48 protein-coding genes, 1 tRNA gene and 1 pseudogene (1 of these 50 cut by a window edge) are annotated in these 56,907 nt (G+C 73.9%); 25 read left to right on the forward strand and 25 right to left on the reverse strand.

The genetic code is table 11. The annotated features are described in order from the left end of the window. On the forward strand, nt 1-24 hold the final stretch of the coding sequence (locus FHS22_RS12110) for a metallophosphoesterase family protein (RefSeq protein WP_184941114.1). 705 nt of this gene lie to the left of the window's left edge; only the last 24 of its 729 coding nucleotides appear in the window; the start codon falls outside the window, past its left edge; it ends in the stop codon at nt 22-24. A 125-nt stretch (nt 25-149) separates the two neighbouring features. Here the strand turns inward: FHS22_RS12110 and FHS22_RS12115 are convergent, their stop codons facing one another. Then, nucleotides 150-299: a GPGG-motif small membrane protein gene (locus FHS22_RS12115; protein WP_184941115.1), complete on the reverse strand. Its 150-nt coding sequence runs from the start codon at nt 297-299 to the stop codon at nt 150-152. 25 nt (nt 300-324) lie between these two features. After that, nucleotides 325-801 carry a DUF6328 family protein gene (locus FHS22_RS12120; RefSeq protein WP_184941117.1) on the reverse strand — a complete coding sequence of 159 codons (477 nt, stop codon included), beginning with the start codon at nt 799-801 and terminating at the stop codon, nt 325-327. Nucleotides 802-898: 97 nt separating this feature from the next. On the opposite strand from FHS22_RS12120, the gene FHS22_RS12125 reads away from it, so the two are divergent. Then, complete coding sequence (locus tag FHS22_RS12125) at nt 899-1,495, forward strand: nucleotidyltransferase family protein (protein ID WP_184941118.1); 597 nt, start codon at nt 899-901, stop codon at nt 1,493-1,495. Nucleotides 1,496-1,682: 187 nt separating this feature from the next. Here FHS22_RS12125 and FHS22_RS12130 read toward each other — a convergent pair whose 3' ends face one another. Continuing rightward, nucleotides 1,683-2,054, reverse strand: a complete 372-nt coding sequence (locus tag FHS22_RS12130; RefSeq protein WP_184941120.1) for a PRC-barrel domain-containing protein — start codon at nt 2,052-2,054, stop codon at nt 1,683-1,685. A gap of 200 nt (nt 2,055-2,254) precedes the next feature. Here FHS22_RS12130 and FHS22_RS12135 point away from each other — a divergent pair. Next, nucleotides 2,255-2,331, forward strand: a tRNA-Lys gene (locus tag FHS22_RS12135). Between the two features lie 92 nt (nt 2,332-2,423). Here the strand turns inward: FHS22_RS12135 and recD2 are convergent. Next, a complete protein-coding gene (recD2, locus tag FHS22_RS12140; RefSeq protein WP_338047719.1) occupies nt 2,424-4,583 on the reverse strand; it encodes an SF1B family DNA helicase RecD2 in 2,160 nt (719 codons plus the stop codon). 106 nt (nt 4,584-4,689) lie between these two features. Here recD2 and FHS22_RS12145 point away from each other — a divergent pair, with 106 nt between their 5' ends. The 7 genes from FHS22_RS12145 (at nt 4,690) to FHS22_RS12175 (ending at nt 11,715) form a co-directional block, all read left to right on the forward strand. After that, nucleotides 4,690-5,538 (forward strand): aldo/keto reductase, encoded by an 849-nt coding sequence (locus FHS22_RS12145; protein WP_184941124.1) that lies wholly within the window; start codon nt 4,690-4,692, stop codon nt 5,536-5,538. Nucleotides 5,539-5,664: 126 nt separating this feature from the next. Continuing rightward, entirely contained in the window at nt 5,665-6,027 is a 363-nt protein-coding gene (locus tag FHS22_RS12150) for a GntR family transcriptional regulator (protein ID WP_184941126.1), read from the forward strand. Further along, nucleotides 6,024-6,971 (forward strand): ATP-binding cassette domain-containing protein, encoded by a 948-nt coding sequence (locus FHS22_RS12155; RefSeq protein WP_184941128.1) that lies wholly within the window; start codon nt 6,024-6,026, stop codon nt 6,969-6,971. Before FHS22_RS12150 ends, FHS22_RS12155 begins: the two co-directional genes overlap by 4 nt. Then, nucleotides 6,968-7,672 (forward strand): hypothetical protein, encoded by a 705-nt coding sequence (locus FHS22_RS12160; RefSeq protein ID WP_184941130.1) that lies wholly within the window; start codon nt 6,968-6,970, stop codon nt 7,670-7,672. The genes FHS22_RS12155 and FHS22_RS12160 overlap by 4 nt, the downstream gene beginning before the upstream one ends. Nucleotides 7,673-7,855: 183 nt before the next feature. Then, nucleotides 7,856-8,320: a hypothetical protein gene (locus tag FHS22_RS37285; protein WP_221473534.1), complete on the forward strand. Its 465-nt coding sequence runs from the start codon at nt 7,856-7,858 to the stop codon at nt 8,318-8,320. Nucleotides 8,321-8,726: 406 nt separating this feature from the next. After that, complete coding sequence (locus FHS22_RS12170; protein ID WP_184941131.1) at nt 8,727-10,484, forward strand: DUF262 domain-containing protein; 1,758 nt, start codon at nt 8,727-8,729, stop codon at nt 10,482-10,484. After that, a complete protein-coding gene (locus tag FHS22_RS12175) occupies nt 10,471-11,715 on the forward strand; it encodes a type II toxin-antitoxin system HipA family toxin (RefSeq protein ID WP_184941133.1) in 1,245 nt (414 codons plus the stop codon). Before FHS22_RS12170 ends, FHS22_RS12175 begins: the two co-directional genes overlap by 14 nt. Nucleotides 11,716-11,821: 106 nt before the next feature. Here the strand turns inward: FHS22_RS12175 and FHS22_RS12180 are convergent, their stop codons facing one another. Continuing rightward, the gene (locus FHS22_RS12180; protein WP_184941135.1) at nt 11,822-12,244 is read right to left on the reverse strand and encodes a sensor histidine kinase; all 423 of its coding nucleotides are present in this window, start codon (nt 12,242-12,244) and stop codon (nt 11,822-11,824) included. A gap of 207 nt (nt 12,245-12,451) precedes the next feature. On the opposite strand from FHS22_RS12180, the gene FHS22_RS12185 reads away from it, so the two are divergent. Beyond that, on the forward strand, nt 12,452-15,511 hold the full coding sequence (locus FHS22_RS12185; RefSeq protein ID WP_184941137.1) for an AfsR/SARP family transcriptional regulator: 3,060 nt from the start codon (nt 12,452-12,454) through the stop codon (nt 15,509-15,511). 55 nt (nt 15,512-15,566) lie between these two features. Here FHS22_RS12185 and FHS22_RS12190 read toward each other — a convergent pair whose 3' ends face one another. Next, nucleotides 15,567-19,169 carry an ATP-binding protein gene (locus tag FHS22_RS12190; protein ID WP_184941139.1) on the reverse strand — a complete coding sequence of 1,201 codons (3,603 nt, stop codon included), beginning with the start codon at nt 19,167-19,169 and terminating at the stop codon, nt 15,567-15,569. A gap of 306 nt (nt 19,170-19,475) precedes the next feature. On the opposite strand from FHS22_RS12190, the gene FHS22_RS12195 reads away from it, so the two are divergent. Together FHS22_RS12195 and FHS22_RS12200 are read left to right on the forward strand one after the other, a co-directional pair. Continuing rightward, nucleotides 19,476-20,069: a hypothetical protein gene (locus FHS22_RS12195; RefSeq protein WP_184941141.1), complete on the forward strand. Its 594-nt coding sequence runs from the start codon at nt 19,476-19,478 to the stop codon at nt 20,067-20,069. A 201-nt stretch (nt 20,070-20,270) separates the two neighbouring features. Next, nucleotides 20,271-20,522, forward strand: coding sequence for a hypothetical protein (locus FHS22_RS12200; protein ID WP_338047720.1), 252 nt, complete (start codon nt 20,271-20,273; stop codon nt 20,520-20,522). A 67-nt stretch (nt 20,523-20,589) separates the two neighbouring features. Here the strand turns inward: FHS22_RS12200 and FHS22_RS12205 are convergent, their stop codons facing one another. After that, nucleotides 20,590-21,564 (reverse strand): ABC transporter substrate-binding protein, encoded by a 975-nt coding sequence (locus FHS22_RS12205; protein ID WP_184941143.1) that lies wholly within the window; start codon nt 21,562-21,564, stop codon nt 20,590-20,592. 55 nt (nt 21,565-21,619) lie between these two features. Here FHS22_RS12205 and FHS22_RS12210 point away from each other — a divergent pair, with 55 nt between their 5' ends. The 4 genes from FHS22_RS12210 (at nt 21,620) to FHS22_RS12225 (ending at nt 27,205) form a co-directional block, all read left to right on the forward strand. Further along, nucleotides 21,620-23,806: an iron chelate uptake ABC transporter family permease subunit gene (locus FHS22_RS12210; RefSeq protein ID WP_184941145.1), complete on the forward strand. Its 2,187-nt coding sequence runs from the start codon at nt 21,620-21,622 to the stop codon at nt 23,804-23,806. Between the two features lies 1 nt (nt 23,807). After that, nucleotides 23,808-24,986, forward strand: a complete 1,179-nt coding sequence (gene fes, locus FHS22_RS12215) for an enterochelin esterase (RefSeq protein WP_184941147.1) — start codon at nt 23,808-23,810, stop codon at nt 24,984-24,986. Between the two features lie 11 nt (nt 24,987-24,997). Beyond that, a complete protein-coding gene (locus tag FHS22_RS12220; RefSeq protein ID WP_184941149.1) occupies nt 24,998-26,200 on the forward strand; it encodes an amidohydrolase in 1,203 nt (400 codons plus the stop codon). Nucleotides 26,201-26,314: 114 nt separating this feature from the next. Then, a complete protein-coding gene (locus tag FHS22_RS12225; protein WP_338047721.1) occupies nt 26,315-27,205 on the forward strand; it encodes an RpnC/YadD family protein in 891 nt (296 codons plus the stop codon). Between the two features lie 70 nt (nt 27,206-27,275). On the opposite strand, the gene FHS22_RS12230 is transcribed toward FHS22_RS12225, so the two are convergent. From FHS22_RS12230 to FHS22_RS12270, 10 genes are all read right to left on the reverse strand, one after another. Continuing rightward, on the reverse strand, nt 27,276-28,544 hold the full coding sequence (locus FHS22_RS12230; RefSeq protein WP_184941151.1) for an MFS transporter: 1,269 nt from the start codon (nt 28,542-28,544) through the stop codon (nt 27,276-27,278). Continuing rightward, on the reverse strand, nt 28,541-28,735 hold the full coding sequence (locus FHS22_RS12235; protein WP_184941153.1) for an MbtH family protein: 195 nt from the start codon (nt 28,733-28,735) through the stop codon (nt 28,541-28,543). Before FHS22_RS12235 ends, FHS22_RS12230 begins: the two co-directional genes overlap by 4 nt. Before the next feature lie 82 nt (nt 28,736-28,817). Then, nucleotides 28,818-35,798, reverse strand: a complete 6,981-nt coding sequence (locus FHS22_RS12240; protein ID WP_184941155.1) for an amino acid adenylation domain-containing protein — start codon at nt 35,796-35,798, stop codon at nt 28,818-28,820. Continuing rightward, a complete protein-coding gene (locus FHS22_RS37290) occupies nt 35,795-36,013 on the reverse strand; it encodes a phosphopantetheine-binding protein (protein WP_338047722.1) in 219 nt (72 codons plus the stop codon). The genes FHS22_RS12240 and FHS22_RS37290 overlap by 4 nt, the downstream gene beginning before the upstream one ends. After that, the gene (locus tag FHS22_RS12245; protein WP_221473535.1) at nt 36,006-36,665 is read right to left on the reverse strand and encodes an isochorismatase family protein; all 660 of its coding nucleotides are present in this window, start codon (nt 36,663-36,665) and stop codon (nt 36,006-36,008) included. The genes FHS22_RS37290 and FHS22_RS12245 overlap by 8 nt, the downstream gene beginning before the upstream one ends. Before the next feature lie 5 nt (nt 36,666-36,670). Beyond that, complete coding sequence (locus FHS22_RS12250; protein ID WP_184941157.1) at nt 36,671-38,212, reverse strand: (2,3-dihydroxybenzoyl)adenylate synthase; 1,542 nt, start codon at nt 38,210-38,212, stop codon at nt 36,671-36,673. Continuing rightward, nucleotides 38,199-39,347 (reverse strand): isochorismate synthase, encoded by a 1,149-nt coding sequence (locus FHS22_RS12255; RefSeq protein WP_184941159.1) that lies wholly within the window; start codon nt 39,345-39,347, stop codon nt 38,199-38,201. The genes FHS22_RS12250 and FHS22_RS12255 overlap by 14 nt, the downstream gene beginning before the upstream one ends. A gap of 15 nt (nt 39,348-39,362) precedes the next feature. Beyond that, nucleotides 39,363-40,133 (reverse strand): 2,3-dihydro-2,3-dihydroxybenzoate dehydrogenase, encoded by a 771-nt coding sequence (locus FHS22_RS12260; RefSeq protein WP_221473571.1) that lies wholly within the window; start codon nt 40,131-40,133, stop codon nt 39,363-39,365. Nucleotides 40,134-40,666: 533 nt separating this feature from the next. Next, a complete protein-coding gene (locus FHS22_RS12265) occupies nt 40,667-41,476 on the reverse strand; it encodes a class I SAM-dependent methyltransferase (protein WP_184941162.1) in 810 nt (269 codons plus the stop codon). 22 nt (nt 41,477-41,498) lie between these two features. After that, nucleotides 41,499-42,077 carry a sugar O-acetyltransferase gene (locus tag FHS22_RS12270; protein ID WP_184941164.1) on the reverse strand — a complete coding sequence of 193 codons (579 nt, stop codon included), beginning with the start codon at nt 42,075-42,077 and terminating at the stop codon, nt 41,499-41,501. Between the two features lie 297 nt (nt 42,078-42,374). On the opposite strand from FHS22_RS12270, the gene FHS22_RS12275 reads away from it, so the two are divergent. Next, nucleotides 42,375-42,947 (forward strand): hypothetical protein, encoded by a 573-nt coding sequence (locus FHS22_RS12275; RefSeq protein ID WP_184941165.1) that lies wholly within the window; start codon nt 42,375-42,377, stop codon nt 42,945-42,947. 353 nt (nt 42,948-43,300) lie between these two features. Beyond that, complete coding sequence (locus FHS22_RS12280; RefSeq protein ID WP_184941167.1) at nt 43,301-44,128, forward strand: helix-turn-helix domain-containing protein; 828 nt, start codon at nt 43,301-43,303, stop codon at nt 44,126-44,128. A 52-nt stretch (nt 44,129-44,180) separates the two neighbouring features. Here FHS22_RS12280 and FHS22_RS12285 read toward each other — a convergent pair whose 3' ends face one another. Beyond that, nucleotides 44,181-44,990: an SAM-dependent methyltransferase gene (locus FHS22_RS12285; RefSeq protein ID WP_184941168.1), complete on the reverse strand. Its 810-nt coding sequence runs from the start codon at nt 44,988-44,990 to the stop codon at nt 44,181-44,183. A gap of 124 nt (nt 44,991-45,114) precedes the next feature. Here FHS22_RS12285 and FHS22_RS12290 point away from each other — a divergent pair, with 124 nt between their 5' ends. Further along, nucleotides 45,115-45,663, forward strand: coding sequence for a MarR family winged helix-turn-helix transcriptional regulator (locus FHS22_RS12290; protein ID WP_184941170.1), 549 nt, complete (start codon nt 45,115-45,117; stop codon nt 45,661-45,663). Nucleotides 45,664-45,694: 31 nt separating this feature from the next. Beyond that, nucleotides 45,695-46,396: a VOC family protein gene (locus FHS22_RS12295; protein WP_338047723.1), complete on the forward strand. Its 702-nt coding sequence runs from the start codon at nt 45,695-45,697 to the stop codon at nt 46,394-46,396. A gap of 10 nt (nt 46,397-46,406) precedes the next feature. Here the strand turns inward: FHS22_RS12295 and FHS22_RS12300 are convergent, their stop codons facing one another. The 3 genes from FHS22_RS12300 to FHS22_RS12310 all read right to left on the reverse strand — a co-directional run bounded on the left by FHS22_RS12300 (nt 46,407) and on the right by FHS22_RS12310 (nt 50,045). Next, the gene (locus FHS22_RS12300; protein ID WP_260407873.1) at nt 46,407-48,098 is read right to left on the reverse strand and encodes a heparinase II/III-family protein; all 1,692 of its coding nucleotides are present in this window, start codon (nt 48,096-48,098) and stop codon (nt 46,407-46,409) included. A gap of 143 nt (nt 48,099-48,241) precedes the next feature. Continuing rightward, on the reverse strand, nt 48,242-49,387 hold the full coding sequence (locus FHS22_RS12305; protein WP_184941172.1) for a CU044_5270 family protein: 1,146 nt from the start codon (nt 49,385-49,387) through the stop codon (nt 48,242-48,244). Next, a complete protein-coding gene (locus tag FHS22_RS12310) occupies nt 49,380-50,045 on the reverse strand; it encodes an RNA polymerase sigma factor (protein ID WP_338047724.1) in 666 nt (221 codons plus the stop codon). The genes FHS22_RS12305 and FHS22_RS12310 overlap by 8 nt, the downstream gene beginning before the upstream one ends. 235 nt (nt 50,046-50,280) lie before the next feature. Here FHS22_RS12310 and FHS22_RS39770 point away from each other — a divergent pair. Then, nucleotides 50,281-51,253 (forward strand): annotated as a pseudogene (locus FHS22_RS39770) (DUF2804 domain-containing protein). A gap of 67 nt (nt 51,254-51,320) precedes the next feature. On the opposite strand, the gene FHS22_RS12320 reads toward FHS22_RS39770, so the two are convergent. After that, the gene (locus tag FHS22_RS12320) at nt 51,321-52,058 is read right to left on the reverse strand and encodes an SDR family NAD(P)-dependent oxidoreductase (protein WP_184941174.1); all 738 of its coding nucleotides are present in this window, start codon (nt 52,056-52,058) and stop codon (nt 51,321-51,323) included. A 90-nt stretch (nt 52,059-52,148) separates the two neighbouring features. Here FHS22_RS12320 and FHS22_RS12325 point away from each other — a divergent pair, with 90 nt between their 5' ends. Further along, nucleotides 52,149-52,775: a TetR/AcrR family transcriptional regulator gene (locus FHS22_RS12325; protein ID WP_184941176.1), complete on the forward strand. Its 627-nt coding sequence runs from the start codon at nt 52,149-52,151 to the stop codon at nt 52,773-52,775. Nucleotides 52,776-52,850: 75 nt separating this feature from the next. Here FHS22_RS12325 and FHS22_RS12330 read toward each other — a convergent pair whose 3' ends face one another. Continuing rightward, a complete protein-coding gene (locus FHS22_RS12330) occupies nt 52,851-54,116 on the reverse strand; it encodes a GAF domain-containing sensor histidine kinase (RefSeq protein ID WP_184941178.1) in 1,266 nt (421 codons plus the stop codon). Nucleotides 54,117-54,171: 55 nt separating this feature from the next. Beyond that, entirely contained in the window at nt 54,172-54,831 is a 660-nt protein-coding gene (locus FHS22_RS12335) for a response regulator (protein ID WP_184941180.1), read from the reverse strand. 138 nt (nt 54,832-54,969) lie between these two features. On the opposite strand from FHS22_RS12335, the gene FHS22_RS12340 reads away from it, so the two are divergent. Both FHS22_RS12340 and FHS22_RS12345 read left to right on the forward strand, forming a co-directional pair. After that, the gene (locus FHS22_RS12340) at nt 54,970-55,911 is read left to right on the forward strand and encodes a phosphoribulokinase (protein WP_338047725.1); all 942 of its coding nucleotides are present in this window, start codon (nt 54,970-54,972) and stop codon (nt 55,909-55,911) included. Nucleotides 55,912-55,976: 65 nt separating this feature from the next. Further along, the gene (locus tag FHS22_RS12345) at nt 55,977-56,159 is read left to right on the forward strand and encodes a hypothetical protein (protein ID WP_184941182.1); all 183 of its coding nucleotides are present in this window, start codon (nt 55,977-55,979) and stop codon (nt 56,157-56,159) included. 19 nt (nt 56,160-56,178) lie between these two features. Here the strand turns inward: FHS22_RS12345 and FHS22_RS12350 are convergent, their stop codons facing one another. Then, nucleotides 56,179-56,760 carry a hypothetical protein gene (locus FHS22_RS12350; RefSeq protein WP_184941184.1) on the reverse strand — a complete coding sequence of 194 codons (582 nt, stop codon included), beginning with the start codon at nt 56,758-56,760 and terminating at the stop codon, nt 56,179-56,181. Nucleotides 56,761-56,907: the final 147 nt, after the last annotated feature.

The following is a 56,907-nucleotide window of genomic DNA, read 5'->3' on the forward strand; positions in this document are numbered from 1 at the left end:
CTCAACGGAGAGGGCGGCTGCTGAGGCACGGAACGCAAGGCCGCCGCCGCAGGCGGCGCACACGGAGGCGGGCCGGGTGGTGACCCGGCCCGCTAAGTTCTGTGTTCGGATTATGGGGCGACTTGGTGTCGGGCGAGCCACGGCTCGCCTCAGACGTTGAAGATGCTCACACCTCCGGGACCGACGAGGAAACCGAGGACGATGAGGACGATCCCCCAGAGGAGGTCGCGGCGGGCCAGGATCACGTAGATCCCGGCGATGACGAGAGCGACTGCGATGATCCAGAGCAAAGTAACCATAAGCTGCGACTGCCCTCACGATCGGTTAATTAACGTCTTTGGTGCGGTAAAGGTCGATGAGCGGCTGGGCGAACCAGAACCAGGCGCTGGACAGCCCGACGGCCCCGCCGAACAGCGCGGCCGGCCAGTCGCCGATCACCGTCTCCGTGACGAGCGCCACCGAGCTGGTGATCGAGACCGCCAGCCCGATGGCGCCGGCGATGCCGAGTTCGTTGGCGCGGTGCAGCATCCGCTCCTTCAGCCCCGTCCGGAACAGCAGCCGGTGCTGCGCCGCCGGCGTGATGAAGCAGACGGAGGCCAGGGCGGCGCTCAGCAGCGCGATGAAGAACAACCACCGGCCGAGGGTGTCGACCTTGTGGAATCCCGCCGAGAACGGCAGCGTCAGCAGGAAGGCGAAGAGGACCTGCACGCCTGTCACCGCGACCCGCAGCCCCTGGAGCAGCTCGGTCAGTTCGCGGTCCACGCGTTCCTTCGGGCTCTCGCCCGGCTGGGGTCCTTCCATCTGAGGATTCGGAGGGTGGCTCATCTCCGGCGATTACCCCACCTTTAAGGTGTTATGCCTGGTGACTAGGGGGCGATCCTGAGGGTAATCCACCGCTATGGGAAGCCACAGCCACGAGGTCACCGACGCGATCCTGGAGACGCTGAAGCGGGCGAGCACCGGGCTCAAAGACGCCGACATCAGGTTCGCCCTGGCCGGGGGGTGCGCCGCGTACGCGCGCGGGGCCGCGCCGTCCCTGCACGATGTGGACTTCGTCCTTCCCCAGGAGGACGTCCCCGCCGCGCTGGAAGCCCTGCGCGACCTGGGCTTCGAGACCGCGAAACCGCCGGAGGACTGGCTGGTCAAGGCCTACGACGAGGGCAGGCTGGTGGACCTGATCTTCCGGATCGCGAACAACCCGGTCACCTCCGGGCTGCTGGACCGGGCCGAGCCGCTGAAGGCGTCCGCGGTGATCGTTCCGGTCCTGGAGGCGACGGACCTGGTCATCTCGTGGCTGCTGCCGCTGTCCGAGCACGCCTGCGACTACGGCTCCCTGCTCCCCCAGGTGCGGGCGTTGCGCGAGCAGGTCGACTGGGACCGGGTCGCGGCGGTGAGCCAGTCCTCGCCGTACGCGTTCACCTTCCTGACCCTTCTGGAGCGGCTGGGCGTGGTGACCGGCCCGCTCGATCCGTCGGGCGACCCGACCTGGCCCTGACGTCCGTACGGCGGGTTCCGTACGGACGTCCTCGTCTGCGGTGATCTCGTGTACGGCCGGTGCGCAGGGAGGCCGGTGCGCAGGGAGGAACGGGCCCGGTCGCCCCGTCCGGAAGGGCGGGGCGACCGGGCCGGGAACGCGGAAGGGCCCCGCCGTGAGGCGGGGCCCTTCCTGTGTGCCCACCGGATCAGTAGGTGGCCGGGCCGCCCCCGTAGGGGAAGCGGCCGTAGTACTCGCCGACCCGGTCGCGGTAGGAGGTCTCCTTGAAGGAGGACTCGTCGAACTCCGGCGCGTCCTTGATCTCCTGCTTGGTGCGCGCGACATAGATCTTGCGCTCCTGCGGGTCGATCTGCGTCACCGTGCTGGCCGGGAGCAGGACCTTCTTGCCGAAGATCCACGGACCGGTGTCGACGACGATGTAGCTCTCGCCGACCTCGTAGGTCGCCTCGTCGACGGAACCGATCTTGCCGTCCGTGGCCTCCACGTCGTATCCGGCGACGTCGAGGCTCTTGTTGACGTCGTAGACGTCGGTTCGGTAAGTCCACAGCTCAGGCTGCATGGTGTTCTCCCTTCGCTTGATTCTCCGGGCCTAACCCCAGTACCCGAGCAAAAGGGGGTAAACGGAATTTTGCCGAGCCGGACGGCCTCAGGGCGGCCCGGCGGAGGGCCTCCCCAGGTGGAAGGCGGGATTCCGCAATCGGCATATGTCGAAAGATGTACCGACCACCTTCCGGGGTCCGGTAGTCTTTCCGAGGTCGGGCGCCGCTAGCTCAGTTGGTTAGAGCAGCTGACTCTTAATCAGCGGGTCCGGGGTTCGAGTCCCTGGCGGCGCACCACGGCGAAGGCCCGGACCGGGTTTCCCGGTCCGGGCCTTCGTGTTTCCCGGCCTCCGCTCCCACGGCCCGTCCCCGGCCCGTCGCCCGGCCCGTCACCGCGGGCCTTCCGCAGGGGCGTCCCACCCCTGCAGGCTCAGGGTGAGGCGGTGGGCGAGGGCGGTGCGGCGGCGGCGGCCGAGCCGGTGGACCGCCAGTTCCAGCGCCTCCCGCCGGCCGACGAGGACCACCCACGACCGGGCCCGGGTGACCAGGGTGTACAGCAGCCTGCGGCGCAGCATGACGCCCCCGGCCTCGGCGACGATCGGCGCGACCACGAAGGGGTACTCGCTGCCCTGGGAGCGGTGCACGCTGATGGCGTAGGCGTGGGTCAGCTCGTCGAGCTCGTCGAAGCCGTAGGTCACCGTCTCCCCGTCGTCGATGAGGACCTCCAGACGCCGCTCCTCCGGGACGACCGCGGTGATCCTGCCGGTCTCCCCGTTGAAGACGCCCTTGTCGTAGTTGTTGCGGATCGGCATGACGCGGTCGCCGACGCGGAAGGCGGAGGCGCCCGACCAGTGCTCGGCCCTGCCCTCGGCGGCCGGGTTGAGCCGCTCCTGGAGCATCCGGCCGAGCTCGGCGGTCCCCGTCGCGCCCTTGCGCATCGGGCACAGGACCTGGACCTGCTCCGGGCCGACCCCCTGCTTGCGCGGGATCGCCACCGTCGCCAGGTGCACCACCCGCTCGGCGACCTGCTCGGGATCGTCGATCTCCTCGAACCAGAAACCGCCCCCGCCGCGGGGTTCGGGCACCTCTCCGGCCCGGATCAGGTGGGCGGCCCGGATGATCCCGCTGCCCTCCGACTGGCGGAAGACGTGGGTCAGCCGGACCCGCGCGATCTCCTCCACCCTCAGCAGGTCGGCCAGGACGCTGCCGGGGCCGATGCTCGGCAGCTGGTCGTCGTCGCCGACCAGCAGCAGGTGGCTGCCGGACGGGACGGCCGCGGTGAGCCGGGTGGCCAGGTGCAGGTCCAGCATGGACGCCTCGTCGACCACGATCAGATCGGCCTGCGCGGGCGTCTGCTCGAACAGGGCGCCGGAGTCGGGGTCCGGCTCGTGGGCCAGCATCCGGTGCACGGTCATCGCGGGCATGCCGGTGAGCTCAGACAGGCGCTTGGCCGCCTTGCCGGTCGGCGCGGTGAGGGTCACCGTGCCGCCCGCCGCCCGGACGGTCGCCGCGATGGCCCTGACGGTGTGGCTCTTGCCGCAGCCGGGGCCGCCGGTGAGGACCGACACGGTGTTGGCCAGGACCGTGGTCACCGCGGCCCGCTGGTCGTCGTGGAGGCCGGGGTCCTCCTGGAAGGCGCGCACGGGCAGCGTCGAGCGGGCCTTCCAGAGCCGGGTCAGGTGGGCGGTGAGGGCGAGCTCGCGGCTGTGGATCTCCTTGCCGAAGACGACGGTCCGCCCGGCGTCGTCCGGGGACGCCTCGACGACCACCCGCCGCTCGGCCGCCAGGGCGTCGACCGCCCGGCGGACCAGGTCCTCGTCCTGACCGGTGAGCTCGACGGTCTGCGTGAGCACGGCGAGCAGCGGCAGGTAGCAGTGCCCGCCGCCCGCCGCCGCGGCCTCCAGCCGGTCCAGGACCGCGGCCTCGATCCGCTGGGGGCTGCTCTCCGGCACTCCGGACCGCAGCGCGATCCGGTCGGCGGTGGGGAAGGCGATCCCCCGGACCCGGCCGATGAGCCGGTAGGGATCGGAGGCGAGGACCTCACCCGAGTCCGTGCCGAAGACCTGGTAGATCTTGGACGCGAGCAGCGGGCTGATCCCGAACCCCTGCAGGACCACCATCAGCTCGGCGATGGCCTTCTGGTCCCTCCATGCCTCGGTGATCTGGCTCTGCCGGGCGGGGCCGATGTTGACGACCTCCCTGAGCCGCTCGGGCTCGGTGTCGATGACCGTCAGCGTCGCCTCGCCGAAATGGTCGACGATGGCGTGGGCGAGCCGCGGCCCGATGCCGCGGACCAGCCCGGAGCCCAGGTAGATCCGGATGGCCCGGACCGTGGCCGGGACCACCCGCTCGCACCCGGTGACCGCGAAGTGCCTGCCGTGGCGCGGGTGCTCGCCCCAGCCGCCGGCGAGCCGGACCGTCTCCCCCGGCTGGACCCCGGCCAGGGCCCGGCCCGAGGCGACGAAGGCGGGCACGTCCTCGGCGCTCATCCGGGCGACCGTGTACTCGTCCTCGCGGACGTACACCAGCTGCTCGACGGAGGCCTCCACGGCACCGATCCAACCACCTCCGCGCGCGCCGCACGCACGGCGGGCGGCGCGCGGGCGGGAGGCGGTCCTTGACCTGGAGCGAACTCCAGCCCGGAGGATGGACGGCATGGAGAAACGCGTTATCGGAAACCTCCGCGTCAGCGCGATCGGACTCGGTGCCATGCCGATGTCGGTGGCCGGGCACATGCCCGACGAGGCCCAGTCGATCAGGACGGTCCACGCCGCGCTCGACGCCGGGATCACCCTCATCGACACCGCCGACGCGTACACCCCGTCCTCCGGCGAGGTCGGGCACAACGAGCGGCTGGTGGCCAAGGCGCTCGCCCTGTGGTCCGGCGACCGCGACGCGGTCCTGGTCGCCACCAAGGGCGGGCACACCCGCACCCCCGGCGACGGCTGGGGCGTGGACGGGCGGCCCGCCTACATCCGCCGGGCGTGCGAGGACTCCCTGAAGGCGCTCGGCGTCGAGGCGATCGGGCTCTACCAGCACCACCGGCCCGACCCCGCGGTGCCGTACGAGGAGAGCATCGGCGCGCTGCGCGACCTGCTCGACGAGGGGAAGATCCTGCTGGCCGGGATCTCCAACGCGAACCCGGAGCAGATCAGGACGGCGCAGGAGATCCTCGGCGGGCGGCTGGCGAGCGTGCAGAACGAGTACTCGCCGCGGTTCAGGAGCAGCGAGCCGGAGATCGACGTGTGCGCCGGGCTCGGGGTGGCGTTCCTGCCCTGGTCGCCGCTGGGCGGCATGTCGGCGGCGGGCGGGCTCGCCGGTCCCTTCGCGCAGGTGGCGGCCGCGCGGGGCGTCTCGCCGCAGCGGGTCTGCCTGGCCTGGGAGCTCGCCAGGAGCCCCGTCGTGATCCCGATCCCCGGCGCCAGCCGGCCGGAGACCATCCTCGACTCGGCGGCCGCCGCCGAACTCGTGCTGACCGACGAGGAGCTGTCCGTCCTGGGGTGAGGCGCCCGCCTCCCTCGCCGCACCGCACGACGCCCGCCGCCGGGAAACCGGCGGCGGGCGTTGACGTATGGCCTCATTATTCCTATGGTTCATCACAGAAGTAATGAACCAGCGAAGCAGGTGCCCATGTTCGACGACCGGAGCCCGATCTACCGGCAGATCGCCGATCGCATCAAGGCCGACGTGCTGAGCGGGGCGCTCAAGGGCGACGAGCAGGTCATGTCGACCAACCAGTACGCCGCGTTCTACCGGATCAACCCGGCCACGGCGGCCAAGGCGTTCCAGCAGCTGGTCGACGAAGGGGTCCTCTACAAGAAGCGAGGTATCGGCATGTTCGTCAGTCCGGCCGCCCCCGACGCGCTCAGGGCCCAACGCCGGGAGAGCTTCTTCGCCGACGTGGTGGACCCGATGGTCGCCGAGGCCAGGGCGATCGGCGTCCCGCTCGGCGACATCGTCAGGCGGATCACCGAGACCGAGGAGCGCGGATGAAGATCGATGTCAACGACCTGCGGGTGGACTACGGCGACGTCCGGGCCATCGACGGCATGACGTTCTCACTCGACGCGGGCAAGATCTACGGGCTCCTGGGGCGGAACGGGTCGGGCAAGACCACCCTGCTCTCGGTGCTGGCGGGCTTCCGCAGGGAGTCGGGCGGCACGGTGCGGGTGGACGGGCGGCCCGTCTTCGAGAACGGCGCGGTCACCGGGGACGTCTGCCTGGTCAGGGACGCGGGTGAGACCATCGGCATCGGCACGGTCGAGGACGCCCTCTACTTCGCCGAGTGGCTCCGCCCGCACTGGGACGCCGCCTACGCGGACGCGCTGCTGGACCGGTTCGGGCTGCGGCGGAAGGCGAACGTCAAGACCATGTCCAAGGGCCAGCGCTCGGCACTGGGCGTGGTGGTGGGCCTGGCCGGCCGGTCCCCGCTGACCATGTTCGACGAGTCCTACCTGGGGATGGACGCGCCCTCCCGGTACTCCTTCTACGACGCGCTGCTCGCCGACTTCATGGAGCACCCGCGCACGGTCATCCTCTCCACGCACCTGATCGAGGAGTACAGCTCGCTCTTCGAAGAGGTCCTGATCATCGACCGGGGGCGGCTGGTGCTGCACGAGGAGAGCCAGACCGTGCTGGCGCGCGGCACCTCCGTCACCGGCCCCGCCGAGCGGGTCGAGGCGTTCACCGGCGGGCTCACCGTGCTGGACACCAGGCGGCTGGGCCCGACCGCCTCGGCGATGGTCTACGGCGACCTCGACGACGCCCGGCGCGGTCAGGCCCGCGAGGCCGGGCTCGAACTCGGCCCGATCGCCATGCAGGACCTGTTCGTCCACCTCACCGAACCGGCCGGGGACGCCGCGCCCGCCGTACCGGGACGGGGCGCCCGTCCCGGGGAGCCCGCGGCGCCCGCCGAACCCTCCGGAGACGCCCGATGAGATTCCCCTCCCGCCTCCTCGCCGCCAACCTGGTCTTCGCCGCGATGGTGTGGGCGGCCTTCTACGCGGTGGTCACGCTGGTCACGGTCGGCATCGCGGTCTTCGGGACGCTCGACAAGAGCGCGTGGGAGGCCGCGACGCAGCTTCCCCGCTGGTTCGCGCTGTTCGTCGGCGTCGCCCTCATCAGGGAGTTCTTCCCGCTCTACATCGCGCACGGGCAGACCCGCAGGCAGTTCGGCGCGCAGGCGGCGGTGACCGTCGCCCTGTACGCGCCCTTCCTGTCCGCCCTGCTCGTCGCCGGCTACCTGCTGGAGAGGCTCCTGTACGGCCTGGCCGGCTGGCCGCAGGCGCTGGGCCGGCCCCACCTGTTCACCTCCCCGGCGCAGGTGCCGCTCGTCTTCACCGAGTACCTCATCGAGTTCCTCGCCTGGATCGTCGCCGGGGCGTTCATGGCGGCGGCGTTCTACCGCTGGGAGGGCGGCGGCCTCCTGTCGGTCCCGCTCGGCATCGGGCTGATCCTGCTGGGCGAGGCGGCCGTCGGCGCGGAGCTCCGGCTGCCCTTCGTCCACCTGGAGCTGGGCATCGTCTCCGTGCCGGGCGTGGCGACGGCCCTGGCCGCCGGTCTCGGCTGCTTCCTGCTCGGCCTGGCGATGACCTGGTCGATCATCCGGGACGTCCCGCTCCGCAACAGACTCCCGTGAAGGCCCGTCACCCGCCCCGCGGAGGGAGGCCGCCGCGCCGTCCCCGGAGGCCGGAGGAGTGACCGCCTCGGAGTCCGGTGGCCGCGCCGCGCGTCCGCGGCGCGGCCACCGGACTACTCAAGCGATACGCGGTGTTTCCCCAGATAAGACCGGCTTCAGGCTACGGTGAGGCGGGGGGCGGATATGAGGATGTTCATCTGCGCGGCGGCACTGGCCACGGCATCGGTCCTGGTCTCCGGGTGCGGTTCCACGGTCGGCGGTACGGCGGCGCAGGTGCCCGCCGCCGGGCCGGGCGGGGGCGCGGCCCCGGCGGACCCGGCGCAGCGGGGAACGGCCCGGGCGAGCCGGGCCGAGGCGAACCCGAGGGGGGCGGGCCCGGCCGAGGTGAGTGCGGCCCAGTACCGCGTCCTGACCGGCCAGTGCCGGTACGCCGACACGGAGCGGCTGCGCGAGGAGTGCCGGTCCGCGGTCGAGCGCGACTACCGGGTCGGAAAGGCGAACCCCTCCCTCGACTGCCGGGCGTACTCCGGGATCAGTCTCTGCGGCGCCCTCCCGCTCAGCGAGCGGGAGCGCCGGTGCGCCGATGACGCCGCGGCGGCCGGGCTGGACCCGCGCCGGGCCGAGGCCGAGTGCTACGTCTCGCCCTGACCGCCGTCCCGTACGGCGCCCGTGCCACGATGATCGCCTGGCGCTCCGCCGTACCGTGAGTGAGACTCTCCGGTGCGTGTCGACCGGCTCGACCGGCTGGTGCTCACCGCCGCCGCCATCGAGGCGGCGATCGGCTTCTCCGGCCGCGTCCTCGGAATGGAACCGATCACCTTCGGGCGGAGCCGCCGGGCGCCGGCCTTCGGCGACTCGAAGATCGATCTGCACGAGGCAGGCCGGGAGTTCGAAATCGAGAGCGGTGTCTCCCGGAGACACCGCGCCCTGACGGCGGCACGGTGGCGATGTCGTGCCGACAGGCCGATACGGACAGCGAGGCCCGGGTAACGCGTGTGACAAGCCCGAGGGTGCTTGGGATGATGGGGCGATCCTGCGAACTGGAGAAAAGCCGATGAGCACCGGTCTGGGCACCCGTCCAAGCGCGACCACCTACGATGTGGAGAAGCTGGTGGGCATGGCCTGGCAGGGTCAGATCCGGGTGCCGCACTTCCAGCGCGGGCTGCGCTGGGGGCGCGAGGACGTCATCCGGCTGTTCGACAGCATCATCAAGGGTTATCCGATCGGCAGCCTCCTGCTCTGGGTGCGGCCCGCCGCAGCACAGCGCATTACTTTCGGGGCTCTCCGCATCAACGCCCCGAGACTGGACCACTCCCTCTGGGTGGTGGACGGCCAGCAGCGTGTGACGAGCCTTGCCAATGCCCTCCACGAGGACGCCGCCAGGGATCCCCGGTTCGCGCTCGCCTACGACCTGCGGGAGGAGAAGCTCGCCCCGCTCCCGGCGATCGCGACACCTCATGTGATCCCGCTGCCGACGCTGTTCGACCTACGGCGCGTGCTCACCTGGTTCGCGCAGAACCCCGAGGTCGCCGACCTGCAGGACCGCGCTTTCCACCTGACCGCGATCATCCGGCAGTATCCGGTCCCCGCCTACCATGTCGAGCAGGAGGACGCCGAGGTCCTGCAGGACATCTTCGACCGGATGAACAACTACGGGAAACGGCTGAGCCGTGCGGAGATCTTCTCAGCGCTCAACGCCGGACCGGAGGGCACCACGCCCCTGACGCTGGGGGAGATCGCCGAGCATATCGACGAGGATCTGTCCTTCGGGCGGATCGACAACGATACGGTCTTGTACGCCATCCTCGCCCGCCGCGGTCACGACGTGCAGCGAGAGATCCGCCTGGAGTTCGATGACGAGAACCGGCGAGGGGTGAGCGACTTTCCCGGCGAGGACCGTGACGCGGCTTTCCGCGCAGGTGAAGAGGCGCTGCGCGAGGCCGTCACCTTCCTGCGGCAGGACGCGGGGGTACCGCACGTCACTCTGCTGCCCTTCCGTTATCTCCTGGTCGTCCTGGCTCGGCTCTTCGGGCACTTCCCTGACCCCGATCCGGCCAACCGCCGCCTGCTGCGCCGCTGGTTCTGGCGGGCCGCCCTGGTCGGCCCGGAGATCTTTCGGGGGAGCACCACAGGAGCGGTGCGGGCGCTCTGCGCGAAGATCCACCCGGGTGACCTCACAGGATCGGTCCAGAACCTGCTGGAGGCGGTGGACCGTCCGGCGCCGCCCCTTCCCGAACTGCGCAGGTTCAAGACCAACGAGGCGGCCGCGAAGATCACGCTCTGCTCCTGGTGGGAGCTGGATGCCTGTGACCCGACCAGCGGAGACCCGGCGCATATCCGGGATCTCGCCGAATGCCTCATCGACCGGCCGACCCCCGCGGATGCCGTGCGGTACATCGTGCCCAGTCGCCAGGTGGCTGTGGAGCAGCGGCTGTGGGCGGCCAACCGGGTCCTGGTGCCGGTGGTGAGGTACGAGTCGGGCAAGGAGATCGGTCATCACCTGCTGCACTCCCCACTGGGCGAAGAGGACGTGTTCGCTCCTTTCGGTTCCCGGGGATACGCGAACGGATGGCGCACCATTCTCCGCTCTCACCTCGTCACACCGGAGATGGTGGAACTGCTGCGGCGCGGTGAGATCGAGGATTTCCTCAAGGCCCGGCAGGAGGCGATCCTCCGTCATCTCGACTCCTTCCTCCACCGGATGTGCGAGTGGGACTTCGAGGACACACCGCCCCTCGCCGAGCTGCTGATGGAGGATCTTCCCGGCGAGGAGCCCGCCCTCTCCGACGAGGACTCCTATGGCCCTGCCTGAGACCCGGTTCGCCGTTCTCCTCGGCTCCCGGCGTGTCGGGACGCTGCTGCAGCGAGGAGATCACACGCGTTTCGTCTTCTCCGAGGAGTATCTGGACGATCCTGGACGGGCCATTCTGGGGCTTGCCTTCGAGCAGGACCTGGCCGGGCGGCACGCGGCGGCGCTGCGGCTACCTCCGTGGTTCTCCAACCTCCTTCCCGAAGGCGTGCTGCGCGACTGGATCGCCACCGACCGCGGGGTGTCGGCCGAACGGGAGATGGAGCTCCTGGTACAGGTCGGTCACGATCTGCCGGGAGCGGTGCGAGTGGTCTCCTGTCCGGCCGGTGAGACCGCCGTGCCGTACGATTCCGACTGGCCCGAGCCTCCCGCCGACCGGGACGGTCATGACCGCGGCCATCGGGAGCTGCGTTTCTCCCTGGCCGGGGTGGCGCTGAAATTCTCCATGCTGGCCGCGGACGACCGGCTCACACTCCCGGCGTTCGGGCAGGGCGGTGACTGGATCGTGAAACTGCCCGATCGAACCTACCCGCATGTCCCGCTCAATGAGCACGCCATGATGCGTCTGGCCGGGCGGGTGGGGATCGAGGTGCCGGAGGTCCGGCTCTACCGGCGCGACGAGCTCGACACCCTGCCCCCTGGCGTATGGCCGGGGGAGGAGGAGTGGGCTTACGCCGTACGGAGGTTCGATCGCGACAACAGGCGTGGCGCGGTCCACATGGAGGATCTCGCGCAGGTGCGCGGGGTCTATCCGAACGAGAAGTATCTGGGTAACTACGAGACGGTGGCCGCGCTCGTATACCGGCGCCGTGACATGGCCGCGCTCCGGGAGTTCGCCAGGCGGCTCGCTTTCAACGTGCTGGTCTCCAACGGGGACGCGCATCTGAAGAACTGGTCGCTGATCTACCGCGACCCGCGGGCGCCCACCTTGTCGCCCGCCTACGACCTGGTCTGCACCAGTGCGTACATGGGTCCCGGGGAGACACTCGGCCTGAAGCTGGCCGGGTCGAGGAGATTCGACACGGTCACCGTTCGTACCTTCGAACGTTTGGAGCGCCGCCTCGGTGCTGCGGGCGCCGGACTTGGTGACATCGTCGTGGACCTGGTGGAGCGGGTTCGTCAGGCTTGGCCTGAGTGTGCCGGACTCCTGGCCGGCACTCCCGACATCCGCAAGTTCGTGACCGCCAGTATCGAGGCGCGGAGCCGTACGCTGCTGTCCGGCAGACGAGCATAGAGGACGTCCACTGACCGCCCGCCTGGCCTGACGGGGCGCCGGACACACGGGAGCGTGTCATCGGATGTCACTTCTCCGGCGTGGCATTCCGTTCCATCCGCCGGGGTCACCGGTCCAGCGCCCTCGCCGGGACGATTCCGCTGACGGTGGTGCCCTCGCCGACCACGCTGTTGATCGTGAGGGTTCCGCCGAGTTCGGCGAAGTACGCCTTCATCGCGATCACCCCGTGGCCGGCCGGATCGGCGTGGAAGCCGCTCCCGTCGTCGCTGACCGTCAGGCGCAGGCCGCGGTCGCCCAGGGTGAGGACGACGCCGACGGTCCGCGCATGGCTGTGCCGCTCGACGTTGTCGAGCGCCTCCCACACCGTCGCGTAGACACGCCGGGTGATCCTGGCGGAGACGCCGGGGGAGCCGTCGCCGGGCAGGACCAGCACGTCCATGGAGATCCCCGTACGCCGCGACCACCGCGCGATGTGGTCCTCCAGCAGCCGTGCGAGGTCCCGGCCCCGCAGGTGAAGTCCTTCGTGCACGTGTCGCCTCCGATGACGCGGTGCGGCGGGCGGCCGTACCCGTGGGACATGGATAGGCGCACCGCGTTGCCGCCGCGTTGCCGCGTGCGGAGCGCCGGTCCTGGGACCCGCAGGGGTTCTGCAACCACCGTTCCAGCGCCGTGTCAGTGAAGTTTCAGCCCGCCGGGTGAGAGTACGGACAGCTCCAGTCACACGCGAGGAACTGAAATGGGCGGATCGGCGACCCTCTGGGCGGAACACGCCGTCGGGCGGGAGGAAGACCACGGGGCCGGGGACCGGCCGGGCGCATGGGCGATCAACGTGCTCGGGCCGATGGAGGCCTGGCGCGCGGGGCGGGCCGTCGTCCTGCCCCCGCGCCGCAGGGGCCTGCTGGCGCTGCTGGCGCTCAGGGCGGGCGGCCTGGTCACGGCAGGGCAACTGGTGGACGGGCTCTGGGGCGAGGACGCGCCGCCCACCGCCGTACGCACGCTGCACGCGCACATCGCCAAGCTGGGCGCCGCCCTGGCCGAGTCCGGAGGCGGGCGGCTGATCCGCCGGAGGGATCCGGGATACGTGCTCGACGCGGGCGCGGTGGCCGTCGACCGGGACCGGTTCGAAGACCTGGCCAGGAGCGGTCTGCGCCACTGCGCGGAGGGGCGGTACGCCGAGGCGGTGCGGAGCTTCGGCGGCGGTCTGGCGCTGTGGCGGGGGAGGGCGCTGTCGGACTGCCCGGTACGCGACTGGGCGGCCCTGGAGGCCGACTACCTGGAAGAGCTGAGGCTGCAGGCCTACGAGGGCCTGTTCGCCGCCAGGCTGGCCACCGGCGCGCACGACACCGTGGCCGGCGAGATCGAGCGCCTGGTCGCCGAGCATCCGCTGCGGGAGCGGCTCTGGGAGCTGCTGATCGTCGCGCTGCAGGTGAGCGGCCGCTCCGGCGACGCGCTCGGCAGGTACCGGCAGGCCCGCAGGACGCTCGTCGACGAGCTCGGCGTCGAGCCCGGGGAAGGGCTGCGGCACGTCGAGGCCGGCGTGCTGCAGGGGATCGCGGAGCCGCGGCGGCTCCTCCGCCTGGTGCCGGCCGCGGCACCGGGCGCCGCGGGCCCGCTGACCCTTCCCCAGGAGATCAGCACCCTCGTCGGGCGGGAGGCCGACATCGAGCGGACGCGCCACCTCCTGGACGCCTCCCGCCTGGTGACGCTGACCGGCCCCGGCGGGTGCGGGAAGACCCGGCTGGCGATCGCGGCGGCACGGGCGGCGGCCGGCTTCGCCGAGGTCGCGTTCGCCGACCTCGCCGCGGTGCACGACGAGGACGGCATCGCGGACACGATCGCGGCGGCGACGCTCACCCACGCGCGCCCCGGCGCGCGCGTGCTGGACCAGGTGGCCGGTCGCATCTCCTGCGACCGCCTCCTCATCGTCATGGACAACTGCGAGCATCTCGCCGGCGCGTGCGCCCGGATCGCCCGGGAACTGCTCACGCGCTGCCCGCAGCTGAAGATCCTCGCCACGAGCCAGGAGGCGCTCCGCCTGCCGGGCGAGGCGGTCCACGCGGTGTCCGGGCTCGGCGTGCCTGTCCCGGAGCGCGTCCGCACCGCCGCGGACCTCGCGGGCCACGACGCGGTCGTGCTCCTCGCCGAGCGGGCCGGGATCGGGGAGATCGGGGCGCTGTCCCCCGAGGACGCGCGGGCCGCCGCCGCCATCTGCGCCCGGTGCGACGGACTGCCGCTCGCCATCGAACTGGCCGCGGCCAGGGCCCGGCTGCTGACCCTGCCCGAGATAGCGCGCCGGCTGCGGGACCCGTACACGATCCTCGCCGACGGCCCCGGCGGATCACGCCCGCAGCACCGGGCCCTGCGCGCGACGGTCGAATGGAGCTTCCACCTGCTCACCGCCGAGGAACGCAGCGCTCTCACGAGGTTCAGCATCCTCGGCGGCGCCTTCACCCTGGAGACGGCGGCGGCGGTGCACCCGGACGCGCCGATCCTCGGGACGCTGAGCCGCCTGGTGGACAAGTCGCTCCTCAAGGCCCTGCGCACCCCCTCCGGGACGCGCTACCAGCTTCTCGAAACCATCAGGGGCTACGCGCTGGAGCAGCTCGCGGCCCGTCCCGCGGAGCACGCGTGGGCGCGCCGCGCCCACGCCGCCCACTACCTGCGCTGCGCGGAGGAGGTCGAGAGCGGACTCCAGGGGCCCGGCCTGGGCGCCCTCATGGCGGAGGTCGCCGAACATCACGAGGACCTCCGCGCGGCGATGACCTGGCTGATCGGTGACGATCCCGAGTCGGCGCTCCGCCTGGCGGCGGCGCTGTGGCGGTACCACTACCTGCGCGGCCGGTACGGGGAGGGACGCGACTGGCTCAGGGCGGCGCTGGCGGCGGCGCCCCCCGGGACGTCGCCGCGGGTGCTCGCGGGGGCGCACTGGTCCGCCGCGCGGCTCGCCTCCCTGGAGTGCGACTACCGGGAGGCCGAGGCGCTGGCGCGCGCCGCCATGGAGCTGTACGAGGGCGAGGGCGACGGACCCGGGGTGGCCCGGTCCCAGGCGCTGCTCGGCGCCATCTGCCGGGAACTGGGCGACTACCGCCAGGCGATCGGGCTCAGCCGGCGATCGCTGGCCGCGGCCGAGCGCCGCGGCGACACGTGGGCCGTCGGCCACACGCTGCAGATGCTCGGTTTCGCGTGCTGGCTGTCGGGAGACTTCGCCGGGGCCGCCCGCTTCTCCGGACGGGCCGCCGAGCTGTTCGGCCCGATCGGGGACCGGGAGCGGCTGGCCTGGTGCCGGCTGGACCTCGGCGCGGCGGCGCTGTACACCGGGCGCACGGAGACGGCCTCGCGGCACCTGACGCAGGCGCTGCAGGCGTTCCTCGAGGTCCGCTTCAAGGAGGGCGTCGCCTGGGCGGAGAACCTCCTGGCGCTCGTGGACCTCGGCCACGGGCGGCGGCGCGAGGCGCTCCGCCGCCTCGCCACCAGCCTGCGGCTCCACCACGAGCTGGGCGACCGGTGGCGTCAGGCCGGGGTCCTCGACGCGCTCGCGCGCACGGTCGCCCTCCTCGGTGACGGCGGGTTCGCCGCCGAACTGCTCGGCGCCGCCGGGCACATCCGCGCGGCGATCGCCACGCCGGTGCCGTCCTGCGAGCGGCCCGCCCACGCGGAGACGGAGAAGCTGGTCCGCGCCATGGTGGGCTCCGCGGCCTACGAGGAGGCGTATGCTCTCGGCCCGCATCTCGACATCGAGGACGTGCGGCGGCGGATCGCCGCACCGCTCGGGCCCGTACCGTCCGGCGCCCGCTGAGCGGACCGCCGCCGCACGGCCGCCGGCGGGCGGGGCGGCGGCGCCGCACGCGTCCTCACGGCTCCGGGACCGGCCGGAGCCTGCCCGCCAGGGCCCTGCGGTGGTCCCGTACGCAGCTCACGCTCAGGTAGAGGGCTTCGGCGATCTCGCGGTCGGACAGGCCGTCGTCCGCGAGGTCCGCGATCTGCTGCTCGGTCGGGGTGAGGGCGGTCCGGCTCTCGGCGGAGGGACCGGAGGGATCGGAGGGACCGCCGGCCGCCCCGAGGGCGGCGGTCGCGAGGCCCTGCAGGGGGCGGGCCCCGCAGAAGCGGGCGAGGTCGATCGCCGTCTGCAGGTGGACCCGCGCCTGCGGAAGGCGGTCGGCCTTCCGCAGGGCCTCTCCGAGCGCGTACCGCGAGGCCGCGTGTTCGAGCCGGGCGTCGGTGCGTTCCAGCAGCCGGACCGACTCGGCGAGCAGTTCGAGCCCGCGCTCGCCGGGCTCGGCCGCCGCCGCCAGGCGAAGGGCCCTGCCGACCGCACGGGGCGTGCCCCAGGTCTGCGCGGCGGCGAGCATCTCCCGCGCCGCGGCACGGGCCTCGTCGAGCCGGCCGAGCCGGACCAGGCACTGGACGAGCGGGCCCGCCCAGTCGACCATCACCGGATTGGTGACGCCTATCGCCCGGCACGCCTCCCTGACGGCCAGCGCCGTCTCGTACGCGCGCCTGATGCGTCCCTGGGCCAGCAGCAGCGCGAGTTCGCCGTTGGAGTAGATGGTCCGGCTGAGCTCCGTGCTCTGGGCGGCCCTGACCTGGTCGAGGACGGCCTGCGCCGCGCCGGTCTCGCCGCGCGCGGACAGGGCGGTCATGAGCCAGTTCCCGATGAACGACAGCCCGAGGTCGGCGCCGCTGCTCGTGGAGACCTCCCACGCGAGGCGCGCGTCGCGGACCGCCTCGTCCAGATGCCCGCGCGAGAGCATGTACGCCGACCGGAAGGCGTACGCGGGCGACGCGCCGCGCAGCGAACCCGTCGTACGGCTGTAGGCGAGCACCGCCTCGATGCTCGGCAGGACCCGCGGGTGGTCGCCGGCGGTCAGCGCGTACCAGGCGCCCGTCAGCACGACCTCGTTCTGCGACCGGACCAGGCGGTCGTCGCCCACCACCCGCAACGCCCGCTCCTCGGCCGGTGCGCGCCTGTTCTGGAACATGTCGTTGAGCGCGAGACTGGCCTCGAACATCAGGCCCCCGACGGAGGAGCCGGGCGTCTGACCGCGGAACGAGTCGAACAGCGCGACGAGGTCCCGGCCGTGGCGGGTGCCGCAGGCGAACATGCCGATGCACGCCTGCAGCGCCTGCCGCGCGTCGGCGGAGATCCCGGCCTCCCGCTCCAGCTCCGCCTGGCACACCAGCGCGGCCTGCCGGGGCCGGCCGACCAGCCAGTGCGCGGAGGCCAGCAGGCAGGCGATCTCGGCGCGCCGCCCGGGGTCGGGCTCCAGGGCGAGCGCGTGCGACAGGTGCTCGACGGCCCGGGCCATGTCCACCAGGGCCTCGGTTCCGCCGAGCCGGGCCAGGACGGCCGCCCGCCGCTCGCCGAGATCCTCCTCGAGGATCCGGCGCAGGAAGGAGACCGCGCCGTCCACCGACCCGCGGGCCAGGCTGAGATCGGTCGCCCGATCCAGGATCGCCACCGGATCGCGGTCGCCCATCCCGGGAGGCACCCGCAGCAGATGGGTGGCGGCCCTGACCGCGTCGTGGTCGTGCACAGCCGCGTCGACGGCGCGCAGGTGCAGGTCGGCCCGGGGACCCGTGCCGATCCCGTCGTAGACCGCCGCCCGGATCAGCGGGTGGACGAAGGAGAAGCGCGCCGGTGTGCCGCGCGCGCCGACGAGCTCGCAGGCGACCAGGGCGGACAGGGCGTCGAGCACCTTCTGCTGGGAGGTGCCCAAGACCTGCGCGAGCTCGTCGCTGCCGACGTCGTCACCGAGCACGGCCAGGGCGTGGGCCACGCCCGTCGCCGGATCCGGCAGGAGGCGCAGCTGCCTGGCGACGAACCGGGAGATGCTCGGCGAGCTGTCGGGCAGGCCCTCGGACGGCGGGCCGCCGTGTCCCGGCGCGGTCAGCTCCCGGCCGAGCTCGCGCAGCAGGAACGGGTTCCCGCGCGTCGCATCGTGACACCGCTTGACGAGCAGGGGGTCCGGTTCGCCCTCGATGACCTCGGCGAGCAGTTCCGCGGATCCCGCCGGGGTGAGCGGCTGCAGGGCGTGGGCGGACGAGTGAGGCAGTCCCGCGATGACCGACACGATGTGCTCGATCTGCTCGGCGCGCTCGTTCCGCGGCCGCAGCGCGACCATGACCACGGCCGGCAGGTCGTCCAGCCGTGCGGCGAGGTAGGCGAGGAAGCGGATGGTGGGCAGGTCCGCCCAGTGCAGGTCGTCCAGGACGATCAGCAGGGGGTTCTGCGAGGCGAGATCGCTGGCCAGCCAGAACAGCGAGTTGATGATCGCGTACTCGCCGTGCGGCGTCTCCTGGGCGTCCGGCTGCCGGAGGAGGGCCGACGCGGCGGGGGCGGCGTCGGCGGCGAAGCGCTCGAACAGCTGGCGGACACAGCCCCAGGCGTACTCCAGCTCCAGTTCGGCGCCCCGCGCGGTGGCGGCGGTGAAGCCGAGCAGGCGGGCCCGCCCGCGGGCGTACTCCAGCACGCTGGTCTTGCCGATGCCGCCCTGGCCCTCGAAGATCAGGACGCTGCCGGACTTGCGGGCCGCCGCCCGGTCCAGCGCGCGGTCGACGAGATCCGTCTCCCCGGCCCGCTCCACCAGGCGCGGCCCCCGGGAGACGGCGGGCCCGCCCGGGCCGGGCGCCGGAACACGGTCGAGAGCGGGATCCTGGCGCAGGATGGCCGTCTCCAGTTCGCGCAGCGGGGCACCGGGGTCGATGCCGAGTTCATCGCGCAGCCGCCTCCGCAGCCGCTGGAACGCCGCCAGCGCGTCCGCCTGCCGGCCGCTGCGGTACAGCGCGGTCATCAGCAGCCCGCACACGTCCTCGTCGAACGGGTTGGACTCGGCCAGGTCCTCCAGCTCCGGCACCAGCCGTACGTGCTCGCCGAGTGCCAGCCGGGCCTCCACCCGGGCCTGCCCGGCGGTGCGGCGGACCCGCTCCAGCCGTTCCGCCTCCTCTCCGAGCCAGGACAGGTCGCAGACGTCGGCCAGGGACGGCCCCCGCCACAACTCCAGCGCGCGGTCCAGCACGGCGACCCGCTCGGCGGGGTCGGCGGTGCCGAGGGCCCGTTCGACGAGCTGCTCGGCCAGCCGCACGTCGGTGGCCTCGGCGCCCAGCTCCAGCGCGTAGCCCGGTGCGCGCGTCACGATCGCGCCCGGCTGCTCCAGCGTCCGCCGCAGGTACGACACATGACTCTGCAGGGTGTTCACGGCCGTCGCCGGCGGACGGCCGTCCCACACGATCTCGATCAGCCGGTCGGCGCTCACCACCTCGCCCCGCCGCAGCGCCAGGACCGCCAGTACGGCCTTGCGCCGCAGCCCGGGCACCGGCCGGACCACGCCGCCGACGGTGACGTCCACCGGCCCCAGCAGGCGTACGCGAACCGGGATCACGGGCATCGGGGACACACCGGCCGGGCCGGGCCGCGACCCGCCCTGGGCGAGACCGTCATCCGCCCTGACCGCCATGAGACCTCCCAGGACGCCGGTGAGGGACCTGCCGGACGCGCAGCCGTCGCCGGAGATCCGCTCACGTCCGAGGCTAACTTCCGAACCGGCGCAAGAACACGGTTTGTGTGCATCGCAGCCGTCTCGTGCGCGTTTCCGGCGGCAACGCGGCGGCAACACCGCCCGGCTATCCAGGTGTCACTCGCCGGGAGGCCGGCGACGGGGATTCACGACGGGGGCGCACCGCCCCCGTCGGTCAGCGGCGTCGTGGCCGGGATCGGGGCCCGGGCACGGCAGGGGGACGACTCTGAGTGGTGGGGGACGGCTGTGAGTATTGCGTATCTTCTGGAGGAAGGCCCCGGCGTCCACGGTGACGCCGGGCCGCCGCCCGCGGTGCTGTGCCGGCGGCGCGGTCACGCCTGGCGGCTGGAATGGGGCGGCGGGACCGTACTGGTCGGCGACAGCGTGGGGATGCGGCACCTGGCCGCCCTGATCGCCAACCCGGGGCGGGAGATCCCGGCCATCGACCTGGTCACGGGCCCGGTGCCCCCGGCGGAGGGCGCCCTCCGCGGCCGGACCGCCTCGGACCAGCCCGTGCTGGACGAGCAGGCCAGGCAGGCCTACCGGCGGCGGCTGTCGGAGATCCAGGCCGAGGTCGACGAGTACGAATCGCTCAACGACCTCGCGCGTGCCGCCGCCGCACGGGCCGAGCGCGACTGGCTGCTCACCGAGCTGACCGCCGCGACCGGCCTGCGCGGGCGGGCGCGCACCTTCGCCGACGACCAGGAACGGGCCAGGATCGCCGTGGGCAAGGCCATCCGGCGTGCCCTGACCCGCATCGCCCGTGCCGACCCGGGAATCGGCGAGGAACTGCAGACCACGGTCCGCACCGGCCTGCGCTGCTCGTACCACCCCCGCTGACGGGGCCACCGGCCCGGCCGGCGGAACGCGCGGACCGGGAGCAGCGGGCATCGGCGGAGCCGGACCGCGGGCGGAGCCGGTGGTTCCCGGGACGGGTCCAGGAAGATCCGTCTCCGTGCGGTGAGGCGGCCTCTCACTACCGGGGGTGCCCGTACCGGCACATTCTTGTGTTCCCGGTTGATTTCCTGGAGGTGGTGACAGGTGCGGCTCCCCACGGAGGACGCTGTCTGGGAAGGCATGCGCAGGCGGCACGCCGAGGCGTGGTCGATCTGGAGGAGCGACGGCGGACGCTGGTACGCGACCCGGCTCACCGGAGCGTTGACGCAGGCCGAGCTGGACGCGGGGCTCGTCATGACCGCGTGCGGCGGTGACGCCGACGAGCTCGGCGCGATCCTGGCCGAGCAGGAGAGGTTCACCGGCCAGGCGCTCTCCGCTAGGTCCGGCCGGCCGTAGCGGTCCCGGCCCCGGGAACGCCGCCGGCGCGCGACGGGGTCCCCGGGGCGGAGAGGCCGGGCGTGGATCAGCCGGCGAGGGCCTTGACCAGGTCGTCGAGGACCACCTGGGCGGCGAGCGGGGCGCCGCGGGTGCTCCAGACGGAGCCGTCGACGGAGACCACGTGGTCGTCCTTGACCGCCTTCAGCTCCTTGAACGCGGGGGTCTTCTTCACCTCGTCGAGAGCCTTCTCGCCGTCGGCGGTGAGGGTGGAGAGGAACAGCCAGTCGCCGTCGATGTCGGCCAGGGCCTCCAGGCTGAGCGGCATGGAGTGGGCGGTGCCGTCCTTGTCCTGGGCCTTGGGGCGGGTGAGGCCGAGGTCGGTGGCGACGAAGCTGGCGAACTGCCGCTTCTCCATCCAGCTCGGTCCCTGGGGGTTCCAGCGCACGATGCTCACCTCGGCGGGCTTCACCCTGGCCTTGGCCTCGGCGATCTTGGCGTCGTAGTCGGCCAGGACCTGCTTGGCGGCGTCGAGCTTGTTCAGCGTGTTGGCGATGCCCATGAACGACAGCTTCCAGTCGTCGGTGGGGGCCATCGTGACCACCGTCGCTGGGGTGATCTTGCGGAGCTGGTCGAGGATCTGCTGGTCCTGCATGTCGCCGGCGAGGATCAGGTCGGGCTGGACCTCGACGACCTTGTCGATCACGGGCTGGAGCAGGTTGCCGACCACGGGGATGCCCTGGATCTTGTCGGCCAGGTACGCCGGGGGCGTGTCGATGCCCTGGCCGTTGGTGATGCCGACGGGGGTGACGCCGAGGGCGAGGGCGGCGTCGAGGTCCTCCTGGGTGAGGGTGACCACGCGCTTCGGCTCGGCGGGGACCTTGATCAGAGTGCCGGTGGCGTCCTTCACCTCGCGCGTGGCGGGGGCGGCGGCCGAGGACGCGGGCTGAGAGGCGGCGGGGGCGGCCGACGTGTCCGTGGAGGATGAGGAGCCGCACGCCGCGACGGTCAGGGCGGCGAGAACGGCGGCGAAGAGACCGCCGGCCCTGCGGAGGGGGGACATAGGCACTCCAGATCGAGTTAGGTAAGTCTTACCTATTTTAGGTTAGCCTTGCCTTATGTTTACGCAACTCCGGGCCCCCCTCCTGGTGTTCGGATCGAGTGCGGCGGCGCTCGCCGTGCTCGCCGCGGCCTCGATGCTGACCGGCGCCGGCCGGATCGACCCCGGGCAGGTCGTGGACTACCTGCTGGGCGCACGCGGCGACCACCACCTGGACATGGTCGTCACCACCATCCGGATACCGCGTACGCTGGCCGCGCTCGCGGTGGGCGCCGCGCTGGGCGTCTCCGGCATGCTGCTGCAGGCCGTCACCCGCAACCCGCTCGCCGAGACGGGCCTGCTCGGGGTGAACTCGGGCGCCGCGCTCGGCGTCGTCCTGGGCATCGTCTACGCGGGCGCGCAGACCGGGGGCGCCTACCTGGCGTGGGCGCTCGGCGGCGCGCTGCTCGCCACCGGCATCGTGCTGCTGATCGGCTCCCGGTTCTCCCCGCTCAAACTGGTCCTGGCGGGCGCGGCGCTCTCGGCGACCCTCACCGGGATCACCTCGGCCCTGCTCGTCGCCGACCCCGTCACCTTCGACCAGTACCGGTTCTGGGTGCTCGGCTCGCTCGCCGGAGTCCCCATGGACCGGGTCCTGTCCGTCTCACCGGCGATCCTGGCCGGGCTCGTCATGGCCGCCTTCGCCGCCCGCCCGCTGGCCGCGCTCTCCCTCGGCGACGACGTGGCGGTCGCCCTGGGCCACCGGCCGGGCCGCACCCGCGTCCTGGTGACCGTGGCGGTGACGCTGCTCAGCGCCGCCGCCGTCGCGGTGGCCGGGCCGATCGGCTTCCTCGGGCTGCTGGCGGGCTACCTGGCCAGGACGGTGCTCGGCGACCGGGTCGGCCCGCGGATCGTGTTCTCCGGACTGGCCGGGGCCGCGGTGCTGCTCGGCGCGGACGTGCTGGCCCGGGTGGTCATGCGCCCGTACGAGGCCCCGGTCTCGCTTCTCATCGCCATCATCGGCGGGCCCGTGCTGATCGTGGTCGCCCGCTCCCGCGCCGTCGCCGCGGGAGCGGGCGACCTGATCGCGGACAGGAGCCGGCGCGGAGGCCGGGGCATCCTCGGCGCCCCGCTGCGCGGGATCCGCAGGGCGCTGGAGGCCCCGCAGGCAGAGGCCCGGCCGGCCGCGGGGACCGCGTTCTCCGCGCGGGACGGGTCCCGGTCCACGCCTCCGCGTCCGTCCGACACGCTCCCGGTACGGCTCGGCGCCTACTCGGTCCTGCTCCCGCTCCGCTCCTCCGCGGCGGCCCTCGCGCTGGCCGTACTCGCCTGCGCCGCAGGAGTCGCGGCCCTGGTCGCCGGGCAGTCCGCCATGACGGCGGGACAGGCGCTGGAGGCGCTGCGCGGGATCGGCACCGGCGGGCAGGTCCTGCTCGTCCAGGAGATCCGGCTGCCCAGGATCGTCGCGGGACTGATCGCGGGCGCCGCGCTGGGCCTGTCGGGCTGCCTGACCCAGGCGCTGGCCCGCAACCGGCTGGCCACCCCCGACATGCTCGGCATCAACCAGGGCGCGGTCATCGCCGTCATGCTCGCCGGCCTGCTGTCGTCCGCGGCGACGCTCTTCGAGCACTGGTGGACCGGGCCCCTCGGCGCCCTCGCCGCCGCCGCCGTGGTCTTCGCGATCTCCGGCGGGGTCGGCACCCAGGGCTACCGGTTCATCGTCACCGGCCTGGCGGTCACCACCCTGGCCGGGGCCGTGACCCAGGCGGTCCTGGCCGGGAACGGCCTCAGCACGGCCACGGCCGTCCACTCCTGGAGCGTCGGCAGCCTCGCCGGGCGCGGCTACCCGGTGGCGCTGCCCGTCGCCGCCGGGCTGGCCGTGCTGCTCCCCGCCGCGCTGGCCGTCTCCCGGCGGCTGGACGTCCTGCGCTTCAGCGAGGACGTCGGCACCGGGCTCGGGGCGAACCCCCGCGCCACCCGGCTGACCGTCCTCGCCCTGGCGGTCGCCCTGGCCGGTCTCGCGATCGGCATCGGCGGCCCCATCGCGTTCGTCGCGCTGGCCGCTCCCGTCCTCGCCGCCCGCCTGTCCGGGCCCACCCGGCTCCCGCTCGTCGGAGCGCCGCTGGTCGGCGCCGCGCTCGTCGTGACCGCCGACACGATCGGCCGCGTCGTCGCGGACGGCACCGAGGTCCCGGCGGGCGTCGTGACGAGCATCCTGGGCGGCCCCTTCCTGCTGTGGACCCTGCTCTCTGACCGGAGGTCGTGAGATGTCACCGCGATTCCCCCTGAACGGCTCCCCGGACGGCGGGGAACCGCACGCCCCCGGCGGGCAGCCGGTCACCCCGCTCGTCGAGACGGCCGGAACGGCCGGCAGGCACCGGGTCACGTTCCTGTGGCGGGCCCGCTCCGAGGACGAGCAGGCCGTCGTCCTGATCAACACGCTGACCGACCGCGACCGGCACGCGGGCGACATCAGCGGTCATGTGATGCACCGGACGCCGGGCGACGACATGCTCCGGCTGACCTACGAACTCGACGCGGACCTGCGGGCGAGCTACCAGATCCTGCCCTGCGCGGAGATCCCCGGCACCGACCGCGACTCCTGGCTCCGCGTCATGATGACGGCGCTCCCCGACCCCGGCAACCCCGTCCGGATCCCCGGCAGCCACGGCCGCAACCCCTCCTCCCTGCTGGAACTGCCCGGCGCCCCCGCGCAGCCGTACCGGGACCGGAGGCCGGGCGTCCCCGAGGGCCGGGTCCACGAGAGCGGGACCGCGGGACGGCGGGTCTGGGTCTACACGCCGCCCGGGCACGGCGCCTCGGGAGACGGCCCCGGGCGCGGTGCCGCCGGGCCGTACCCGGTGCTGGTCCTGCTGGACGGGGACGTGTGGGCCGGGCGGATCGCGCCGACGATGGACAACCTGATCGCCGAGGGCCGGATCCCGCCGATGGCCGTGCTGCTGCCCGACGCGGTGGACCGGCCGACCCGGCTGCGCGAGATGGCCTGCCACGAGCCGTTCGTCCGGCACCTGGCCGGCGAGCTGCTGCCCTGGGCGGTGCGCGAGTGGGGGGTGACGGACGACCCCGCGCTGACCGTCGTCGCGGGCCAGAGCTTCGGCGGGCTCACCGCCTCCTACGCGGCGTTCACCGCCCCGGAGCGCTTCGGGAACGTGCTGTCGCAGTCGGGCTCCTACTGGTGGAGCGACGAGGACCCGGAGTGGCTGACCCGGCGCTACGAGCGCGTCCCCCGGCTCCCGGTCCGCTTCCACGTGGAGGCCGGACGGCTGGAGTGGATGCTGCTGGAGGAGAACCGCCGGTTCGCGGAGATGCTGGCGGCCAAGGGATACGAGGTGACCTTCACCGAGTACAACGGCGGCCACGACCCGGCCTGCTGGCTCGGCGGACTGGCCGGCGGGCTCACCGGCCTGGCCGCGGGCTGGCTGTGACGGGAACCGCGATGAGGACCGGCGAGACAGTGGAGACCGGCGAGACAGTGGAGACCGGCGAGACAGTGGAGACCGGCGAGGCGGGGACCGCGGTGGAGATCGACGAGGTGAAGGCCGCGATCCGTGCGCGGGTCCTGGAGCACGCCGGGGCGCTGACCGGGTTGAGCCACCGGATCCACGCGCATCCGGAGACCGCCTTCGAGGAGCACCGGGCGGCGGAGTGGACGGCGGAGGTGCTGCGCTCGGCCGGCTTCGAGGTGATCGCCGGGGCGGGCGGGCTGCCGACCGCCTTCTCCGCCTCGTACGGCTCCGGTCCGGTGACGGTGGCGTTCTGCGCCGAGTACGACGCGCTGCCCGGCATGGGCCACGCCTGCGGGCACAACGTCATCGCCGCGGCGGCCGCCGGCGCGGGCCTGGCGCTCGCCCCGTCCGCCGGGGAACTGGGCCTGACCGTGAAGGTCGTCGGCACCCCCGCCGAGGAACGCGGCGGCGGCAAGGCCCTGCTGCTGGAGGCGGGCGTCTTCGACGGCGTGGACGCGGCGATGATGGTGCACCCGGGGCCGTTCGAGACCGTCAGGTTCCGCTCGTTCGCCCTCGGCACGCTCGACGTCGAGTTCCTCGGCCGCCCGGCCCACGCCACCCTGGCCCCGCACGAGGGCCGCAACGCCGCCGACGCGATGACCCTGGCCCAGGTCGCGATCGGCCTGCTCCGCCAGCAGCTCCCGCGCGACTGGCACGTGCACGGCGTGGTGACGGCGGCGGGCGAGGCGCCCAACGTCATCCCCGCCCGCGCCGCGGCGAGCTACGAGATCAGGGCGGCCCGGGCCGAGGACCTCGCCGTGCTGCGCGCCCGGGTGGAGGACTGCTTCCGGGGCGCGGCCACCGCGACCGGCTGCGAGCTGAACCTGACCCGCCCGGAACCCGACTACCTCGACTTCCGCGACGACGCGGAACTGGCCGGGCTGTACGCGGCCAACGCCGCAGCGCTCGGCCGCCCCGCCCCGGTCGAGCGCGAGCCGTTCGCCATGACCGACATGGCCAACGTCTCCCACGCGGTCCGCGCCATCCACCCGATGCTCGACATCGGCTCCGGCGGCGCCGTACCGCACGACCCCGCCTTCGCCGAGGCCGCGGCCGCCCCGGCCGCCGACCGCGCCCTCCTCGACGCCGCCGTCATGCTCGCCTGGACCGCCGCGGACCTGGCGCGATCATGAGATTTCCGATCCCGGGGTGCTTCCCGAACCCCTGTCCCGCCACGGTGATCTCCAGGGCGCCGACTCATCGCGAATTCGATTGCCGCACGTGTTCGATGTATTACATTCGGTAGCGTGCCGTCCCCCCAACACGACTCACTCATCCGCCTGTTCCGCGACCGCCCCCCGCTGGCCGTGGAGGTCCTGCGCGACCTGCTGGGCCACGACCTGCCCGTCACGCCGCTGGTCCGGGTGGAGAACCCGACGTTCAACACCCGGCCCTCCGACGACATCGAGGCCGACCTGGTCCTCGTCCTGGGCTCACCCGCCGCCCCCGCGCACGGGATCATCGTCGAGATCCAGAAGGACACCTCCAAAGAACCCCGCCAGCTCGCCCGCTACGCCGCCGCCCTGTGGCTGCAGCTGCGCTGCGACGCGACCGTCCTGGTCGTCTGCCCCGACGCCCGCACCGCCGCCCACTACGCTCACCCGATCGAGTCGGGCCTGAGCGGCTACCGGCTGCAGGCGTGCGTGCTCGGACCGGCCGACATCCCGGCCATCACCGACCCCCGGCAGGCCGCCGCCCAGCCCGAGCTGGCGGCGTTGGCGGTCATGGTCCACGGCCGTGAGCGCAAGGTCGTCGAGGCGTTCGCCGCGGCGCTGGCGGATCTGCCCGCCGACCACGCTCCGAAGTACTATGAACACGCCTACAGCATGTCCGCGCCCGACGTGCGGCGACTCCTGGAGGAGATCATGACGTCCACCGACTGGCCCGTCTACAGCCCCTTCGCCCGCGAGCACTTCGGCCGCGGCCTGGAAGAGGGCAAGGCTGAGGGCAAGGCCGAGGAAGCGGCCCGGATGGTGCTGCTGGTGCTGACCGCCCGCGGTCTGGAAGTACCGGAGGAGATCCGTGACCGGATCACCGCCTGCACCGACCTGGCCCGGCTGGAGTCCTGGGCGGCCCGTGCGGCGACCGCCCGGACCGTGCACGACCTGTTCGGCGGGACGGACACGGAAGACCGCTGACCGCCGGCGGGCGTCCCCTGCGCGGGCACGGTTCCGGCGAGCCGCCGGACCGGGGCCGCCGTCTCGGCGATCACTCCGGCCGCTGCCCGGCCGCCGGAGTCAGGGACACGGCGGTGAGGAAGGCGGCCAGCAGGAAGGCGGCGGAGACCAGGAGCGCGGCCGGATAGCCGGCGGGGACCGCCAGGGCGCAGAGGCCCACGCCCAGGGCGCCGCCGAGCATGCGCAGCGACTGGAACAGGGTCATCGCCCGGCCCATCACCTCCGGGCCGACGCCGTCGAAGGACGCCACCTGGACCGCCGTGACCGCCTGGCCGAGGACCAGGCCCACCGAGAACATGATGATCCTCAGCGTCCACGGACCGGGTGCGGTCAGCGCGAGCGCCGCGAACAGGACCGCGCCGCCGAGCAGGCCGAGGGCGGTGATCCGCCGTTCGCCCCACCGGGCGCAGGTGCGGTCGACCGCGAAACCGGCCGCCATCAGGCCCAGCGCCTCGGGGAAGACCACCAGCCCGGCGTCCGCCGCCGAGGCGCCCAGCGCGTCCTGGTACATCAGGGGGAAGACGAAGAGCATGCCCATCAGGCCCGCCGCCGCGAGGGACGCCGTGGCCGTGCCGCGCAGGAAACCCCGGTCGGCCAGCACCCGCAGGGCCAGCAGGCCGCGCAGGTCGAACCGGACCGCCGGATCGGGGCCGGAGGCGCGCCAGGGGACGGCGGCGGCCCCCAGGAGCACCGCGGCCAGGCCGAAGGGGACGTTGACGAGGAACGCCCACCGCCAGGAGAGGTGCTCGGCCAGCAGTCCGCCGACGACCGGGCCCAGCGCGGGCGCCAGCGCCGTCGGGATCACGATGTACCGGGAGAGCCGCATCCGCTCCTCGGGCGGGTAGGCGGTGAACAGCATCGTCATCCCGGCCGGGGTCAGCACCCCGCCGCCGACGCCCTGCAGCACCCGGAACGCCACCAGGGACTCCAGGTTCCAGGCGATCCCGCACAGCGCCGAGGCCGCCGTGAACAGCGCCAGCGCGCCCAGGAACACCCGGGCCGCGCCGTACCGGTCGCAGAGCCATCCGGCCACCGGCATGGAGACCGCGAGGCTGGCCAGGAAGGCCCCCTCCACCAGGTTCGAGGCGGCCGGGGCCACCCCGAGGTCGGCGGCGATGACGAACAGCGCGGGGTTGACGATCGTCGCGTCCAGGCCGTTCATGCACATGGCCGTCACGTAGACGGCGAGTACGGCCCAGCGCGCGGACGGGCGGGCCCCTGCCGGACCCGGCGCCTGCGCCGCGCCCGTCCTCCCGGGGCCCGCCTCCACGGCGCCGTCTTTCAGGGGATGGTCCTTCACCGGGTCAGGCTCCTGGGCCGCAGGTCGGTCCAGTGGGCGGCGACGTAGGCCAGGCAGGCGGCGCGGGCGTCCGGGCCGAAGCGGACCGCCCAGCCGTCCGGGACGTCGGCGAACGAGGGCCAGATGGAGTGCTGCTCCTCACCGTTGGCCAGGACGAGGAACTCGCCGTCGGGGTCGTCGAAGGGATTCACGGTTCAGCTCCTGCAGAAGAGGTTCACGAAGGCCGGTTCCCCGCCGGGGGGAGCCGTGGCGACAGGCTCTCCCCGGCGGGAGTCAGGGGTTCGGCCGCTTGAGCCGGGCCGCGACGATCGCGCCGATCTCGGCGATCGGTCCCGGCTGGGTCATGTCCTTGTGGCTGCACGCCACGTCGTGGTTCTCGATCGCGCCGGTGACGTGCGGCCGCCAGGTCTCGGCGGTCAGCGCGTCGTCGATCGTGTCGACGGTGGCGCGGAAGAACAGCACGTCGCCGTCGAAGACCCGGGTGTCGAGCCCGCGCACCAGGTGGTTGGTGTTCAGGTACAGGTCCTTGAGCGACCTGAGCGTCTCCACCGGAAGGCCGGAGAGCGGGCTGCCCTCCCGGCGCAGGATCTCGATCACGCCTTCCATCGTGGGCGCGGCGTCCGGCGCGAAGCCGCCCATGGTGAGCAGCGCCTCCAGCGCCTCGGCCTCGTCGGAGACCGGCAGGTCCCGCAGCCCCTCGGCCGGGTAGGCGTCCAGCACCGCCAGCAGCGCGACCTCCTGCCCGGCGAGCCGGAGCTGCACCGCCATCTCCTGCGCGATGACGCCGCCGGTGGACCAGCCCAGCAGGTGGTACGGCCCGGCGGGCTGCACCTGCCTGAGCTGCGCGACGTAGTCGGCGGCCAGTTCCCGCAGCGAGGTGGGCAGCGGGTCGTGCCGGGCCTGCAGGCCGTAGATCGGGCGGTCCGGGACGTGCCGGATCAGGCCGCTGTAGCACCAGCTCAGCCCGCCCGCCGGGTGCACGCAGAACAGCGGCGGCAGGGAGCCGGCCTCGCGCAGCGGGAGCAGCACGGCCAGCGGGTCGGTCCGGGAACCGCTCTCGGTGAGGGCGGCGAGCGCGGCGGCGGTGGGCGCCTCGAAGAGGGCACCGATGGTCACCTCGGCGCCGAGCACCTCCCTGATCCGCGAGACGAGCCGTACGGCCAGCAGCGAGTGCCCGCCCAGGTCGAAGAAGCCGTCGTCGGCACCGACCCGGGGCAGCCCGAGGACCTCGGCGAAGAGCGCGCACAGCGCCTCCTCGCGCGGGGTGGCCGGCGGCCGCCCCGCCCCGGTGGCCGCCGCCGGTGCGGGCAGCGCCTTGCGGTCCAGCTTGCCGTTGACGGTGAGCGGCAGCGCCGCCACCCCGACGACCGCCGCCGGGACCATGTAGTCCGGCAGCACCCGCCCCGCGAACGCGCGCAGCTCCACCGGGTCCGGCGCGGCCTCCCGGGGGGACGCCGCCGGGACGACGTAGGCGACCAGGCGCTTGTCGCCGGGCCGGTCCTCGCGGACGATCACCGCGGCCTGGCCGACCGAGGGATGGCCCAGCAGCGCCGCCTCGATCTCGCCGGGCTCGATCCGGAAACCGCGGACCTTGACCTGCTGGTCGGCACGGCCGATGTAGTCGAGCGTGCCGTCCGGCTTCCACCGGGCCAGGTCGCCCGAGCGGTACATGCGCGTGCCGGCAGCGCCGTACGGGTCGGCGACGAACCGTTCGGCGGTCAGCCCGGGACGCCCGAGATAGCCGCGGGCCAGGCCGTCGCCGGCCACGTACATCTCGCCCACCACGCCCGGCGGCACCGGCTGCAGCGCGTCGTCCAGCAGGTAGACCCGCAGGTCGGGGATGCCCCGCCCGATGAGGCTGCCCTCCCGGTGGCCGGGGGAGAGCGGCATGTGGGTGACGTGCACCGTCGTCTCGGTGATGCCGTACATGTTGACCAGCAGCGGGGTCTCCGGTCTGCGGGCGTACCACTCGGCCAGCCGGCCCAGCTCCAGCGCCTCGCCGCCGAACACCACGTACCGCAGCGCCAGCTCCCGCCCGTCGTCGGCCGCGACCAGCTGGTAGAAGGCCGACGGCGTCTGGTTGAGCACGGTGACCCGCTCGCGCTCCAGCAGAGCCAGGAAGTCCTCCGGGGACCTGCTCACCTCGTGGGGCACCACGACCAGGCGTCCGCCGTACAGCAGCGCGCCCCACAGTTCCCACACCGAGAAGTCGAACGCGTAGGAGTGGAACAGCGTCCACACGTCGCCGGGGCCGAAACCGAACCAGTGGTCGGTGGCCGTCAGCAGCCGGACCACGTTGTGGTGCGTGACCAGCACGCCCTTGGGACGGCCGGTCGAGCCGGAGGTGTAGATGACGTAGGCGGCGTTGCCCGGCTCCAGCGTGCGCTCGGGGTCGTGGTCGAGCCAGTCGCCGAGATCCTCCAGCCAGCTTTCGTCCACCACGCAGACCGGTCCCGCGTCGGCGATCATGTAGTCGAGCCGGTCCGCCGGGTAGGACGGGTCCAGCGGCAGGTAGGCCGCGCCCGCCTTGACCACCGCGAGCAGCGCGACCACCAGGTCCGCCGAGCGGGGCAGCGAGAGCGCCACGACGCTCTCCGGCCGCGCGCCGTACGCGATGAGCTTGTGCGCGAGCCGGTTGGCCCGCGCGTTCAGCTCCGCGTAGGTCAGGTTCTCCACGGCGACCGCGTACGGCGTGCGCCGCACCTGCGCCTCGAACAGGTCGGGCAGGGTCGGCCCGGCCTCGCTGACCAGGTCCCCGTTCCACTCCTCGATCAGCGTCCGCCGCTCGCCCCCGCCGAGGACGTCCAGCCTGCCGATCGGCCGGGACGGGTCGGCGACGGCCCCGGCGAGCAGGCGGACCAGCCGCTCGGCGACGGTCGCGGCGGTGGCGCGGTCGAACAGGTCCGCGCTGTACTCCAGGAACCCGGTCCCGGTCGCGTCGAGGTTCAGGGTCAGGTCGAACTTGGCGGTGCCGGTGTGCACGACCTCCACGCCCGGGACCGGGGCGTCCTGGTAGACGAGCATCGTCTGGAAGAGCGGGTGCCGGTTGCGGGCCCGGGGCGGGTTGAGCGCCTCCACCAGCCGGTCGAACGGAAGTCCGGCGTGGTCGAACGCGGCCAGGTCGGCCGTGCGCACCCGCTCCAGCAGTTCGGCGAAGGACGGGTCGCCGGAGGTGTCGGCGCGGAGCACGAGCGTGTTGACGAAGAACCCGACGGCGTCGTCCAGCGCGCTGTCGTCCCGGCCCGCGACCGGTGTGCCGATCGGGATGTCGGTGCCCGCGCCGAGCCGGGTGAGCAGCGCGGCGAGCGCCGCGTGCAGGACCATGAAGACGCTGGTGCGGCTCGCGCGGGCCAGCGCCTCGACCGAGGCGACCAGCTCGGGGCCGAGCCTGACCGGGACCGTCCCGCCCGACCCGCCGGAGACCGCGGGGCGGGGCCGGTCGGCCGGGAGCTCCAGCCGGTCGGGCAGGCCCGCCAGGGCAGCGGTCCAGTGGGCGAGGTCGTCGCCGGCCGCCTCGCCGCCGGCCAGGTCGAGCTGCCAGAGCGCGTAGTCGGCGTACTGCACCGGGAGCGGCTCGAACGCGGGCGCCCGCCCGGACCTCCTGGCCTCGTAGGCGGACAGCAGGTCCCGGACCAGCGGCCCGGTGGACCAGCCGTCGCCGGCGATGTGGTGCAGGACCAGCATCAGCACGTGCGCCCGCTCGCCCAGCCGGAGCAGGTGGGCGCGGAGCGGCGGCTCGGTCGCCAGGTCGAAGCCGCGGCGCACGATCGTCCGCATGGCCTCGGCCGGGTCGTCGGGCTGCCAGACCGGCAGGGGGACCGGCTCCGGATCCAGGACGTGCTGCCGGGGCACGCCGTCGTCCTCAGGGAAGACGGTGCGCAGGATCTCGTGCCTGGCCGTGACGTCGCCGAGCGCGGCGCGCAGCGCGTCGCGGTCCATCGGCCCGTCCAGGCGGACCGCGAGCGGGATGTTGTAGGTCGGGTTCGGCCCCTCGATCTTGTAGAGGAACCAGAGCCTGGCCTGGGCGGACGAGAGCGGGACCCGCTCGGGCCGGGTACGGCGCCGCAGCGGCGGCCGGGCGGCGCGCCCGGCGGGCATGCGGGCGACGAGGCCGGCGGGCGTCGGCTCCTCGAAGATCGTCGTGATCGGCACGCGGACGCCGAAGGACTCCCGGATCCGCACGGCCAGCCGGGCGGCCAGCAGCGAGTGCCCGCCCAGGTCGAAGAACCCGTCGTCCGCCCCGACGCCGGCCCGTCCGCCGTCCGCCCCGGTGCCGGGCAGCCCGAGGACCTCGGCGAAGAGGGCGCACATCGTGCGCTCCTCGGGGCTCTGCGGCTCCCGGCCCGGCCGGGCGGCGGCCCGGAGGTCGGGCAGCGCGGCCCGGTCCAGCTTCCCGTTGGGCGTACGGGGCAGCGCGTCCAGCCAGGCGACGGCCGAGGGCACCATCCCGGCGGGCAGGCGCGCGGCGGCGAACTCCCGGAGCTCGCCGGAGTCCGGCACGAGAGGCGGCCCGGCGGGGTCCGCGGCGACGGGTGCGCCGGCGGATGATCCGGGGACGTCCGCCGTGCCGGTCCCGGCGGGCACCGCGTAGGCGACCAGGCGGTCCCCGCGTACGGCCACGGCCGCGGCGGCGACGCCGGGGTGCTGCTCCAGCACGGCCTCGATCTCGCCGGGTTCGATCCGGACGCCGCGCACCTTGACCTGGTCGTCGATCCGGCCGAGCAGTTCGAGCCGCCCGCCGGGAGCCCAGCGGGCCCGGTCGCCGGTCCGGTACAGGCGCGAGCCGCCGGGACCGGCCACGAACCGCTCGGCGGTCAGCTCGGGACGGCCGAGGTAGCCCAGGGCCAGTCCGTCGCCGGACAGGTACAGCTCGCCGGCGACGCCGGGCGGCGCCGGCTGCAGGGCGTGGTCGAGCACGTGGACGCGGGTGCCCGGGGTGGGGCCCTCGGTCCCGTCGCCGAGCCAGGTGTAGGCGTCGACGGCGGACTCGGTGGGGCCGTAGTGGTTGACCGCGAGCGTGCCGTTCTCGCGGAGCCTGCGCCACAGCGACTCCGGTACGGCCTCCCCGCCGACCACCGTGATCCTGGGCGGCGCCGCCAACAGGGCGGGGAGCTCCCTCAGGTGGGAGGGGGTCAGGTCGAGGTAGCCGATCGCGTGCTCGCGGACGTAGCCGGTCAGCGCCTCGGGGTCGCGGTAGGTGTCGTCGTCGAGCAGGTGCAGCTCGTGCCCGCCGACCATCCAGAGCACCGGGTCGAGGGAGGCGTCGAAGGAGAAGGAGGCGGTGTGCGCGACCCTGAGCCGCTCGCCGGGCGGGAACAGGCGCTCACGGTGGCCGGCGAGCAGGGCGGCCAGGCCCCGGTGGGTGGCCACCACGCCCTTGGGGCGTCCGGTCGAGCCGGAGGTGTAGATCACGTACGCGGCGTCGTCCGGCCGGGGGACCGCGGGCCGGGCCGTGTCCCGCGCGGTCCCGGCGTCCTCGCCGGCGAGCCACTCCGGGGTGACCACGATGGAGGGCCGGGCGTCGGCCAGCATGAACTCCCGCCGATCGGCCGGGTAGGACGGGTCGATCGGCAGGAACGCGGCGCCGCTCTTCAGGACGGCGAGCAGCGCCACCACCAGGTCGGCGGAGCGCGGCAGCTCCAGCGCCACGATCCGCCCCGGGCCCGCTCCCTCGCCGGCCAGCCGCCGGGCCGCCCGGTCGGCGCGTTCACCCAGCTCGCGGAAGGTCAGCGACTCGTCCCCGCAGGTCAGGGCCTTCGCGCCGGGCGTGAGCCGTACCTGCTCGTCGAAGGCCTCGACCACGGTCGGCGGGTGCGGCGCGGGGGAGGAGGCGGGCGGGGGAACGGCGGGAAGGGCCGTGGGAAGGGCCGTGGAGGGCAGGGCCGCCCGGTCCTCGCCGGTGAGCACGGAGATCCGGCCGACGGGGGTGTCGGGAGGGGTGAGCGCCAGCGCGGTCAGGAGGCGGGCCAGCCGCCGGGAGTGGACGGCGAGGTCCTCCTCCGTGTACAGGGCGGCGTTGCCGTCGAGCTCCAGGGTGAGCCGGTCGCCGTCGAGCAGGAGGGTGACGGCCAGGTCGTCGACGGGACCGGCGGCGAGGTTGCGGACCTCGGCGGCGGTCCCGGCGAACTTCACCTCGGCGGAGAAGGGCTTGATGTTGAGCAGCGGGCCGAACAGGGCCCGGGAGGACCCGGAGAGGCCGAGGTCGCGGCGGAGGTCCTCGATCCGGTAGCGGGAGTGGCGGCGGGCCTCGGCGACCCGCCGGGCGGCCTGGCCGACGAGCTCGCCGAGCGTGAGGTCCGGGCGGACGCCGAGCCGGAGCGGGAGCACGTTGACCGCCAGGCACGGCACCCGGAGGGCGGCGCCGATCCGGTTCATCAGCGGCAGGCCGACCAGCACGTCGGTGGTCCCGGTGAGGCGGCCGAGGTAGAGGGCGAGCCCGGCCGCGGCCACGTCCGCCCAGGTCGCCCGGGCCTGCTGGGCGAGCGCGTCCCAGTGCCCGGTGGCGGGCAGCGCCTCGCGGTGCCGTACGACCTCCCGCGCGGACATCGCCGGCGCGCCCGCCAGCCCCGCGGGCTCGGGGGCACCGGCCATCCGCTCCAGCCAGTAGGCCCGGTCCCTTCCGTGGCGCTCGGAGGCGCGGTAGGCGGTCTCCTCCTCCAGCACGGGCGCCAGGCCGCCGAACGGGCTCGGGCCGGGCGGCAGGCCGTCCGCGAGCGCGTTGTAGATCTCCGCGACCCGGCTCACCAGCATGGAGAGCGCGTAGGCGTCGATCAGGATGTGGTGCACCCGCAGGTACCAGGCGAACCGGTCGTCGGCCAGGCGGATCAGGGCGTTGCGGACCAGCGACCCGGAGGCCGGGTCGGCCGCCTCCGCGCCGTCCGCCGTCCCGCCGGCCGGGTCGACGGGCGTGCGCAGGTCGGCGCGGATCCACGCCTCGGCGGCGGCCTCGGGGTCGGGCTCGCCGCTCAGGTCGAGGACGGTGAGGAGGTCGCGCAGCGAGTCGCACGCCGGGAGGTACTGGGCGGGTTCCTCGGTGAAGCGCAGCCGGAGCGGTTCGGCCTCGGCCAGGCAGCGGAGCAGGGCGCGCTCGAACAGGGCCGTGTCCACGGGGCCGTGGACGTCGACGCGGTCGGCGGTGTTGTAGACGGGGTTGCCCGGGTCCAGCCGCTGGGCGAACCAGATCCCCGCCTGCGCCCCGGTCAGCGGGAACGTCTCGGGGCCGGGCCCGCCGGGCGGGAGCGTCTCGGGGTTCATCCGAGCAGCTCCGCCCAGGCCGCGATGGTGGGCTTCTCCGCGAGGTCGGGGAAGCCGACCTCGACGCCCTCGCGGCGCCAGCGCTCGATCAGCGTCATCACCCTGATGGAGTCGAGTCCGGCGTCGATGAGGTTCTCCTCGAAGCCCAGCTCCTCGGGGTCCAGGTAGAGCAGCTCGGCGATCTCGGCGCGGAGCCGTACGGCGGTCTCAGACACCGGCGGCCTCCCGGGTGAGCGAGCCGGTGAGCATGCGGCCGACCTGCTGCGTGGTGAGGGTGACCGCGCAGCGTTCGGCGGCGTAGGTCAGCGCCATGCGGTGGTGCTCCAGGGAGAAGTCGGCCACCGCGTCGGCGACCACGAAGGCCTGCACGTCGCGCATGAACGCCTCGCCGGCGGTCATCAGCACGCCGATGTGCGCGTAGATCCCGCAGATGACGAGCTGGTCGCGGCCCTGGGACGCCATCAGCTCGGCCAGGTGGGTGCGCTGGTAGGCGCTGTAGCGCCACTTGGTGAGCAGCACGTCGCCCTCGCGCGGCGCCAGCTCGTCGGTGATCTTCGCCTCCTGCGGATCGGGGCCGATGCCGCCGCCCCAGAAGTCCAGGAGCAGGCCGCGCTCCTGCGGGCTCTGCCCGCCGGGCTGGGCCGAGTAGACGACGGGCACGCCGAGCCCGGAGCAGAGCTCGCGCAGGGCCAGGACGTTGGACATCAGCTCGACCAGCGGCGACCGCCCGGGGGTGAAGGCGCGCAGGAAGTAGTTCTGCATGTCGTGCACGAGCAGTACGGCCCGGCGCGGGTCCGGGCGCCAGCCGACGCGGTTGGCGGGCAGGTCGGCGGGCATGGGATACGGCTGGATCGGAGGGATCGCCATGATCGTCAGGTCCTTTCTCGGAGGTGGCGCTTGCTGACCTTGCCGACCGCGGTCTGCGGGAAGGCGTCGACGAACTCGAACCGGTCGGGGATCTTGAAGGCGGCGATGCCGCGCTCCCGCAGGAAGGCCCGGAGCTCGGCCTTGGCCGGCGCCTCGCCCCGGCAGATCAGGTAGGCGCAGCTGCGCTCGCCGAGGTAGGGGTCGGGCACGGCGACCACGCTGGCGTCGTGGACCGAGGGGTGGGCCAGGAGGTGGTTCTCGACCTCCTCCGCGGCGATCTTGTCGCCGCCCCGGTTGATCTGGTCCTTGGCCCGGCCCTCCACGACCAGGTGGCCGCCGGGGGTGCGGCGGACGATGTCGCCGGTCCGGTAGAAGCCGTCGGCGGTGAAGGCGAGCTTGTTGTGCTCCTCGGCCCGCCAGTAGCCGCGGATGGTGTACGGCCCGCGGGTCAGCAGGTGGCCCTCGTCGGTCTCGCGGTCGTCGTCGTCCACGATGAGGATCTCGTCGTCGGGCGAGATGGGCCGGCCCTGGGTGGAGACGATCACGTCCTCGGGGTCGTCCAGCCGGGTGTAGTTGACCAGTCCCTCGGCCATGCCGAAGACCTGCTGGAGCGTGCAGCCCAGCTCGGGCCGGACCCGCTTGGCCGCCTCCTCGCTGAACTTGGCCCCGCCGACCTGGAGCACCTCCAGGCTCGACAGGTCGTGCGCGGTGCCCGCGGCGGCGTCCAGCCAGACCAGGGCGAGCGGCGGGACCAGCGCGGTGATGGTGACCCGCTCCCGCTCGACCAGCGGGAAGCAGGTGCCGGGGCTGGGGTCGGGCGCCAGCACGCTGGCCGCCCCCGCGCTGAGCGCGCCGAAGACGCCGGGGGAGCTCATCGGGAAGTTGTGCGCGGCGGGCAGCGCGCACAGGTAGACGCTCTCCGGGGTCAGCGCGCAGATCTCCGCGCTGGCCCGGAAGCTGTAGATGTAGTCGTCGTGGGTCCGCGGGATCAGCTTGGGCAGGCCGGTGCTCCCGCCGGAGAGCTGGAGGAAGGCCACGTCGCCGGGGGCGGGGCCGGGCAGCCCGGCCAGCACGGCCGGGTCGCCCTCGGGCAGGTCGCCGAGGACGAGTGCGGGGGTGTCCGGGGCGAGGGCGCGGTGCGCGTCGTCCGGGCAGACGTAGGCGGCGGCCTCGGTGAACGCGCAGAAGTAGGAGATCTCCGCGGAGCGGTGCGCGGGCAGCGCGAACACCGGCAGGGCGCCGAGCCGGAAGAGCGCGAAGCAGACCTGGTAGAACTCGGGCACGTTCGGCAGTTGCACGACGACCCGGTCGCCGTGCCCGATGCCGAGGCCGTGCAGCCCGGCGGCGAGCCGGTCGGCCCGCTCGGCCAGGTCGCCGAAGCTCCACCGGGTCCCGGCCCCCCCGGTGGCGTCGGGCGCCGGCGGGGCGATCAGCGCGGGGCGCGGGCCGTACCGGCCGGCCAGCTCGCGCAGCATGTCCCCGAAGGTCTCCCCCTTCCAGTAGCCGGCGGCGCGGTAGCGGGCGGCGATGTCGTCAGGCCAGTGCATCGGTGTTCACTCCCAGGGCGTGCAGCATGGTGCGGAACTTGGCGGTGGTCTCGGCGAGCTCCCGCTCGGGGTCGGAGCCGGTCACGATCCCGGCCCCGGCGTACAGCCGGAGCACGCGCTCGGCTACCTCGGCGCAGCGGATGGTCACCGCCCACTCGCCGTCCCCGGCCGCGTCGGCCCAGCCGACCATGCCGGTGTAGAAGCCCCGGTCGAACGGCTCCAGCTCCCCGATCACCCGCCGGGCCTCGGCCCGGGGCGTCCCGCACACGGCCGGGGTGGGGTGGAGTGCGGCGGCGAGGGTCAGCACGGAGGTGTCCGGGTCGCGCAGCACGCCGGTGACGTGCGTGGACAGGTGCCACATCGTCCCGGTGGCGGTCAGCTCGGGCGCGGCGGGCACGTCGAGCTCCGCGCAGTACGGCGCCAGCGCGTCGGCCACGGACTCCACGACCAGGCGGTGCTCGTACAGGTCCTTGGCGGAGGAGGTCAGCGCGGTGGCCCGGCGGCGGTCCTCGGCGGGGTCGGTGCTGCGGGCGGCGGAGCCGGCGAGGGGGTTGGAGACCACGCTCCGGCCCCGGCGGGAGACGAGCAGTTCGGGGCTGGCGCCGATGAGCGTGCGGCCGCCGGGCAGCGGGGCGGCGAAGGAGCGGTCGCGGCCGACCAGGGGGCGGATCAGGTCGAGCAGGTCGATGGGGCGGTCGGAGGTGAGCTCCAGGGTCCTGGCCAGGACGACCTTCTCCAGCAGGCCTGCGTCCATGCGCTCCAGGGCGAGCCGCACCGCCTTGGCGTAGTCCTGGGGGGCGGGGACCGGCCGCACCCGCCAGCCGCCGCGCGGGGTCTCCGGGCCCTGGCCGAGGGGGTCGGACCAGGTGGCGGCGGCCGGGACGACCAGGTGGGCGGTGCCGTCGAACCCGACCGCTCCGGCCGCCACGCCGGCGCCCGCCGCCCGGGCGGCTCCGACGGGGCCGGCCGCCGCCCCGAGCGCGGCGGCGACCCGGCCCGCCAGGGTCGCGAGGTCGCCGCCGACGACGTCGCGGACGCCCCGGGTGAGCAGCGTGCCGCCGGAGGAGGAGAAGAGCACCGACTCGCCGGGCGTGTAACCCGCCAGCGGGTCCGCGGCGGTTGCCAGCAAACGCATCGAAATCCAATCTGGTCAGGCGCGGAGGGTCGCGCCGCCGTCTACCAAGAGGTCGTGCATGGTGATGTGCCTGGCCCGGTCCGAGGCGAGGAAGAGCACGGCGTCGGCGATGTCCCGGGGATCGGCCACGCGGCCGAGCGGGATGCCGACCCGGAAGGCGGCGGGGTCGCCGTCGAGCGTGGCGTCGTGCGCCCCGGCGGGGTCCTGGCTCTCCCAGAGCGCGCGGAGCATGGAGGTGTCGGTCGATCCGGGGGAGACCACGTTGCAGCGGATGCCGTACCGGGCCAGCTCCAGGCCGAGGCAGCGGGTGAACATGCCCGCGGCGGCCTTGGAGGCGGCGTAGGCGGCCATGCCGATCCTCGGCACCGAGGCGGCGTTGGAGCCCACGGTGATGATCGCGCCGCGCCGCCGGGGGGTCATCCGGTCGGCGACCGCGCGGCAGGTGTGGAACACGCCGTCGGCGTTGACCGCGAAGGTCTGCCGCCACTCCTCGTCGCCGGTCTCCCCGACCTGTCCGGGCAGCAGCACGCCCGCGACGTTGACGAGGATGTCGATCGGGCCCAGATCCCGCTCCACGGCCGCGACCGTCTCCTCGACCGCGCGGGGATCCCGCACGTCCAGCGGGTACGGCGCCGCGCCCGCGAGCCCCTCCGGCGGTCCGAGCCGCAGATCGGCGGCGGCGACCCGCGCTCCGGCCCCGGTCAGGGCGTCGCGGACCGCCGCCCCGATGCCCTGGCCCGCCCCGGTCACCAGGGCGACCCGTCCCCCGATCCCGTCCACGCACAGACCTTCCGTTCGGTTAGGTATGCCTAAATTAGGTTAGCCTTGCCTAATTTGATGCGTTTACGATGATCTGTCAAGCCGGTCCGGAGCGCGGGGCGGACCGCCGGGTCGCGGCCGGGGACGGTCGCCCGGGTGGGAGGCCTGGGGCGACCTGCCGATGTGACCGGGATCACGTGCGCGCTGGCCGTGTCCGCCGGTCGCGTCTGTCGGTCATATCTTTTCGGTCATAACGCGCGGATATATCCGTATGACTTCCGTCAGGAGATTGCGGATCACCGATATACGCGTGCGTCGACCATGCTCTCTGCGATCACGCCGGGCGATCGGGCCGAATGGGATCCGCCGGAGACGGTCGTCGTTTCGAGGCGTACTTTCGGCGATCCGCTCCCGCGCGGGAACGAATCACATCTCCACGAGCCGGAGGGCTTTATCCGGCATCCCCGGGCGGCCGTACCGGTGCGGGCGTCTCACGCACCGGAAGGCTGCGGGCGAAATGCGGGCGGGCCGGCGGCGGTCGCGGACCCGCCCGCGGAGGGTCAGGCCCGGGTGGCGACGGAGACCTGGTACTCCCAGTCGTGGACCAGCGTCCCGTCGGTGGCGCGGTTGGACCTGTCCGCGATGGCGATCAGGTCGTCGCGGAAGTCGCGCCGTCCCGCGTCGTCGAGGCGTTCGGCGGCCTTGAGCGTCGGGCCGTAGTGGGTGAGGAAGAAGTCCGCGAAGTGCTCGGGCGAGGGGAACCTCTGCGTCACCTTCATGGTGGTGGAGGAGAGGTCGGAGGCGCCGCCGCCCAGCAGCTCGCGCACCGTGGCCTCGTCGCCCCAGCGGGTCGGCGGCCGGGCGGCGGCCGGCGGGGGAGCGTAGCCGCTCGCGGTCCTGAGCATCTCGCCGACGAAGCCCGTCGGCGTCCAGCTCGCCAGGCCCACCCGCCCGCCGGGCCGGCACACCCGGAGCAGCTCGTCCGCGGCCCGCTGGTGGTCGGCGGTGAACATGACGCCGATCGCCGAGAGCACGTAGTCGAACGACGCGTCCGCGAACGGCAGGTTCTCCGCGTCCGCCTCGCGGAACTCGACCGAGAGGTCCTCGGCCGCGGCGCGGAGGCGTGCCCGCTCCAGCAGCGCGGGCACGTAGTCGATGCCGGTGACCCGGCAGAAGCGGCGGGCCGCGGCGAGCGCGACGTGGCCGGTGCCGGTGGCGACGTCCAGAACGGTCGTCCCCGGCCGCAGGCCGACCCCGTCGCACAACACGTCCGCGAGCGGGACGGTGAGCCAGGCGACCCTGCTGTAGTCGCCGCTGGCCCAGGTCTTCTGCTGCCGTGCCTTGAGTTCTTCGAGTTCGGGCGTACTCATGCTGAACACTTCCTTTCGAAGGTCACAGGGGGCGGACCACCCGTGCCGGGGTGCCCACGGCGACGACGCCGGCCGGGATGTCCCGGGTGACGACGGATCCGGCGCCGATGACGCTGTCGGCGCCGATGGTGACCCCCGCCAGCACGATGGCGCCGCCGCCGAGCCAGACGTTGTCGCCGATCACGATGGGTGAGGCGGCCTCCAGCTTGTTGCGCCGCTGCTCCGGGTCGAGCGGGTGGGTGGGGGTGAGCAGCTGCACGTACGGGCCGATCTGCACGTCGTCGCCGATGGTGATGGGGGCGACGTCCAGGGCGGTCAGGCCGTAGTTGGCGAACGTGCCCGACCCGACGGTGATGTGGGAGCCGTAGTCGACGTACAGCGGAGGCCGGATGTGCGCGTCGGGGGCGATCGAGCCGAGCAGCTCCTCCAGGACGGACCGGGCCGCTGCGGGGTCGGTGGGGTGCAGCTCGCCGTAGCGGTGGGCCAGCGCGGCGGCGCGCCCGAGGGCGGCCTCCAGCTCGGGATCGTCGGCGATGTAGAGGTCGCCGGCGATCATGCGCTCGCGGTTGGTGCGCGGATCTCCAGGAAAGAGGTCGGTCATGTGCACGAATGTACGCATGTCGTGTTCGATCTCTGACAGAGAGTGTCGGTCTTCCGGGGGACGCGCTCCCCGCTTCCTCGGCCGGCGAGCGCGCCCGCCGCCTCCGCGCCCGCCGCCTCCGCGCCCGGCCGGACCGGACCGGCCGCGTGCCCGGCCGGCGCCCTCTGCGCACCGGCCGCCTGCTCCCACCCGCGAGGCCGGTGTCCTCATGCGATTCTCAGGTCGCCGATACGCGGGTCTCATCCTGGCGGCCGACCATCTGTGCAGGTCAACAAATCGCACAGATACGGGAGTGTCATGAACCGCACCAAGCGTCTCGTCGTCATCGCCGGGCTCGGCACCGCCCTGACCGGTGGGCTGGTCATCCCGATGGCGGCCTGGGCCGACCCGGCGCCCGCGCCGTCTTCCTCGTCCGCCTCCGCAACCGGCACCGCGACCCCGTCCGGCGGCGAGCGGAACGGCCCGCGCGGCGGACACGGCGGGCTGACGGCCGCCAAGCTCGCCGAGATCCTCGGCCTCGACGAGGACAAGGTCGCCGCGGCCCTGCAGGAGGTCCGCGGGGACGGCTCCGCCCGCCCGTCCGGTGGCGGGAAGGAGGCCGCCGGGCAGGAGCTGGCCGAGGCCCTGGCCGCCGAGCTCGGCGTGACCGCCGACAAGATCACCGCGGCGATGGACACGCTGCGCGAGCAGCGCGCGGCCGAGGCCGAGAGTGCGCTGAGCGAGCGCCTCAAGACCGCCGTCACCGACGGCACCCTCGCCCAGGCCGAGGCCGACGCCGTCCTGAAGGCCCACCGCGCGGGCCTGCTCGGCGGGCACCGGGGCGGCGGCAGGGGCGACGCCGGCGGCACGGGCACGGGCACGGAGTCCTGATCCCGGGGTCCGGCCGGAGCGCGAGGCGCCCCGGCCGGACCGCACCGGGTGAACGGAACCGCTCATGGCGCTCTCCGCGCCCCGCCTTTACCTTCCTTCGATATGTACGGCCGGGGTGAGAAAAGCATTTCTCCACCATGTCAATCACGCGGTAATTACAGATGGATTTCTTTATCGTGGCTGTTCTTCGGGGCGATGTCGTGTTTAGACTGCCCCCGGGAAGGCAAAACTGTAATCGCCTTCTCACTCCAGGTAATGGCGGCCGGTTGACGGCGGCCGCCGGTGCGCCGTGGCCTGGAGCCGGTATCACCGCCCGATGAAAAGTCCGTTTTCTGTATTCTGAAGGGAACGCGATGGGTATCGAGCCCGTCTTCGACCCGGGATCCCCCCGTGTGCGCTTCGGGGCCGAGATGCGCCGCATGCGGGAGGAGGCGCAGCTCTCGCAGGCGGCCGTGGCCGCGCGCCTCGGCTGCACCCAGACCCAGGTGAGCCGCCTGGAGGCCGCCACCCGGACCCCGTCGAAGGCCGACGCCGAGAAGCTCGATCTGCTCTTCGGCTCGGCGGGCACGAAATACTTCACCAGGCTCTACCGGCGGATCCTCTCCGACCCCGGTGGCCCGGTCCGGTCCCGCACCCGGGTCGAGGAGATCGAATCCGCCGCCAGGGTCCTCCGCTCCTGGGATCCGCTCCTGGTCCCCGGTCTCCTGCAGACCGAGTCCTATGTCCGCCACCTTCTCGGCCAGGGCGGCCGGAGCGCTCCGGGGGAGGCGGACGAGCGCGTCCAGGCCCGCCTGCGCCGCCGGCGCGTCCTGGACCGGGACAGGCCCCCGCTGATCCTGGCCCTCATCGATCCGGGGGTGCTGCGCCGCCCGGTCGGCGGACCGGCGGTGATGCGGGAGCAGCTCGGCCACCTGCTGGAAGCCGCCAGGCGCCCCTCCGTCTTCGTCCAGATCGTCGATCCGGCGTGCCTCGCGGGACTGGCGGGCTCCTTCGTGATCGCCGAGTTCCCCGGCGGCCGGCCCGACAGCGTCCACGTGGATTCACCGGTACGGGAACAGGCCACGGACGAGCACGATGTCGTCGATTCCGTCTGGAGCCGCTACGAGGAGATACGGCTCTGGGCCCGTCCTGAGCGCGAATCCCTCGGGATGATCGAAGAGGCGAGACGGGAGTGGGTCTGAGCGCCGCCATCCGGTGGGAGTCCTCGCCGGTTGCGGGTGATCGCCGCCGTTCTCAGGGCACCCGGGCCACCACGCCGAGGATGCCGGGCTTGCCGAGGTCGTACGCGGCGTCCTCCTCGAACTCCGGGCGCCACGACCTGACCGGGACGATCCCGGGGTCGAGCACCTCCAGGCCCTCGGTGTAGGAGGCGAGGTGGGCGGGGCCGCGCGTGGTGACCGAGCCGGTGGCGGTGGAGCGGTAGACGTTCGTCGCCCTGGCGTGGTCCTCGGCGGGCATGTCCCCGGCGTGGACGTGGGAGAGCACCAGGTAGCCGCCCGGGACGAGCTTCTCGCGGACCGCCGCCACGATGGCGGAGGCGTCGGCGTCGTCGGGGACGAAGTGGAGCATGGCCAGCAGGATGACGGCGACGGGCCGGTCGAAGTCGATGTTCGCACGGATCTCGGGGTGGTCGAGCAGGGCCTTGGGTTCGCGCATGTCGGCCTGGACGACGACGGTGTGGGGGTTGTCCTCCAGCAGGGCCCGGCCGTGGGCCATGACGATGGGGTCGTTGTCGACGTAGACGACCTTCGCGTCGGGGATGATGCGGTGGGCGACCTGGTGGACGTTCTCCTGGGTGGGCAGGCCGGAGCCGATGTCGAGGAACTGGCGCACGCCCTGTCCCGCGATCTCGGCCACCGCCCTGCGGAGGAAGGCGCGGTTGGCCCGGGCGTTGGCGCGGGACTCCGGGATGATCGAGATGATCTTCTCGGCGGCCGCGCGGTCGGAGGCGAAGTTGTCCTTGCCGCCCAGGTAGTAGTCGTACATCCGGGCCACGCTCGGGATCGTCGGGTCGATCCCCGCGGGCGCCTGCTCGTCGTCCATGACGCTCTCCCTCGGTCCGCTTGATCACATCACGGCCGATGGTAGATCACCTGACCGGGATTTTTCGGGCTATCTCCCCAAAGATCGTTTCTATTTCTGGAATTACGTACTAATGTAGTCCTACATGGAGAACGACGTACATAATCTGTCCGCAGACCAGGACGGCCTGCTCTTCGACCCCCGGACCAGGGCCGCGATGATCCGGTTCATCGGCGGCGAGGACACCCTCGCCCTGGAGGCCGCGGCCGCCGTCCGCACCGCCTCCCACGCGATCGAACGCATGCGCGCCCACGGCGCCGGCGGCCGCGGGCTGAGCTCGGGGGCGCTGGACATCCTGCTGCGCCTGGGCGCCTCGTCCGATGGGCTCAGTGTCGGCGACCTGGCCCAGTCGGCGGGGGTCAGCTCCCGCAACGTCACCGGACTGGTCGACACCCTCGAACGTGAAGGCCTGGCGCAGCGGACTCCCGCCCCCCACGACCGGCGCTCCGTCCTGGTCGCGATCACCCCCGCCGGCCGGGAGTGGACCGAGAACTTCAGGCGGCCGACCCAGGCCGCCATGGCCGCGGTCTTCCGGGACTTCACCCCCGCCGAACTGGGGCTGCTGCGCCACCTGTGCCTGCGGCTGGCCGGCAACCACGCCGAGCTCGCCCGCCATCTGGAGGGAACCCGATGACGCTTCCCGGCGCCTCTGCGATCATGCCTCCGTGACCGATGACACGGCCGGGAGGCTGAGCAGGCAGGAGATCTCCGCGGCGGTCGGGGATCTGGGGTGGCGGTACGTCCTGGGAGCCGTCCTCACGACGGTGCCGGTGGGCTCCCTGGCGCAGGCGGCCGAGGTCGCCGCGCGCCTGGTGGAGGCGGCGGGGGAGGACGCCGGCGGCGGCCTCCGGATGGACGTGCGCGCGGACCTGCTGGTCCTCACCGTGCAGTCGTTCGCCCTGGCTCGGGTGACCCCGCGCGAGGTGGAGCTCGCCCGGCGGGTCTCCGCGGCCGCGGACGGTCTCGGCCTCCGGCTCGACCCCGGGACCGCCGGGGCGGGGCCGCGGGCGGTCCAGCTCATCGAGATCGCGATCGACGCGCTCGACATCGCCCGGATCCGCCCCTTCTGGAAGGCGGTCATGGGGTACGGCGACGAGCCCGGCGCCTCGGGCCCGGAGGACCCGCTCGTCGATCCCCTCGGACAGGGCCCGGCGATCTGGTTCCAGCAGATGGACGCGCCGCGCCCGCAGCGCAACCGCATCCACCTGGACGTCTCCGTCCCGCACGACGAGGCCGCCGCCCGCATCGAGGCCGCGCTGGCCGCCGGCGGCGTGCTGCTGTCGGACGCGGCCGCCCCGTCGTTCTGGGTGCTCGCCGACGCCGAGGGCAACGAGGCCTGCGTGACGACCTGGCAGGGCAGGGACTGACGCGGACCGCCTACCGGTCGAGGGAGAGCGGGAAGGAGACCGGGCCGCCGCAGGTGCGGACGGTCACCCGGCCGCCGGAGCAGGCGACCTGCGGGTCGCCGGTCCCGGGGACGACCAGGGTGAGCACGGAACCGGCCGCCGGAGAGAGGACCGTCGCCGACCGCGCCGTCCGGAGGTGGCCGGTCGCGATCTCCTGCGGCTCCACCTCCTGGCCGCCGAGCGGCAGGCCCGAGGCCGGGGAGAGCTGCACCAGCGTCACCCGCAGGTCCCCGCCGGCCAGCACGACCCGGCCGCCGCGGACGGAGACCACGGCCAGCGACGGGTCGAAGTGCCAGATGCTGCGCAGCGCCGACCCGGCCGGGACCTCGTCCAGCACGGCCATCAGGTCGGCGCCGTGGCTGACCAGGACCGTCCGCGTGCGGCGGACGCCGTACGCGTCGTCGGCGAGCCGGAAGCACTGCCTGGACGGAGTGACGGACGAGCTCACCAGGCGCGTCGCCGTGCCCTCCCGGAACGCCGCGCCCGCCACGACCGGGACGTTGTGCGCCTCGGGGGAGAGCGTCCACCGCCGGTACGGCGTGCGCTCGTAGGAGTGGAAGCCCGCCTCGACGAGGATGTCGCGGCCCCGGGCGTGGTAGGTGACGCCCAGGTGGTCCTCGTGGCCGTGGAGCGCGCGCCCGGGGCCGAACCTGATCGAGTAGTACGCCGCGCCCGGGTCGTCCCAGGCGGTCCTGCCGAAGACGTAACCGGCGTCGAACACCCTCACCGTGTCCGGCTGGGCCGGGAAGCCCTCCGGGCGCACGCCGGCCGGGCCGTCGCCGATCGGCACCAGGCGGCCGTCCGGCTGGACGGCGTGGGCGACGTAGGACTCCAGCGACCTGCGCCGGGCGGCCAGTTCCGGCGGGACCGCGAGACCGCACCGCTCGATCGTCTCCAGCGCCACCCCCAGCCGCCGGTGGACGTAGACGCCGTACCGCGGCGCCTGCTCGTGCAGCACGCCCTGCGCGTCGACGGCGAGGCGCGCCGAGGCGGTCATCCGCCGGACCGCCAGTTCCTGCCACGCCCGGTGGTCCAGGCGGCGGCCGATCGCCAGCAGTGCGATGTCCTGGTCCAGGCCGTGGTTGTGGCCCTGCCGGTAGAGCGCCGGGTCGGCCAGGACCTCGCCGTGCTCGGCCAGGCTCCGGCGCAGCCAGGCGGTACGCACGTGCGCGCTCAGGCAGACCAGTGCCGGGCCGCGCAGCGCGACCGGGTGCTCGGCCCAGGCCCACGGGCTGACCCCGGTCCCACCCCGGGGGTTGCCGCGCACCCAGTCCTCGGCGATCGCGGCGGCGCGGTCGAGGAACTCCCCGTCCCCCGCGCGCTCGTACTCCACGACCAGGCTGCCCATCCAGCGCAGCGCGTGCAGGTTCAGCGCCCAGGAGCGGCTCCGGTGCGGGTCGAGCCGCCAGTCGATCTTCCCCGTGCCGAGGTCGACGGGCGGCAGGCCGGCGAACGCGACCCGGCCCCGCAGCACCTCGGCGGCCCTCACCGCGGGGAAGCCCCCGGCCACGCAGACGGCCGGGCCGTCGCCCGCCGGGAGATCCGGTGCGGAGGCCCGCCGGGGGATCCGCCGCAGGAGAGCGGCGCGGGCGCGGCCCAGCAGATCCGGTACGGCCGGCCGGTGCACAGCCGGGCCGGGCGCCGTGAAAGTGTATTTGAACAAGCGATTGCTCCAATGAACGGCGCGAGCGGCCCCTGCGCGCTCGCGAACCGCGCACGGGTCGCCGGGACCCGTGCGGGAGGTCTGCCTACAGGGCCCGTGCGGACGGGCCGGGACGGATCCGGGGGATCACCCGGTGACGCGGGTCACGGGAGCCCCGGGGCGGACGGTTCGTCGTCGGTCCAGCCCGCCTCCAGGACCAGCTCCACCTGGTCGCCCCCGGATCCCGGCGGGCCCGTGACGGTGGAGGAGAGCACCTGCGAGTCACCGGGGTCGATGATCAGCGTTCGCCGGACCGGCTCCGGGGAGGTCCGCAGCGTGAAGGAGAACGCGGCGCCCCTGCGGCCGCGCTCGTCCGCGGCCTCGCCCAGGTAGCGGACGTTCGGCATCTCCGCCAGCGCCCGGTAGGCGGCCGCCCGTACGGCGGGCGGCGAAGGCTTGCTCCACAGCAGGCCGCTGAGCGCGTCGGCGACGACGCCGTCGAGCGGGCCGCCCGCGCCGCTCTCCGTTCCCGCGCCGCTCTCCGTTCCCGCGCCTCCGCCGTCCCCCGCGGCGGCCGCGAGCTCCTCCCGGACCGCCCGGCTCACCCAGTCCTTCAGCGCGGCGGCGCCGACCGGCAGCGCCTGGATCTCCTCGAAGGTCATCGCGCGCCCGGCCATGCTGAACGGCACCCTGCCGGTGGCGGCCCTGAGCCGTCCCTGCTCCGGCGCGGTGGAGAGCACGTATCCCCGGCTCGACCACTCGGCGGGCGAGCCGTCGCGCCGCCAGGCGTCCTCGTCGGCCTTGCCCGCCGGATGCGCCCCCAGCTCCCGGGAGCCGGACCAGACCCGGCCGTCCCGGGCGACCCAGAGTTCGGTGATCCGGGACTCCGCCACCCGGTAGCGGTTCCCGCCCCGGCCGAGCGGCTCCGGATGCGGCCGCCGGTGCAGCTTCCTGACCCGCCAGTACGCGCCGGTCGCCGCGGGCTCGGCGGCGGCCGTGGTCGCCGCCGCCAGCAGGACCGACCGCCCGGAGACCGCCGCGGCCCGGCTCGGTGCTCCCGGCGCCCCGGCCGTCGCCTGCGGGACCGCGACCGCCACCGCCGTGACCGCGGCGGCGACCCCCGCCACGGCCAGCGCCCACGGCAGCCGCGGACGCCGCGGACGCCGCCCCGGCGCCCCCGCCCGCCTGCGGGCCCCGGTCTCCAGCCGCTCGCGGACGCCGGCCTCCACCCGGCCGCGGACCCTGGCTCCGAGGAACGGGTCGGCCTGCGGCTCGCCGTACAGCTCGCGGAGCGTCTCCAGCTCATCCACGGCCGGCCTCCTCGGGGTCGAGCATCGGGTCGCCGCCGCCGAGCGCGGCGCGCAGCTTCCTCCTGGCCCTGCTCAGCCGGGAACCGACGGTCCCGTACGGGATGCCCAGGGCGGTGGCGACCTCCTCGTGGCTCAGCCCGGCCAGGGCGACCAGCAGCAGGACGTCGCGGTCGCGCCGGTCGAGTTTCGCCACCGCCGCCGCCAGGTCCGGGCGCAGGCTCTGCGCGCTGACCCGTACGGCGACGCGCTCGTCGTGGCCGGGGGCGTCGGCGTCCGGGCCGTGGCGGCCGAGCGCGCGCAGCGTGCGCACCTCCTGGCGGCGGTGCCTGCCGACGAGGTTGGTGGCGATGCCGTACAGCCACGCCCGGACGCTCGCCCGGGACGGGTCGTAGGCGTCCCGCTTGCGGAAGGCGGTGAGGAACGTCTCGGAGACGACGTCCTCGGCGTGGTCGGTGCCGATCCGCTGGGCGACGTAGCGGTGGATCTCCGCGAAGCAGGCGTCGAAGACCGCGCCGAACGCCTCGGGGCCGTCGAGGGAGAGCGGGCCGGCGGCCTCCGCCGCGGACGGGACCGGGCCCGCCCAGGTCCGCCCCGCGGGCGCGGCCGGTCCGCAACCGGCTCCCACCGCGGGCCGGGCGGCCCGGGACGGCGCGGTCACGACGGTCTCCCCGGCATCTGCACCCTTTCGAAAGCGAATCGGCGGTCGTCTTCTATCACCCGATCCGCCGGTTCGCTTTCACGGTCGCGGATGTGATCTGCGTCACCCCGCCGGACCGGCCCCGGGGCACGACGAAGCCGGCGCGGGCCGGAGGGCCGGGTGAGCAGGGGCGGAGGCCGGCCGCGCCGGGCCGGCGGGCGTGGTCCGAGGAGGCCGAGGCCGTTACGATCCGGCCATGCCGACTCACGAGCGGGAGATCACCGTCCCGACCGACCTGTGCCTGCCGGACGGGCGGCTCAACCCGGAGGCGGTCGGGTGGACCCGGCGCCCGCTGCACCGCGCGAACCTGCGCGGCTGGGGCCGGGCCAAGCGCTGGGAGTACTGGGGGATCGTCACCCCGGGCCACATCGTCGGGATCGTGGCGTCCTCGCTCGACTACGCCGGCCTGCACGGCGTCTACGTGCTGGACCGCGCCACCGGCGCGGAGATCTCCAAGGACGTCGTGGTGCCGCTGGCGCGCGGCGCCGTACTGCCCGAGCGCAGCGGCGAGGGCACGGCCTCCGTCCGCGGCGGCGGGGTGACGGTCGAGATCGGGCAGGCCCCCGGCGGCAGCTCGCTGCGCGCGGTCGCGCCCGGCGTCGAGCTCGACCTGGAGATCCCGCTGCCCGAGGGGCACGAGTCGCTCGGCGTGGGGGCCGGACCGGTTCCAGTACACGGTCAAGGACGTCGGGCGGCCGGTGCGCGGGCGGCTGAGACTGGCCTCCGGCGAGCACATCGTGAGCGAGGAGGACTCCTTCGCGGTGCTCGACCACGGCCGGGGGAAGTGGCCGTACTCCGTCACCTGGAACTGGGCCGCGGGCAGCGGCCCGGGCCGGGCGATCCAGCTCGGCGGGAAGTGGACCGACGGCACCGGCGTGACGGAGAACGCGCTGTTCGTGGACGGGCGGCTGCACAAGATCGGTGACGAGCTGGAGTGGGCCTACGACCGGGCGGACTGGCTGCGCCCGTGGCGGATCACCGGCCCGCGGGTCGAGGCGGAGTTCCACCCGTTCCACGAGAAGGCGGCGCGCACCGAACTCGGCGTGGTGGGCAACGAGACGCACCAGTGCTTCGGCCACTTCTCCGGGCGGGCGCAGGCCGACGACGGCGCGTGGATCGGCCTCGACGGCCTGACCGGCTGGGCCGAGGAGGCCCGCAACCGCTGGTGACGCGCTCGCCGGCCCGAAGGGCGGGGGCCGCGGCGCCGCCGCGCGGACCCCGCCCGCGGGCCTGCGGTCAGCTGGCCATCCGGCCGCCGTCGACGACGATGGTGGCGCCGTGCACGAAGGCCGCCCCCGGTCCGGCGAGATAGACGGCGGCGCCCGCGATCTCCTCCGGCGTGCCCGGCCGGCCGGCCGGGAACCCGCTGGTGAACTCGTCGAGTCCGGCGCCCATGGGCGCGGTGCCGGGGGTGCGGGTCGGGCCGGGCGCGATCGCGTTGACGTTGACGCCGGCGGGCCCGAACTCCGCCGCCCACGACCTGGTCAGCAGTTCGAGCGCGGCCTTGGAGGCGCCGTACAGCGCCATGCCGGCCGTGCCGACGTGGGCCGCGATCGAGCTGATGTTGATGATCCGGCCGCGGCCCTGCGCCGCCATGAGCGGGGCGAGGGCGGCGGTCAGGAAGAAGGGGGCCCGCACGTTGATGTTCATGACGGCCTCGAACGTCGCCTCGCCGGTCTGCGCGGTGCCGCTCACCGGGTAGATGCCGGCGTTGTTGACGAGCACGTCGACCGGGCCGTGCGCCTTCGCCGCCTCGACGAGCGCGGCGACCCCGTCGGGCGCGCCGAGGTCCGCGACGACCGGTGAGGCGGTGCCGCCGGACGCGACGATGCCGGCGACGACCTCGGCGGCCCGTGCCGTGTCGCGCCCGGCGACGAGCACGTGGGCGCCTTCACGGGCGAACGCCTCGGCGATGGCGCGGCCGATGCCGGAGGTCGCGCCGGTGACGAGGGCGCGGGAGTCGGTGAGTTGCATGAGGGCCTCGTTCTGGACGATTAGTGGACTACTTGGTCCACTTTAAACATAACTGGACTGCGTGGTCCAATCGGGCGGTAGGATCGGAACGTGCCGGAGGAACCCAAGACCGAGCGCGGACGGCGCACCAGGGAACGCATCGTGGCCGCCGCCGCGGGCCTCGTCGAGCGGCAGGGAGCCGAGGCCACCAGCCTCGACCAGGTCCTGGCCGAGGCCCGGGCCAGCAAGAGCCAGCTGTACCACTACTTCGCCGACAAGCACGCGCTGATCCGCGCGGTCATCGCCTGGCAGACCGCGACCGTCGTGGACGGCACGGCGGAGCAGCTCGCCGGGATCGACTCCTGGGACGGCCTCGACGCCTGGTTCGACACGCTCGTCGCGCACCAGCAGGCACTGGACTGCCGCGTCGGGTGCCCGATCGGATCGCTCGCCGCCGAACTCGCCGACACCGACGAAGCGGCCCGCCAGGACCTCGCCCGCTCCTTCGACACCTGGGCCGCGCAGCTTCGCGCGATGCTCGACCGGTTGCGCGACCGCGGCCTGATCCGGCCGGACGCCGACACGGCGGCGCTGGCCCAGTCCACCCTCGCCACCGTCCAGGGCGGGCTGCTGCTGGCCAAGACGAGCCGCGATCCGCAGCGGCTGCGCGCCGCCCTCACCGCCGCCGGCGGCTACCTGCGCTCGCTCGCGCCGCTCCCCGGCCGCGCCGCCCCCTGACACCCCGGTGCTCCGGACCGCAGGACCGCGGCGGGCCGCGCCGCCGGCCGCGTCGGCGGCGGGCGTCAGGGCTCCTCAGTGACGGGCGGCACTGGGACCGGCGGCACTGGGACCGGCGGCACCGTCCCCCGGCACCGGGATGACGACCCGGAGCAGGGTCCCGGCGCCCCGGCGGCTGTGCACCTCCAGCCGTCCGCCGAGCAGCTCGGCGCGCTCGCGCATGCCGCCCAGGCCGTACCCGGTGGGCGCGGGGCGCTCGGCCAGGCAGGAGGGGTCGAAGCCGACCCCGTCGTCCTCTATCTCCAGCTCGACGTTGCCGCTCCGTACGGCCAGGCTGATCAGGGCGGAGGCGGCGCCGGAGTGCTTGGCCACGTTGGACAGGGCCTCCTGGGCCACCCGGTAGATCGCGGTCTCGACATGCCCGGGGAGCCGGAGCGGGGCGAGGTCGGCCTCGACCGCCAGGGACGGGAACGACCGGGCCAGGCTGGCCAGGCTGGCGGGCAGGCCGAGGTCGTCGAGCACGGGGGGACGGAGGCCCTCGATCGCGGACCTGGTCTCGCGGAGCGCCTCGTCGGCCAGCGCCCGCGCCCGCCCGATCTGCTCCGCCGCCTCCCGCGGGCCGGTGGCGGTACGGCCGCCCGGCGGCGGGGTCTGCGGTGCGAGCGCGTCGAGGGCGGCGGACAGGTGGTAGGAGAGGCTGACGATGCGCTGGCTGATGCCGTCGTGGATCTCGCCGGCGAGGCGGCGGCGCTCGGCCTCCTGGGCGAGGACGACGCGCTCGGCGAACCGCTCCATGGCCTCCTCCCGCTCGGCCAGGCGGCGGTGCAGGCGGGCGTTCTCGATGGTTCCGGCGATCAGGCCGCCGACGGAGTGCAGGAGCTCGACGTCGGCGTAGCTGAACACCCGGTGGGCGCGGGTGTGCACGTTGAGGACGCCGACCAGGTGGCCGGGGCGGGTGGCGATCGGCACCGAGCACATCGAGGTGAAGTCCTCGCCGCGCAGTTCGGGGATGTACTTGTAGCGGGGGTCGGCGAGCTTGTCGTCGCCGATCACCACGGGCCGGCCGTGGGCCGCGACCCAGCCGGCAACTCCCTCGCCGAGGTCCAGCTCGATCCGGCCGGACAGCTCGTCGAAGGGCGGGGTGGCTCCGCGAAGGACGAGCCGCCGGCCGCTGTCGTCGAGGAGGTGGACGAAGCAGATGTCGGTCGCGGTCGTCTCGGTGATCAGCGCGGCGACGCCCTGCACGATCTCCCCGAGATCGAGCCCTGCGGAGATCGTCTCGATGATCCGGGAGAGCAGCCGGGCCTCCCGCTCCGGGTCCGTCAGCCCGAGCCGGCTCACGCGGACGCCTCCCGTCCCGGACGGCGCCCGGGGCGCCCCGCCGCCCGGGACGGGCTCACCGGAACACCCCCTCGCGCAGCGCGGTGGCCACCGCGGCGACCCGGTCCCCGACGCCGAGCTTGCGGTAGATGCCGCGGGTGTGGGTCTTGACGGTCTCCTCGCTGACCGTCAGCCGGGCGGCGATGCCCCTGTTGGTCAGGCCGGACACCATCAGCGCCAGGACCTCGCTCTCGCGCTGGGTGAGGCCGAGGTGGGCTCCCGGCCAGAACTCGCCGGCGTGCAGCCGGGCGGCGGACAGCGCGATGCGCCCGGCCAGCATCGGCGCGACCAGCACCTCCCCGGAGGCGATCCGCGCCAGCGAGGCGACCAGCTCCGCCCCGGTCACGTCCTTGAGCAGGAACCCCGACGCGCCCAGCCGCAGCGCCTGGTAGACGTACTGCTCGTCGTCGTAGACCGTCATGAAGACCACGCGGCAGGACGGCCGGGCGCGCAGGATCCCGGCGCAGGCGTCCAGGCCGCTCTCGCCGCGGAGCCGTACGTCCAGCAGGACCAGATCGGGTTCGTGGTCCAGGACGGCCCTGATCGCCCCGCCGGCGTCGTGCGCCTCCCCGACGATCCGCACCTGGTCCCGGTAGGACCGCAGCATGGCGCGGAGGCCGTCGTGGACCATCTGGTGGTCGTCGACGGTCACCAGTCGGAGAGGTGGGCTCCTCATACGTCCAAAGGTACGAAAAATCAGGGTATTTAAGGACCCCCTGATGCCTCCCCCGGTCGGGGGAGGGCGGTCCCCGGAACCCGGCATACCGTCCGGACGACACCCTTCGCATCGGAGTCCAGCGGAAGCGAGCCGCCCGTGCCCCCCAAGCTGACGCGGATCCGCCGGGCGGAATCCCCGCGCCCCGCCATGCTCGCCGTCGCCGGTGACAGCGCGGCGGGGAAGACGACCGTCACCCGGGGCCTGGCCGAGGCCCTGGGCGAGGACCGGAGCACCTCGGTCTGCGTGGACGGCTACCACCGCCACGACCGGCGGGAACGGCGCGGGCCGCCGGTCACCCCGCTCCACCCGGCGTGCGAGCACGCCGGGACCATGGAGCGGGACCTCCGGCTGCTCGCCATGGGCCGGCCGATCCCCGCACCCGCCTGCGGCCACCGCGACGGCCCTCCGGCCGGGTCCCGCCTGATCGAGCCGCGCGACCTGGTGATCGTGGAAGGGCTGCTCCCCTTCCGGACCAGGCCCGCCAGGGCGTGCTTCGACGTGACCGTCTACCTCGACCCGCCGGAGCCGGTCAGGCTCGGCTGGAAGGCCGCCAGGGACGCCGGGCGGCGCGGCCGGACCCGCGAGCGGGTCCTCGCCGGGATCGCCGGGCGCGAGGCGGACTCCGCCGTCCTCGTCCGTCCCCAGCGGCAGGAGGCGGACATCGTGGTCCGCTTCGAGCCCGCCGGGGGCCGCGGCGAGGCGCCGCTCTCGGTGACGCTGCTGCTGCGGCCCACGGTCCGGCATCCGGACCTCGCCCGGATCCTCGCCGGGACCACCGGTTCGGCGGCCCGCCTCGTGCCCGCCCGCGACTGCGACGGCACGCCGGTGGACGCCCTGCACGTCGACGGGGAGGCGGATCCGCTGGAGGCCGACGCGGTGGCCAGGGCGATCTGGTACGACCTCGGGGTGCCCGAGCCGCTGCCCGGCTGCCTCGGCCGCATGCCCGGCGGCTCGCGCAACGAGCCGCTCCGCATCACCCAGCTGGTCCTCCTGCATCACCTGATCCGCGCGGGCGTGTGGCGGGTTCCCGGCGAGTGACCCCCATATGGGCGAATTGTCCAATTTATGGTGGGTATGCGAAACCCTGAGGGAGGGGAGGAGCGATGACCGAGCAAGAGCAGGACGGCCTCGAAGCGCCCGAGAGCCGGGACGGTCTCCCGGTCGCCGGAGAGCGGCAGTCGCCGCTCGCGCAGTCACCCGACGCCGAGCCCGAGGGGGACGCCGAGCCCGGTGCCGAGCGCGACTGGCTGCCGCCGGAGGGCCAGTCGCCCGACGACATGGAGTGATCCGGGAATCCGGAGAGGGTCAGGCCTCCCAGTCGATGGCCACCTTCTCCGGGTCCTCGGCGGCGATCTTGACGGGGAGCCCGGTGCCGGGCAGGGTCCGGTGCAGGTGGGCGGCGGGCACGCGGTGGCCGAGCCGCGCCTCGTACGGCAGGCGCCCGCCGGCCGGCGTCACCAGCAGGACGAACCCCACGATCGGGTCGCCGTTCTCGGCGGTCATGCCGTCCATGCTGAAGGTGCCCAGCACCAGGGCCGTGCCCGGCACGCCCCGGGCGAGCAGGTCGGCCGCGGACAGGTGCTCGCCGACCACCGGCCTGCCGTACCCCGCTCCCGGCGACATGTCCTCGACCACGGTGAAGGATCCCCAGACGGGCATGCGGTCCCCGGCGAACCCGTCGAACAGGGACATCGCCCGGCTGACGGCCGCGGTGTTCACGGCCCACGCCGCGGCGAAGGAGCCCGCGAACATCACGATCATGCCCGAGGCGAAGGCCGGTACCGCCCATGGGGGCATGGGCCACATGGACAGCCCGGTGATCCCCGCGACGAGCAGTACGGCCCCGAACCCCCCGACGCCCAGTCCCAGCTTCCCCATCCGCCCCATCGGTGCTCCCCGTTCCTGCAAGTACGGCGTGCTGTCGTGACGCCTGAAGGAAATCGGAGATCGCTTTCACCCCGGTTGCATCCCGATTGCCAGCCTCTGCCCCTTCAGGCCCGGCACGGCCGGGATGGTGGCTTTCCTGCTGGGTAT

It is taken from the genome of Thiemannella venezuelensis (genome assembly GCF_014203605.1).
Lineage (GTDB): Bacteria > Actinomycetota > Actinomycetes > Streptosporangiales > Streptosporangiaceae > Planomonospora_A > Planomonospora_A venezuelensis.

Bases quoted from the DNA above. Each gene is read 5' to 3' on its own strand.
- FHS22_RS12320 (WP_184941174.1), bottom strand. From the start codon at position 52,058: ATGCAACTCACCGACTCCCGCGCCCTCGTCACCGGCGCGACCTCCGGC.
- FHS22_RS12145 (WP_184941124.1), top strand. From the start codon at position 4,690: ATGGAGAAACGCGTTATCGGAAACCTCCGCGTCAGCGCGATCGGACTC.
- FHS22_RS12240 (WP_184941155.1), bottom strand. From the start codon at position 35,798: ATGAACCCCGAGACGCTCCCGCCCGGCGGGCCCGGCCCCGAGACGTTC.
- FHS22_RS12345 (WP_184941182.1), top strand. From the start codon at position 55,977: ATGACCGAGCAAGAGCAGGACGGCCTCGAAGCGCCCGAGAGCCGGGAC.
- FHS22_RS12120 (WP_184941117.1), bottom strand. From the start codon at position 801: ATGGAAGGACCCCAGCCGGGCGAGAGCCCGAAGGAACGCGTGGACCGC.
- FHS22_RS12290 (WP_184941170.1), top strand. From the start codon at position 45,115: ATGGAGAACGACGTACATAATCTGTCCGCAGACCAGGACGGCCTGCTC.
- FHS22_RS12160 (WP_184941130.1), top strand. From the start codon at position 6,968: ATGAGATTCCCCTCCCGCCTCCTCGCCGCCAACCTGGTCTTCGCCGCG.
- FHS22_RS12265 (WP_184941162.1), bottom strand. From the start codon at position 41,476: ATGAGTACGCCCGAACTCGAAGAACTCAAGGCACGGCAGCAGAAGACC.
- FHS22_RS12250 (WP_184941157.1), bottom strand. From the start codon at position 38,212: ATGCACTGGCCTGACGACATCGCCGCCCGCTACCGCGCCGCCGGCTAC.
- FHS22_RS12190 (WP_184941139.1), bottom strand. From the start codon at position 19,169: ATGGCGGTCAGGGCGGATGACGGTCTCGCCCAGGGCGGGTCGCGGCCC.
- FHS22_RS12255 (WP_184941159.1), bottom strand. From the start codon at position 39,347: ATGCGTTTGCTGGCAACCGCCGCGGACCCGCTGGCGGGTTACACGCCC.
- FHS22_RS12335 (WP_184941180.1), bottom strand. From the start codon at position 54,831: ATGAGGAGCCCACCTCTCCGACTGGTGACCGTCGACGACCACCAGATG.
- FHS22_RS12155 (WP_184941128.1), top strand. From the start codon at position 6,024: ATGAAGATCGATGTCAACGACCTGCGGGTGGACTACGGCGACGTCCGG.
- FHS22_RS12185 (WP_184941137.1), top strand. From the start codon at position 12,452: ATGGGCGGATCGGCGACCCTCTGGGCGGAACACGCCGTCGGGCGGGAG.
- FHS22_RS37285 (WP_221473534.1), top strand. From the start codon at position 7,856: ATGAGGATGTTCATCTGCGCGGCGGCACTGGCCACGGCATCGGTCCTG.
- FHS22_RS12175 (WP_184941133.1), top strand. From the start codon at position 10,471: ATGGCCCTGCCTGAGACCCGGTTCGCCGTTCTCCTCGGCTCCCGGCGT.
- FHS22_RS12210 (WP_184941145.1), top strand. From the start codon at position 21,620: ATGTTTACGCAACTCCGGGCCCCCCTCCTGGTGTTCGGATCGAGTGCG.
- FHS22_RS12130 (WP_184941120.1), bottom strand. From the start codon at position 2,054: ATGCAGCCTGAGCTGTGGACTTACCGAACCGACGTCTACGACGTCAAC.
- FHS22_RS12270 (WP_184941164.1), bottom strand. From the start codon at position 42,077: ATGACCGACCTCTTTCCTGGAGATCCGCGCACCAACCGCGAGCGCATG.
- FHS22_RS12205 (WP_184941143.1), bottom strand. From the start codon at position 21,564: ATGTCCCCCCTCCGCAGGGCCGGCGGTCTCTTCGCCGCCGTTCTCGCC.
- fes (WP_184941147.1), top strand. From the start codon at position 23,808: ATGTCACCGCGATTCCCCCTGAACGGCTCCCCGGACGGCGGGGAACCG.
- FHS22_RS12220 (WP_184941149.1), top strand. From the start codon at position 24,998: ATGAGGACCGGCGAGACAGTGGAGACCGGCGAGACAGTGGAGACCGGC.
- FHS22_RS12285 (WP_184941168.1), bottom strand. From the start codon at position 44,990: ATGGACGACGAGCAGGCGCCCGCGGGGATCGACCCGACGATCCCGAGC.
- FHS22_RS12115 (WP_184941115.1), bottom strand. From the start codon at position 299: ATGGTTACTTTGCTCTGGATCATCGCAGTCGCTCTCGTCATCGCCGGG.
- FHS22_RS12150 (WP_184941126.1), top strand. From the start codon at position 5,665: ATGTTCGACGACCGGAGCCCGATCTACCGGCAGATCGCCGATCGCATC.
- FHS22_RS12170 (WP_184941131.1), top strand. From the start codon at position 8,727: ATGAGCACCGGTCTGGGCACCCGTCCAAGCGCGACCACCTACGATGTG.
- FHS22_RS12245 (WP_221473535.1), bottom strand. From the start codon at position 36,665: ATGGCGATCCCTCCGATCCAGCCGTATCCCATGCCCGCCGACCTGCCC.
- FHS22_RS12280 (WP_184941167.1), top strand. From the start codon at position 43,301: ATGGGTATCGAGCCCGTCTTCGACCCGGGATCCCCCCGTGTGCGCTTC.
- FHS22_RS12125 (WP_184941118.1), top strand. From the start codon at position 899: ATGGGAAGCCACAGCCACGAGGTCACCGACGCGATCCTGGAGACGCTG.
- FHS22_RS12275 (WP_184941165.1), top strand. From the start codon at position 42,375: ATGAACCGCACCAAGCGTCTCGTCGTCATCGCCGGGCTCGGCACCGCC.
- FHS22_RS12350 (WP_184941184.1), bottom strand. From the start codon at position 56,760: ATGGGGCGGATGGGGAAGCTGGGACTGGGCGTCGGGGGGTTCGGGGCC.